Source organism: Roseovarius sp. ZX-A-9, assembly GCF_028369135.1.
Lineage (GTDB): Bacteria > Pseudomonadota > Alphaproteobacteria > Rhodobacterales > Rhodobacteraceae > Roseovarius.
The window spans coordinates 171258-228928 of the sequence record NZ_JAPWHW010000005.1; the positions used below are offsets into that span (position 1 = coordinate 171258).

A 57671-nucleotide genomic window follows, 5' to 3' on the forward strand; every position below is an offset into this window, starting at 1 on the left:
CGATATCGTCGACCGCGGCGTGATGCTGACCGGGGGCGGCGCGCTGCTGGGCGATCTTGATCTGGCGCTGCGCGAGCAGACCGGCCTTGCGGTATCGATCGCCGACGAGAGCCTGAATTGCGTAGCATTGGGCACCGGCAAAGCGCTTGAATTCGAAAAACAATTGCGCCACGCCATCGACTACGACAGCTGAGGCAGCCCCGATGCCCGCCTTTACGGGGGCACCTTCAGGCCGCGCTCAAAACTTCTGCATTGGCGGCGTTTCGTGCTATGTGTTGCGCGACTGGCTGATGCCCCGCCACACCTGACCGAATGAGGCACCTGTTGGCCAAGGACAGGACACACAGCGACGATTTTACCGGCCCTCTGAAGCGGCTGCTGACAGGGGTCCTGCTGGCATGCCTGCTGGGCTTGTTTTTACTGTGGCGAATCGACAGTCCGCGCGTAGAACGGTTTCGAGCACAGGTGGTCGACACGGTGGTGCCGAATTTCGACTGGCTGTTCGCCCCTGTTACCGGCTTTGTGAACGTGGTCCGTGACTTTCAAAGCTACGATCGTATCTACAAGCAAAATCAGGAGCTACGCCGCGAATTGCAGCAGATGAAGGCATGGAAAGAAGCCGCCCTGCAACTGGAGCAGGAAAACGCCCGCCTGCTCGATCTCAACAACGTGCGGCTTGATCCGCGCCTGACCTTCGTGACGGGTATGGTCAGCGCAGACAGCGGATCACCCTTTCGGCAGTCGGTGGTCCTGAACGTCGGCGCGCGCGATGGCATCGTCGATGGCTGGGCGGCGATGGACGGGTTGGGGTTGGTCGGACGCATATCCGGTGTCGGCCAAAACACGTCGCGCGTTCTGTTGCTGACCGATACCTCCAGCCGGATACCAGTGATCGTGCAGCCATCCGGGCAATCCGCGCTGGTGATGGGCGACAACACCGCCGCGCCGCTGATCGACTTTCTCGAGGATGCGGGCCAAGTGCGCCCCGGTGACAGGGTGATCACCTCGGGCGATGGCGGCGTCTTTCCGGCCGGGCTGCTGGTGGGCAGCATCGCCGAGGACCCCGGCGGACGCAGGCGTCTGCGGCTGGCGGCCGACTATGAGCGGCTCGAATTTCTGCGGGTTCTGCGCGATCATGGCAGCGAACAGATCGAAACGCCCGGCGAGATGATCGCCCCCGCGTCCCTGCCGGGAAGCACGCTGCCCGCTGACCCCACGGAAGTGGAGCGCAGCGATGGCTGAACTGACCCAGGTCCGGCTCTGGTCGATGCGCGCGCTCTTTGTCGTGCTCTGCCTGATTGTGATCTTCTGGCGCCTGCTGCCACTGGATACGCTGCCGCGTGGCTGGGCGGGGCCGGACCTGATCCTTGCGCTCAGCTGTGCATGGGTCCTGCGGCGGCCGGAATTTGCGCCCGCGCTGTTGATCGCCGCGATGGTGCTGCTGGCGGATTTGCTGTTCCAGCGCCCGCCCGGGCTATGGGCCGCGCTGGCACTGATGGGCACCGAGGCGCTGAAAGCGCGCGCACCGGGACTGCGCGATCAGGGGTTCGGCCCCGAATGGCTGACCGTCAGCATCGTCCTTGTGATCCTCACGCTGGCCGAACGTCTGACGCTGGCTGTATTGCTGGTGGATCAGGCACCGCTTGGCCTGAGCCTGATGCAAGTAATCGCGACCATAGCGATCTATCCCCTGGTGGTGATGACCTCGTTCGTACTGTTGGGCCTGCGCAAGATCAAACCGGGCGAGTCGGTCAGAATGAGGCAACACGCATGAGGCGCCCGGGACGCGAGACCATTCTCAGCCACAAGCGTATCAGCCGACGTGGCCTGATCCTCGGGGCGGGGCAGGCCGGTTTTCTGGGGCTGCTTGGCTGGCGCATGCGCCATCTGCAGGTCGAGGAGGCCGATCAGTTCCGCCTTCTGGCCGATGAGAACCGGATCAAGATCCGCCTGATCCCACCGGCCCGTGGCGAGATTTTCGACCGCAATGGCCTGGTCGTGGCCGCCAATGTCCCCTCCTACCGGATCATGATGGAGCGCGAAGAAGCCGGCGACGTGGAAGAGGTGATCGCCCGCCTGTCACAACTGGTCGAGTTGGACCCCGACGAACTGGAGCGCGCGCGTGAGGAAATGCGCCGCTCGTCCCTGCACCCGGTTACCATCGCCGACCGGGTCAGTTGGGAGGCCCTGAGCCGCGTTGCCGTCAACGCCCCTGCCCTGCCCGGCGTGCGTCCCGAAGTGGGCCTGTCACGCCGCTATCCGATGCGCGACGAATATGCGCATCTGGTTGGGTATGTCGGCCCGGTCAGCGACTATGACCTCGAAAAGATCGACGCGCCCGACCAGTTGCTGCTGATTCCGCGGTTTCAGATCGGCAAGGTAGGGCTGGAAAAACAGCGCGAGGACATGCTCCGCGGCAAGGCCGGCACGAAACGGGTCGAGCAGAACGCCGCAGGCCGCGTCATGCGCGAACTCAGCCGTCGCGAGGGCGAGCCGGGCAAGGATATCCAGATCACCACCGACAGTGCGCTGCAATCTTATATCAATGCACGGCTCTCGGGCGAAAGCGCTGCGGCAGTCGTGATCGATTGCGAGACGGGCGATATCCTGGCCAGTGTCTCGACGCCGGGGTTCGACCCGAACCTTTTCGTGCAGGGGATTTCGGTTGCTGATTATCGTGCGCTGCTGGACAACAAATATCGCCCGCTGCCGAACAAGGCGGTTCAGGGCGTCTATCCGCCGGGCTCGACCTTCAAGATGGTGACGGCACTGGCCGCCATGGAGGATGGGCAGGCACAGCCGGACGACACCGTGTATTGCCCCGGCCATCTGGAAGTGAGCGGCCGCAGATTCCACTGCTGGCGTCGCGCCGGACATGGCAATGTCGATCTGCAGCAATCGCTGCGCGAAAGCTGCGACGTCTATTTCTACGAAATGGCGCTGCGCACCGGGATCGAGAAGATCACCTCAATGGCCAACCGCCTCGGGCTCGGGGTACAGCACGACCTGCCGATGACCAGCGTCGCCAAGGGTCTGATGCCAACCAAGGACTGGAAGCGCAACACGCGCGGGCAGGAATGGGTAATCGGCGACAGCGTGAACTCTGCAATCGGGCAAGGCTTTACGCTGGCGTCGCCCTTGCAGCTGGCAATCATGACAGCGCGGATCGCAACCGGTCGGGCCGTGCAGCCGCGGCTGATCAAATCCATCGACGGGGTGGAGACGCCCACCGGACGCGGCGAATCTCTTGGCCTGAACGAAAACAATCTGCGACAGATACGCCGCGCGATGTTCGAGGTATCCAACAACCGGCGAGGCACAGCCTATAGGAGCCGGATCATCCACGACGCCTTTCGCATGGCCGGCAAGACCGGCACCAGCCAGGTCCGCAACATCACCGCAGCCGAGCGCGCCTCGGGCGTGGTCAATAACCGCGACCTGCCTTGGGAGCGGCGAGATCATGCTCTGTTTGTCAATTTCGCTCCGTTCGACTCGCCCAAGATCGCCGTTTCGGTCGTGGTCGAACATGGCAGCGGCGGATCAACGACCGCGGCGCCCATCGCCCGCGACATCACGTTGCAGGCGCTCTTCGGTGAAGATCCCCCGCTCGAAGCCTACCCGAGCAAGGACCGCCCGCGCATCCGGGCCCAGCAGAAAAAGCTGCGCGAGGATCAACTGAGCCGGGCCGAAACAGAGGGGGACCGGGCATGAGCTACCTTGAATACACGGTCAAGACCGTTCCGACCGGCCCGCGCAAGATCCTCTATGTCAACTGGCCGCTCGCATTGCTGCTTACGGCGGTGGCCTGCATCGGGTTCCTGATGCTCTATTCCGTCGCGGGCGGCTCTTACACGCCCTGGTCGGCAGCCCAGATGAAGCGTTTTGCTTTCGGATTCGTCCTGATGATGGCCGTGGCGATGGTGCCGATCTGGTTCTGGCGCAACATCTCGGTGGTCGCCTATGCCGGCTCGCTGGCGTTGCTGGTGGCGGTGGAATTGTTCGGCAGCGTGGGCATGGGCGCACAACGCTGGATCGATCTGGGCGTAATGCGCCTGCAGCCATCAGAACTGATGAAGATCACGCTGGTGATGCTGCTGGCAGCCTATTACGACTGGCTGCCGCTGGGGCGCACATCGCGCCCGGTCTGGGTGATCGTTCCTGTCATCCTGATCATGGTGCCGGTCTATCTGGTGCTCAAGCAACCCGACCTCGGAACCGCGATCCTGTTGATCGCCGCCGGTGGGATCATGATGTTTCTTGCCGGTGTGCACTGGGCCTATTTTGCGGCCGTGGCCACGGCGGGGATTGGCCTTGTGACAGCGGTGTTCAAGAGCCGCGGCACCGACTGGCAATTGCTGGCCGATTACCAGTTTCGCCGGATCGACACATTCCTCGACCCATCCAGCGACCCGTTGGGCGCGGGCTACCACATCACCCAGTCGAAGATCGCGCTCGGCTCCGGCGGTTGGACCGGGCGCGGCTTCATGCAGGGCACGCAATCCCGGCTGAACTTCCTGCCCGAGAAACATACCGATTTCATCTTTACCACGCTGGCCGAGGAATTCGGGTTTGTCGGGGCGATCTCTCTGCTGGGTCTTTATGCCTTGATCGTCGTCTTCTGCATCTCATCGGCGCTGGCCAATCGCGACCGGTTCTCGTCTTTGCTGACCTTCGGGATCGCCGCGACCTTCTTTCTTTTCTTCGCCGTCAACATGTCGATGGTGATGGGGCTGGCCCCTGTCGTCGGCGTGCCGCTACCACTGGTCAGCTATGGCGGCTCGGCCATGTTGATACTGCTGCTCGGCTTTGGCATGGTCCAGAGCGCACATGTCCACAGACCAAGGTAAATTTTCTGTATGCCCATCAATATTCTTTTTGCCGCCAAGCCAGAGCGCTGGGTTACTTACGAAGCCCCCTTGCGCGCCGCGCTGGCCGACGTTGGCATTTCGGCAAATCTGGGCACTGACATCGCCCCCGAAGAGGTGGATTATATCGTCTACGCGCCCAACAGCTCTGTGCAGGACTTCACCCCCTACACACGCGCCAAGGCGGTGCTGAACCTCTGGGCCGGGGTCGAGGATGTGGTGGGAAACAAAACCCTTACGCAGCCACTGGCACGGATGGTCGATGATGGGCTGTCGCAAGGCATGGTCGAATGGGTGACAGGGCATACGCTACGCCATCATCTGAGCATTGATACGTATATTCATGGGCAGGACGGTGTCTGGCGCACCAACACTCCGCCGTTGGCCTATGATCGGCCTGTAACGATGCTGGGCCTTGGTGAACTGGGAACAGCCTGTGCGCAGGCACTCACCCGGCTTGGCTTTCCGGTGACCGGTTGGAGCCGGTCCGAAAAATCCATCGAAGGCGTCACATGCCTGCATGGCGCGGACGGCTTGCGCCGGGCGCTCAGCACAGCCGAGATCGTCGTGCTGCTGCTGCCGCTGACGTCGGAAACCGAAAATCTGCTGAACGCCGAAACCCTCGCTCTACTGCCGCGTGGCGCGATAATCCTGAACCCCGGACGCGGGCCGCTGATCGACGATGACGCATTGCTGGCTGCACTGGACAGTGGCCAGATCGGGCATGCCACGCTTGATGTGTTCCGCACGGAACCGCTGCCAAAGGATCATCCCTACTGGGCCCATCCCAAAGTGACCGTGACCCCGCATTGCGCCTCCGAGACGCGCCCCGGCACGGCCTCTCGGGTGATCGCCGAAAACATCCGTCGGGGTGAAGCAGGCGAGCCCTTCGTGCATCTGGTCGATCGCGGATCCGGCTACTGAGCAACCGCCGCGAGGCCGCCGGCAAGGGCGAAAGAGCGGGTTACTTCAGGATCGGCGGCCTGTCGGGGTCCGTCCCCGGCGCAGCAGGCGTAGACCGCTCGGGCGCCTGTGGCGCGGGCAGATCAAAGCGCAGTCCGACCCGCGCCAGCCTTGCGGCGACCGGATCATCCGATGCCACGAACGCCACATCGAGCGCCCCCGCCTCGACACCCGAGAAAACGAGCGCCTCGGAAATGGACCGGGCCAGCGCATCCTGCGCGCCGGGCACCGCATCCACGAAGGCCAGCAGATGCCCTGCCCCGCCACCGGCAAAGCTCAGGCTCGCCATATAGGCCGAACGCGCCAACCCGCCGGCGCGCGCCAGCTTGGCATCAAGCGCCTTCAACAGCGCCTCGGGCAGGTCACCCGGTGCCGCCAGCGCTTCGGCCCGCACCTCTGTCTGGGCCGGGTCGGGCTGCGCCAGCGTGTCGACCAGCCAGCTCAACGCTTCGGGCGGGATCAGGATCGACGACGGCGCGACGCCCAGATTGACGCCAACGCCGATCGCCTGCGCGCCCAGCATCTGCGCCAGCACCCGGCCCGGCAGCGCCGCGTAAGGTGCGGCCCCTTCGGCGAATTCCGCAAGCCGAGCCGCGTCATCGAAAGCCAAGGCATATTGATTGTCCTCGACGGTATAGATCTGCGGGGTGATTTCGCCGCCCTCGGCTTCGGACTCCAACAGCAGGTAAAGCTCGGTATCGGCGAGGGTCTGGTAAAAGGCCATGCGCGGTGCGACGGCCTCGGGTGCCACCTGCATCGCCGCATGCGCGGTATCCAGCGGTGTTTCATCCATTCTGCGTCATCTCCTTTAGCACTCCCGAGCCAGCCTGACCGTATCAGGGTATCGTGCCCCAATGGAACTGGCCCGGCTGCAAAATCGTGCGGTTCGCTCCTGTAGATGTACGTTTGTCAGCGCGACATTGTGACGTTGCTTTCCAGCACCCTGTCCTTGCTTGATTGCGACAACTGCTTCAACAAAGCTACCATCGCGCTGCGAACAAACTACATCCTGACCATAATGCTCACCCGCCCCACATCCCTCGTCAAAGAAATCAACGGCTGCACACTTTGCCGTGACCGCTTTGCCGCGACGGCGACCCGCAACCGCCCTCGACCTGTCCCGTGGTTTCAGCCCGGAACTCGTATCTTGATCGCGGGCCAGGCGCCGGGGCGGCGCGTGCATGAAACCGGCATACCATTCAATGACAGATCAGGAGATCGGCTGCGTGACTGGATGGGCATCAATTCGGCCACATTCTACGATCAGGGGCTCGTCAGCATCCTGCCCACCGCCTTCTGCTGGCCGGGCTATGACGCCAAAGGCTCTGACCTGCCCCCACCGCCGATATGCTGGGAGACATGGCATGACCGTGCCTTGGCTGAAATCGGCGAGGTCAAGCTACGGCTTGTTGTTGGCGGCTACGCCATCAAACGCCACCTCGGCACGTCAAAGCCGTTGACGCAAGTCGTCGCCGGTTGGCGCGATCTTGCGCCTGCCACCTTTCCCCTGCCGCATCCGTCATGGCGCAACACCGCGTGGCTGAAGCGCAATCCGTGGTTCGAGACCGACCTTCTGCCCGATCTGCGCCGAGCAGTGGCACGGGCGCTGGCTTGAACTTTCCGACAGACGCGCTCTGAAGCGGAAATGGCTTTCAAACCGTCAGGGCAGGCTGGCGCTCGGCGGGTCCGGACGGACATTCCAATTCTCTTGCGTGATCCAGTCACAAAAGGTGGCCACCGCCTTGATCCGCCGATGAGATTTCGGCAGCACCAGATAAAAGCCCGGAATGTCCGCCTCGTCCATGTCTTTCAACGCATCGACACCCAGAGGGGCCACCAGACGCCCTGATTCAAGATCCTCTTGTGAATCGATTTCGGACACCAGACCAACCCCCAGACCATTGATCGCCCCCCGGCGCATCGTGGCAGCGTCCTGAAACTCGATCTCGCCCGCAGGATCACAGGCCGTCTGGCCAAGATGGGACAGGACGCGGCTCCAGAGGCTTCTGGCCAGCACCGGGTGCAGCAATGTCTGCTTGCTCAGGTCTGCGGGCGTCTTGATCTTCTGGGCAAGAGCGGGAGAACAGCAGATGATCTTGGGATCATGCACCAGCAGTCTGACCTCGTGATCCTTCCAGTTGCCAAACCCCCATTGGATCGAAACATCCACTTCATCGGCAGTGAAATCCGGCAGTTCGATCATCGTGGTCAGCCGCAGATCGGCCCCGGGAAGAAGATCACGGAACCGGTCCAGCCGTTCCATCAGGTAACGGGTGGCAAAATAGGGGCTGACATTGATGTTGATGCGGTTGCGATAGGCGGACGAGGAAATCCGCCGCACACCTTCGGCAAATTCGTCAAAGCCGGCCTGCACGAAATGCGACAGGACGATTGCCCGCTCGGTGGGCTCGATCACCCGCCCCTTTCGCTCGAACAAAGGCACGCCAAGGATCTCTTCCAGCAATTTGATCTGCTGGCTTACGGCCTGCGGTGACACCAGCAATTCATCCGCCGCCGCCCGAAAGCTGCCCTTGCGGGCCACCACCCAGAACACGCGCAGCGCGTTGAGCGGTATCATCCTGAGCGAGGCGTCTTGCATGTTCGGTCTCCGGGCCGCAAGCAACCCGGGATCGTGTTTGCCCTCGGCGATACTGGCCTTCCGAGGCCGACCGCGTGGACGCCCAGACATCAGATCACGGCCTTTTCCGGGAAAGGTCTTTTGCCGACTATACGCTCATAGCCGACGTCCGAAAGGTCCTGCGTGCGGAAACCACCATAGATGATCCGTTCTGACACCCCCCGGCCCGCGGCTGCCCCCTGTTGCAGCCCGTGGCCGGGAGAGCCGTTGGCAAAGACAGGGTCGCTCGCCTGTGGATGGCTCTCGACAACCGTGTTGTGATCAAGCGTAGTGAAGTCGGAATTGGCGGTAAGACTGCAGGCAACGGCAGAACCGATGACAGCCCCACCGACAATCATGACATCATGGCTTTCGCTCACTTCTGATCCTCATCGTCCGGATGGCCAAGGTCAACGAACCAGCCACCGATGCATTGCGTCGAGGCCGCCATCGGGTCGGCTACTTCGGTCTTTGCCTCCAATTCGGCGCGGTAAGGTTCGCTGCTGTCTTGCGGCGCGAATCCCAAATGCCCGGCATTGGTCATATCCACCGGCTTCACCTTGTTGTCGGACATGCCGACAGTGATCGTGTGGCCCAGATGCGGTGCCGTGAGGCACGCAGTGACAAGGCGGCAGCAATCGTCGAATGACAGCCACGACCACAGCATTCGGCGGTCCGCAGGTTCCGGAAAGGACGAGAAGATGCGGACGCATGCGCTCTCAATCCCGAATTTGTCCCAGTAGAGGCTGGCAAGGGATTCGACAAAGCACTTGGACACTCCATAGAGGCTATCGGGACGCGGGCGGGCGTCGCACGGGATGTGGTCCCCCATCTTGTGATAGCCGATGGCGTGTACCGACGAGGCGTAGACAACCCGCTTTACCCCATGTTTCCGCGCGCCTTCATAGATGTGGTAAGAACCGCGGATGTTGCTGTCGAGTACTTCCTGCCAGGGCCGCTCGTGCGGCGCGCCACCCATATGGACGATGGCATCACAGCCCTTGGTCGCGGCGATGGTCGCGGCCTCGTCGCCCAGATCGAAAATGCACGCCTCTTCATTCGGCTGCAGGTCCTTGATCTCGACCATATCGGCCAGCAGCAGCGTGTCGGCCAGCGGTGCCAGACCGCGCCGCAGTTCGGAACCCAGACGCCCTGCGGCCCCTGTGATGAGGATTTTCTTGAATGGTTTGCCCAAGGTTTTTCTCCGATTTAGTTTGTCATTCATGGCGCTTCAATCACGCTCACTTACCTGTCGTCGTCACATAACCCCTGACCCGATCTTCGTCACGCGCGGCCTCGGAGCGTTTGGCAGGATCTCCGAAACCACCACCACCGGGCGCCTTGAGGACCAGCCGTCGTCCGGCAGGCACAAACTGCCAGCCCTTAGGTTTCATCACCGTGCCATCGTCCAGCGTAACCGAGCCCAGCGCGCCTTCGCCTCCGCCGTCACGGCCGCGCGGGGCGGCTGTGACCCGGTCGAACATGGCCGAAAATTCGAACTCATGGCCTGCGGCTGGCGCGATCTCGATCACCTGACCGAGGCCGCCGCGATACTGCCCGTCACCACCCGAATCCGGGCGCAGCTCCTTGCGCCAGACCACGATCGGGCCGGTATGTTCGGTGGCCTCGATCGGCATCGTGTGCACGCCGGAGGGAAACGCCGTGGCCGACAGACCGTCCAGCGTGGGCCGCGCGCCCATACCGCCAGAGTTGAACATCAGCACTTCCGCGCGGCGTCCATCCTTGCCCGTCTCGGGGCGCACCGAGATATGCACGTTCCATAGCGCCGCGGCACCTTCGGCCAGAACCTGCCCCGGCAGCGCCTTAGCCAGCGCCCCCAGTATGAGGTCCGGTACCATATGGCCCAGCACATGCCGCACCGAAACCGGCGCCGGCCGAGCAGCGTTGAGGATATTGGTGGGCGAGGTCACATGAAACACCGCAAGCGAAGCGGCGTTGTTGGGAATATCCGGTGCGACGACGCATTTCAGCGCGTAACAGGCGTAGGCCTTGGTATAGATCAGCGGCACGTTGATGCCCCAGCGGCTCATCGGGTCGGTGCCGGTCAGATCGACGGTGACGCTATCCTTGGCGATAGCAACTTTAGCCGCCAGCCGGATCTGTTCGTCATAGCCGTCAGTCATCATGTCGTTTGACCACGAGCCCTTGGGCAGATCGGCGATGCGCTCCATCATCGCCTTGTGGGTACGCGACAGGATGAATTGACCCAGCTTATCAAGGTTGGGCAAACCGACCTCGTTCAGCATCTCGATCAGGCGTTTGTGGCCCACATCGTTGCATGCCGCGAGCGAATAGAAGTCACCTATCACCTGATTGGCTTCGCGCACGTTGGCGCGCAGGATCTTCAATAGATGTTTGTTCACCTCGCCGCGCTCGGCGAATTTCATCACCGGGATCTGGATGCCTTCCTCGTAAACCGATTTGCCATCCGCGCCAAAGCCACGCCCGCCCACATCGACGACATGCGCCGTGCAGGCGAAAAAGCCGATCAACTCATCACCGTTGAACGATGGCGACACCATCGTGATGTCATGCAGGTGGCCGGTGCCCTTCCACGGATCGTTGGTCACATAGGTGTCGCCCGGATACATCTCTTCGCGCGGGATTTCGTTGATGAAGTGCTGTAGCGCCTCGGCCATGGTGTTCACATGGCCCGGCGTCCCGGTCACCGCCTGGGCGAGCATCTCACCCTTGGCGTTATAGACCCCTGCCGACAGGTCGCCCGCCTCGCGCACCGAGGTCGAAAAGGCAGTGCGCAGCAGTGTCATCGCCTGCTCTTCGACCACCGAAATCAGGCGATTCCACATCACCTGCATGCGAATTTCTTCAATCTGGTTCATTGGCTCAAACCTTTGCGCACAAGGAGCAACGAGCCGTCCGACTGGACGACCACATCAAATGGCGAGGTCACGACTGTCGATGTCTCGTCCTCGACGATCACCGCAGGCCCCGCCACCCGGTTACCAGGGCGCAGCGCGGTCCGCGCCACGATGGCCGTGTCTCGCTCCTGCCCCTCTGCCAGATCAAATACCGGCCGGAATGCCGTGGGTGCAATCGCTTCGCCGGACTCGTTGAGAGTGTGGCGTTCGCCGTCGGGGCGCTGGTCATACGCCTTGACCGAGAATGTGACGAATTCGATCTCCGGCCCTTCGACCGCCCGGCCAAAGAATGCGGCGTAGCGGGCTTTGAACGCGTCTTCGATCATTGCCTCGTCAGCGGCGGTAAAGTCGCGAACAGGCAAAGGAACCGGGATTTCCCAGCCCTGCCCCGCGTAACGCATGAAGGCCGTGATGTCGCACAGGATTTCGCCGTCGGTGCCAGCGCGCACGAAGCCCTCGGCCGTCGCCCTGAGATCACTCAGCAGTGCGTTCAGTCCAGCGGCATCGAACCCGGCCAGCTTCTGGATTTGCGACGCGACAGCCTCGTACCCGAAGGGCGCGCGCAAAAACCCGATGGCTGATCCGACACCGGCACTTTGCGGGATCAGGCAGCGTGCAACGCCCAACTTTTCGCACAGGCGCGCGGCGTGCAGCGGCGCGGCACCGCCAAAGGCGATCATCGTGTTGTCGCTGATGTTCTTGCCGTTCTCGACCGCATGAACGCGGGCGGCATTGGCCATGTTTTCGTCGACCACATCGCAGACGCCAAAGGCAGCGGCCTGCGCATCGAGGCCAAGTTTCGCGCCGACATGAAGCTCCATCGCCGTTGCCGCGGCCCCGGCATCAAGCCGGATCTTGCCGCCGGCGAAATTATCCGGATCAAGTTTCCCCAGCAGCAGATCGGCATCGGTGATGGCCGGGCGCGTGCCGCCCTTGGCGTAACAGGCCGGCCCCGGTTCCGACCCCGCCGATTCCGGCCCCGCCTGGATCCGGCTCATGGCATCAACCGACGCGATGGAACCGCCGCCCGCGCCAATCTCGATCATCTCGATCACGGGGATGGAAATCGGCATTCCCGAGCCCTTGGCGAAGCCCGAGCTACGCGCGACCTCGAAACTGCGGGCGGTCTGCGGCTGATAACCCTCGATCAGGCAGATTTTCGCCGTGGTGCCCCCCATGTCGTAGGAAACGACCCGATCCAGCCCGAAGCTCTTGGCAATGTCTGCGGCAAAGATCGCGCCGCCCGCCGGACCGGATTCGACCAGACGCACCGGGAATTCCGCCGCCGTCTCGACCGACACGAGGCCCCCGCCAGAATGGATCATGTAGACCGGGCATTTTGTACCCATGTCCTTGAGTCGCGTTTGCAAACGACCGAGGTAATCGGCCATTTGCGGACGCACATAGGCATTGGCGCAGACGGTATTGAAGCGCTCGTATTCGCGCATTTGCGGCGACACCTCGGCAGAGATCGACACCGGCAGATCAAGGTGCTTTTCCATGATCTCTCGCGCGCGCTTTTCATGCGCATCGTTCATGTAGGAATGGATGAACCCGATGGCGATGGCGCCAAAATCCTGCGCGGCAATCTGTTTCGCCAGCGCTTCAAGCGCTGCCTCGTCCAGCGCCAGAAGTTCCTCGCCCTGCGCGCTCATCCGGCCTGCGACGGTGAACCGGTCCTCGCGCGGGATCAGCGGCTGGGGCAGAACAATGTTCATGTCGTATTGATCGAACCGGTTTTCGGTCCGCATCTCGATCACATCGCGGAATCCTTCGGTCGTGATCAACGCGGTACGCGCACCGCGCCGCTCGATCAGCGCATTGGTCGCCAGCGTCGTGCCATGAATGATCATGTCGATTTGGTTCGCACTGATCCCCGCCTGCTCGATCACGATCGCGATCCCGTCCAGAATCGCCTGTTCGGGTGCCATGTAGGTGGTCAGCACCTTGGTCGAGAAAAGCGTGCCGCGCACGTCGAGCACGATATCGGTGAACGTGCCACCGATATCCGCACCCAGTCGGATGTCGTCCCCGGTCTTCATGCCTGATCCTTCTTCGCAAGCGCGGTTTCGCGCATCTGTGTAAGCGTCATCCGCGGCGTCAGCGCCTCGGGCGATATAACAAGGTCAAGAACAGCGCCGGTTTTGGACGCCAGCGCCCGGTCGAACGCCGCCTCGAAATCCGCCGTGTTTTCGACCCGTTCCGCGTGGAACCCGTAGGCCCTGGCGAGGGCCGCGAAATCAGGGTTCGCCGTCATGGTCGTGCCGGATACGCGGGTTGGATAGTTGCGTTCCTGATGCGCGCGGATCGTGCCGTAGATGCCATTGTTGAGCACCAGCACGATGGGCTGCGCCCCGGCCTGAAGTGCGGTCGCGAGTTCCTGACAGTTCATCTGGAAATCACCGTCCCCGGCAAAGCAGACCACCGTGCGGTCAGGGGCGGCAACCTTGGCGGCGACGGCGGCGGGCAGGCCATAGCCCATCGCGCCCGATTGCGGCGCCAGCAGCCGCGCCTTTGGGCCATACTTGAAGAACTTGCCCGACCAGACGGTGAAATTTCCGGCGCCATTGGTCAGGATGAAGTCCTCGGGCAGCTTGTCGCGCAATATGGCGCAAACCTTGCCCATGTCGACGGGCGACGGCAGGTCCGGCAGGGTAAAGCCCGCCTCATAGGCCTCGCGACCCTCGGCACGCCATGCTGCCCAGTCGCCCTTGACCGGCTCGATTTCGGCAAGTGCATCGGCAAATGCGTTCGGGCCAGCATGGATGCCCAGCGCAGGGCGGTACACCTTGCCAAGCTCCAGATCGGACCCGTGCACATGGATCACGGTCTGTTTCGGCTCGGGGCAGTCAAGGAGGGTATACCCATCGGTAGACATCTCGCCGAAGCGGTTGTTCACCGCCAGTATCACGTCCGCGTTCTGAACCATCTTGCGAATCTGCGGCGTCATGCCGACACCCATTTCACCGATGAAAACGGGCGAATGGTTGTCGAACTGGTCTTGATAGCGGAAAATGGCAGCAACCGGGATATCAGAGGCCTCGGCAAACGCCTGTAGTTTGGCGCTGCTGTCGTCCCGCCAGTTGCAGCCCGCAATCAGCATCAGCGGCCTTTTCGCCCCCGTCAGCATTTCGCGCATCCGGGCCATCGTCGCCGGGGCGGGTGCTGCCTCGGGAATGTCGAGCGGACCACGCAGCGGGGCGGCGTCCGTCATCGAGGTCAGCATATCTTCGGGCAGCGCGACCACGACCGGCCCCGGGCGGCCCGTCACCGCCCTCGTCCAGGCGCGCGACAGGATCTCGGGCAAGCGGTTCGCATCGTCGATCTCGACAACCCATTTCGCCATCGTGCCGAATACGGCCTTGTAGTCGATTTCCTGAAACGCTTCGCGCCCCCGCATGTCCGTGCCGACCTGGCCCACGAAAACGATCATCGGGGCGCTGTCCTGCATCGCGGTGTGAATGCCGATCGACGCGTTGGTGACACCGGGACCGCGCGTAACCATGCAGATGCCCGGCATGCCCGTCAGCTTGCCATAGGCTGCCGCCATGAACCCGGCGCCGCCCTCGTTCCGGCACATGACGTAATCCATTTTGCCCGCCGTGTCGTGCAGGGCATCCAGCACGGCAAGATAGCTTTCGCCGGGAACGCCAAACGCCTTCGTTGCACCGAGTGCGATCAGACTTTCGACAAGAAGCTGTCCACCGTTACGCATCATCGCTGTTCTTCCTCACAAATTTCGGAGAGTCCTGCCCAAGTGCTAGCCGGGTCGGGGTCATCACAGGACAAACGGGCGGCGGCCAAGGGAAGCACCCGCAGGCCACTGCTGTCCTTGCGTATGGTGCCGCGCGATGCCGCGAGCGTAAATCAAGAAAACTCACGAACCGACAAGTATTGCTTGTCATTCGAACGCAGCGGATCACGGCTTTTCTGTCACCACCACACCCGGATTCAGCACACCATCGGGGTCGAACGCGGCCTTGATCCGCGCCATCAATTCGCGCTCGGTCGGGCTGCGCAACGCATTCGCCAGCGCAACCTTGGACCGCCCCAGCCCATGCTCTGCCGCAAAGCTGCCCCCGAGGTCTGAGGCAAGGCCGCCAAGCGCCAGCGCCAGTTCGGCGTTCACAGCGTCAAAACTTCCGCCTGCTTCTGGCAGTGACAAGTTGTAATGGGTGTTTCCATCCCCCAGATGGCCAAACGGATTAACCCGCACGCCCGGCATGATTGCCTGACACAAGGCCTCGCTCTGAGTGAGGAAACCGGCGAGCCTGCCGGGAGGGACCGAAATATCATGCTTGAGCTGCGGGCCTTCCAGGCGCTGACCTTCGGGTTGCTCTTCGCGCAGAGCCCAGAGCGCAGCGCGCTGGCTGTCAGACATGGCAATCGTACCATCGACCACCATAGCCTTGTCAAAGCCGCGTTCCAGAATATCCGAAAGCATTTCTGCCAAGGGGACGCGCATCGAACCTGCCGTCAGCTCGACCAGCAGGTACCACGGCGCGCGCGTTTCCAGCGGGTACACAAGCCCATCGACATGACGCAGCGCCAGATCGAGGCCGAAGTCACAGAAGAATTCCAACGCGCTGATGAACTCGCCTGCCTCGGTGCGAATAAGTGTTCCCAAAGCAACCAGTGCTTCCAGATCAGGGATCGCCAGAAACGCGGTTTCGCGCTGTTTGGGGGCCGGATAAAGCTTCAGCACCGCGCGTGTTACCACGCCCAGCGTCCCCTCGGCACCGCAGAACAGCTTGCGCAGCTGGTAGCCCGCGTTGTCCTTTTGCGCATGCCGCATACCATCCCAGATCGCGCCGTCATGCAGCACTACCTCCAGCCCCAGAACGAGGTCCTGCATCATGCCGTAGCGCGCCGCATGGCTGCCCCCGGCATTGGTACTGATCAGCCCGCCGATCTGTGCGGTGCCTTCGGCCCCCAGATGCATGGGAAAGATCAGATCGTGGGGCAATAGCGCCTCGTGCAGCGCCGCCAGCACCACACCGGCATCGACGTCGATCGTGCCGCTGTCAGGGTCCGGATCACCAATGGACCGCATCCGCGCCAAAGACAGTATCACCGCGCCCGGCCGCTCTGCGACGGCTGCACCGCACAGCGAAGTATTGCCACCCTGCGGAATGACCGGAACCCCCGCCAGATCACAGGCCGAAACCACCGCGGCGACTTCGGCGGTCGATGCCGGGCGCGCCACACCCAGCGGCGGCGCGCCATAGCGGTCCAGCCAATCGCGCGCGTAGCCCGTCACCTCGGCCTCGGTCAGCCAGCCCTTCGGTCCGAGGATTTCGTGCAATTCAACTGCCAGTTCGCTCATGGTTTCATTCATCCTGCACGCGATCAGACCGCCTTCGCGGCGGTTCAGGCGCCCACCGCCACCGATCCTCGGCAGCATGCCCCTAGAGGCCATGTTATCAACTCGGCATCAAGACAATAGTCAAGAATATCTGTTGACGGCAAAGGTCAGCTTGTGCAGCCTTTGAAGCGGGTTACGATCACACGCCCCCTGACGCTGGGCCGGGCGAATCCCCATGGGAGCCGCGCATCGGCAGCCGCAGACATTCATTTCGAATAATTTAGAAATAACGCTTGCGGCGCGCAGAACGATTCTATATTTCTAGAAATATGAAAACGATAGCCCCCCAACCCCCTGAACTGACCCGCGCGGCCTCTACCTTTGCCGCATTGGGCAGCGAACAGCGACTGATGGTGCTCAACGCGCTGGTACGCGCTGGCCCTGACGGGCTGAGCATCGGCGAACTGGGCGCACGAACCGGCGTGACCGGATCAACGCTCACCCATCATATGAAAATCCTTTCGCAGGCCGGCCTTGTGGCGCAAGAGCGAAAGGGGCGCAGCATCATCTGTGCGGCCGTTGCCTATGACGAACTGCGCCACCTGTCCGATTTCCTGCTGCGCGAATGCTGCGCGGATGTTCCTGAACCGAACCGAGGTCACAATCATGGCTGATATTGCATCCTCCACCCCGCGCCCTTCTGTCTGGTCGCGTATTGGCAAAGTCTGGATCGTGCTGCTGCTGATCCTTGCTGCAGTCGCCGTGCTTGACCCGACGCAGGTCTGGCCGACGGTGACATTTACCGCAAACGCCTTGCTGCACACCGCGCCATTCATCGCCTTCGCGGTCTTTGCTGTGGCCTATCTCAAGGCGACCGGGGCCGAACGGCTGGTCGCCAAGGTGTTCCAGGGCAACCAGGTGCGCATGATCGCGATGGCCGCAATGGTCGGCGGTCTGGCGCCATTCTGTAGTTGCGAGGTGATCCCCTTCATCGCCGCGATGCTGGCGCTCGGCGCGCCACTGGCGGCGGTCATGGCCTTCTGGCTGGCCTCGCCGCTGATGGATCCGGCAATGTTTGCCATCACCAGCGGTACGCTGGGCTGGGATTTCGCGGTAGCCAAAGCTGTCGCGGCAGTGGGAATCGGCATGTTTGGCGGCTTTGCCACGATGCTGGCAGCCCGTAGCGTCCTCTTTGCCGATCCGCTGCGGGAAAAGCCGCAAGTCGGCGGCTGCTGCGGCACCAAGAAACCCTATGAAGGCGCGCCGGTATGGCGCTTCTGGACGCAAGCCGACCGCCGCGAAACCTTCCGCGCGACCGGTATGGAAAACGCGGTGTTCCTGCTGAAATGGTTGACGCTGGCCTATATGCTCGAGGCACTGATGCTGGAATACGTGCCTGCGGACATGGTGGCCGGGGTGTTGGGCGGCACTGGCATCGGGCCAATCATCCTCGGCGCGCTTGTGGGTGCGCCTGCCTACCTCAACGGCTATGCCGCTGTGCCGCTGATCGACGCCTTGCTGGCACAGGGAATGAGCGACGGCGCCGCGATGAGTTTCGTCATTGCCGGCGGGGTCAGCTGCATCCCGGCAGCCATCGCTGTCTGGGCGCTGGTCAAACCACGGGTGTTTTTCGCCTATCTGGCTTTCGCCTTTACCGGGGCCGTTCTGGCCGGGATCGCCTGGCAGGCCATCGCCTGACACATCTGCACGCAGCGGCGCGCCCAATTCGCGCGCCGCTTGCCATCCGCGCACAAACACCCGCGCCCGCTCACATGTTTTTTCCATGCGGAGCATAATTTTGCCTTCTTATTCTGTATAAACGGGGGGTGATCCGCCTTACTGTGGCGGAACATGGTTATCGCCATGTCAACAAAGCCCCGGTAAGAAGAGGGTAAGAGCAGCGTCGGAGCAAGTGAATGCTCGAATTTGAAAACGTCAGCAAGTCCTTCTGGACGGGCACGCAACGCAAGGTGATCCTGGATCAGGTCTCCTTCCGGGTGGAGCTTGGCCGTAGCATGGGCATCCTGGCACCCAACGGCACCGGCAAGACGACGCTGATCAACATGATGGCAGGGCTGGAAAAGCCCGACGAGGGTGAAATTCGCCGCAGCTGCCGCATCAGCTTCCCGCTGGGGTTCATGGGCGGCGTGATCGGCAAGATTTCGGCGATGGAAAACAGCCGCTATATCGCGCGGCTCTACGGTCTCGACCCCGATTATGTCGAGGCGTTCTGCCGCTGGATGTGCAATCTGGGCGAATATTTTGATCAGCCGCTGGGCACCTACAGCTCGGGCATGAAAGCGCGATTCACTTTCTCCCTGATGCTGGCGTTGGATTTCGATATCTACCTGATCGACGAGGGCATGCCCAACTCCACCGATGTGGAATTCAACCGCAAGGCGGGCGAGATTCTGAAAGAACGGCTGCGCACGACCACGGTCATCATCGTGTCGCACCAGGCCAAGACGCTGGAAAAATTTGCGACTTCTGCGGCTGTGTTGATGGGCGGGCAGTTGTATATGTTTGATACCTTGGAAGAGGCGAAGCAACTCTATGACTACGAAACCCAAGGCTAGAAAATTCCGCATCAAGCGGTCCCCGACCGCGACGCACCCCCGTGAGGCCCAGCCACAGGCCCCAGCGGCAGAAGAACCGCGCGTGTCGGCATCGCCACAGGCAGCCGCGGGCGAAGTCAGCTCTCTGGCCGAAGTCAGCACCGGCCAGACCATCGACAAGATACGTCAGGAGGGGCTGACCGGCCGGCAGTTGCGCATGGCGCGGCGCGTGGCGCAGAAACACGGGCTGGCCCCCACCTCTGATTTCGACGCGGTGCGCCTGCTGCGCGCCAGCGGGATCGACCCATTTCAACGCGCCAATATTCTGGAACTGGTAACGTCAGACAAAACTGCAAAAGACGGATCCCGCGAGGTTGACCATCCCAAGGTACAGTTGCCGCAGACCGTACCGACAGGCGGGCAGACACTCCCCTCGGTCGAGATGACCCCGGCAGAGCGCCGCAGCGAAGAAATCATGCGCATCCAGCGCGATATCGGCAGACGGCGCCGCCGCAAACTGATGCTGCTGCTGTCGCGGCTGGTGGCTTTCGTTCTGCTGCCGACGGTAGTCGCGGGGTACTACTATTACGCCATCGCCACCCCGATGTATTCGACCAAATCCGAATTCCTCATCCTGTCAGCCGAAGGCGGCGGCGGTGGCGGTGGCCTCGGCGGCCTGTTGCCCAGCCAGTTTGCCACCGGGCAGGACGCGATTGCCACGCAATCCTATCTGCTGTCGAAAGACGCGATGTTGCGACTTGATGCCGATGTCGGCTTTCGCGATCATTTCAGCCAACCCTGGATCGACCCGATCCAGCGGCTCAAGCCGAACGCCAGCAACGAGGAAGCCTACAAGGTTTACAAGAAGTTCGTGAAGATCGGTTATGATCCGACCGAAGGCGTGCTGCGCATGGAGGTATCCACCGCCGACCCCAAGGTCAGTGCCGCCTTTTCCGAGAAACTGATCGCCTATGCCGAAAACCGCGTCGATGAACTCAGCCAGCGCAAGCGGCAGGACGGGGTTCGCACCGCCATCGAAAGTCTGGAACAGGCCAAGGCCGAACGGCGAGCAGCGCAAGAGCGGATGGTCACGTTGCAGGAGGGCAGCGTGCTCGACCCCGAGGGCGAGATCGGCAGCATCCGGCAACTGATCGGCAATGTCGAATTGCAGTTGCAGGAAAAGCAGCTTGCGTTGAACACACAAATGAACAACTCGCGCCCCAACCGCGCCAAGGTACAGGCCCTGACCAGCGAAATAGAGGTGTTGCAGATCGAGCTGGAGAAACAGAAGGCGCGCCTGACCCAGGCCTCGGGCGGCCACTCCTCTCTGGCGTCGCAAACGGCCGAAATCCAGATGGCTCAGGCCGATCTGGCCACCGCCGACCTGGTGTTGCAATCGGCGCTGGAGAACAAGCGGCAAGCCGAGATTCAGGCCAACAAGCAGGTGCGTTACCTGACGGTCAGCGTGCGTCCCGTGCCGTCGCAGGATGCATCCTATCCGCGCGCATTCGAGAACACGATTCTCGCGTTCTTGATCTTTGCGGGTATCTACCTGATGATCTCGCTCACCGCGTCCATCCTCAGAGAACAGGTATCATCCTGATATGACCAGAGTAGACTTTCGCGGCCTCCGCGTCGGCAACGATCAGCCGCTGACCGTCATCGCCGGTCCGTGCCAATTGGAATCCGTGGATCATGCCCAGATGATCGCAGGCGCAATGCAAGAGGTCTGCCGCGAGGCAGGCGCGCAGTTCATCTTCAAAGGCTCGTTTGACAAGGCCAACCGCACTTCGCTGAGTGGCAAGCGCGGCTTGGGCGTGGACGAGGGCCTGAAGGTCATGCAGGCGGTCAAGGATGCGCTGGATGTGCCCGTGCTCACAGATGTGCACCTGCCGGACCAATGCGCGCCCGTGGCCGAGGTCTGCGACGTGCTGCAAATCCCGGCCTTCCTTTGCCGCCAGACCGACCTGCTGATCGCCGCAGGCGAAACAGGTGCGGTGATCAACGTGAAGAAGGGGCAGTTTCTCGCCCCGTGGGACATGCCCAACGTCGTGTCCAAGATCGAAAGCACCGGCAACCACCAGATCATGCTGACTGAGCGCGGCACATCGTTTGGCTACAACACTTTGGTGGCAGACATGCGCGCGTTGCCCCAGATGGCACAGACCGGCTATCCGGTCGTCATGGATGCAACCCATTCGGTGCAGCAACCGGGTGGCATGGGCGGCAGCAGCGGCGGACAGCGCGAATTTGCGCCCGTGATGGCGCGCGCCGCCGTATCGCTGGGCATCGCTGCCGTGTTCATCGAAACTCACGAAGCCCCGGATACCGCCCCGTCAGATGGCCCAAACATGATCCCGCTGGACCGGATGGGCGCGCTGATCGCCTCGCTGATGGCGTTCGACCGCTTGGCCAAGGCTGACCCCATAGAACTACAGAAATAAGGACGTTTCGGTGAATAAACCTGCCCCTACGGTCACCCCCAACACATGGGAATTCCTGCGCGACCCAATGATCGCGCCGACCGGATTCCGTGAATACGACGCCCGGTGGCAATACCCAGAGTCGATCAACTTGCCGGGTATCACCGCGCTTGGCCTCGGGCTGGGCACCCAGATGCGCGCCCGAGGGATCGAGCCGGTGATTGCGGTCGGCAACGATTACCGTGACTATTCGCTGTCAATCAAGAACGCGCTGATACTGGGGCTGATGCAGGCCGGCATCCACGTCAAGGATATCGGCCCGGCCCTGTCGCCGATGGCTTATTTCGCGCAGTTTTACCTTGATGCCCCCGCCGTGGCGATGGTCACCGCGTCGCATAATCCCAACGGCTGGACCGGGGTCAAGATGGGGTTCGAACGCCCGCTGACCCACGGCCCCGATGAGATGAACGAGCTGCGCGATATCGTGCTGGAAGGCCGCGGGCAGGCCCATCCCGGCGGCAGCTATGAATTTGTCCCCGGCGTGCGCGAGGCTTATCTCGACGATCTGGTCGGTGACTTCAAGATGACCCGCAAGCTCAAGGTCGTCTGCGCCACGGGCAACGGCACCGCATCCGCCTTTGCACCCGAACTGTTCGCGCGCCTCGGGGTCGAGGTCGTGCCGTCGCATAACGAACTGGACTACACCTTCCCGCACTACAACCCGAACCCCGAAGCGATGGAAATGCTCCACGACATGAGCGCCAGCGTGAAGGCTTCCGGCGCGGATTTCGCGCTGGGGTTTGACGGCGACGGCGACCGCTGCGGCGTGGTCGACGACGAGGGCGAAGAGATCTTTGCCGACAAGGTCGGCGTGATCATGGCCCGCGATTTCGCGCGGCTTTATCCCGGCAGCACCTTTGTCGCGGATGTGAAATCCACCGGGCTGTTTGCGTCGGACCCCGTGCTGCTGTCGCATGGCGCCAAGGCCGATTACTGGAAAACCGGCCACAGCCACATGAAACGGCGCGTCAAGGAATTGGGCGCGCTGGCGGGATTCGAGAAGTCGGGCCACTACTTCCTGGCTGAGCCTGTGGGGCGTGGCTATGACTGCGGGATGCGCGTGGCGGTGGAAATCTGCAAGCTGATGGATCGCAACCCGGAAAAATCCATGTCCGACCTGCGCCGCGCCCTGCCCGTCACCTATGCGACCCCCACGATGTCGCCCTATTGTGCCGATACCGAAAAATACGAGGTGCTGGAACGGCTGGTGGCCAAACTGGTGGCCAAACACGAAGCGGGCGAGACGCTGGCGGGCCGCAAGATTGCGCAGGTCGTCACCGTGAACGGCGCGCGCGTCATCCTCGACAACGGCAGCTGGGGCCTCGTGCGCGCATCCTCGAACACGCCCAATCTGGTGGTGGTCTGCGAAAGCAGTGACAGCGAGGCCGAAATGCGGGCGATCTTTGCGGATATCGACGCGGTGATCCGGACAGAGCCATCGGTCGGCGAATACGATCAGACGATCTGACGCGGCGCCAAGGGCGCTTCATCAGTGGGTTTGTCCCGCGTGGACTCAAAGCCGCGCGGGGGCACTGCGTGTTTCTTGCCGCCACAAACCCTCTCCCCTCTGGTCCCTCGCAAACCGCGCCTGTACTGTCCGCTCATGACCCAAACCACGCTCACATATTCCGAAGATCAGGCCGAAGCCCATGACCGCATCGCAGAGGTTCTGCGCAATGCGGGCGTCGACCTGGAAAACGGCACCCTCCAGCCACCTCGCGAATCCGCAGAGAGCGTGATGGCCGTCATCGGCAAGGCTGGGTCGGGCAAGACACTGCTTCTGGCTTCGCTTTACCGCGCGATGGAAGAGGCCGGTGTCGATATTGTCTCAGGCGATTACGAGAGCCGAAAACGCCGCGACAAGCGGACACTGGCGATTCTCGCCCCGACCAACAAGGCCGCCAGCGTGCTGCGCATGCGCGGTGTACCTGCAACCACGATCCACCGTATTCTCTATACCCCGGTCTATGACCCCGAATACGAGCGGATCGCAGAGTGGCTGGCCGGCAATGGCGAACGCCCCGAGATCGCAGAGCTGAGCGATGCGACGCTGACCGAAGTCGCTTTGGATCGCGCATTTGCCTTCTACCAGACCAACAAATCCATCCCCGGTGCGCTGGCCGCAGCCGGCCTGCGTGGCAGCGATTTCATCACCGGTTGGAAGCGGCGCGAAGAACCGCTGGACATCGGGTTCGTCGATGAGGCCAGCATGCTGGACGAACGGCAGATGGCCGACCTCAAGGAAATTTTTCCAACACTCTTTCTCTTTGGCGATCCGGCGCAGCTGGCCCCGGTAAACCAGTCGGGCGCGATGGTCTTCGAGACCCTGCCTGCCCCTGCCAAGCTGGAACTGCACCGCATCCACCGGCAGGACGCGGATAATCCGATCCTTGATCTGGCGCACGCATTGGCCGACCCGGCGCTGGAATTTTCCGATTTCGAGCGCATGGTCGAGGAAAAATCGCGCATCGATGAGCGCGTGCAATACGCCCAGCGGGTCGAGGTCGATCTAATGGCGCGCAGTCCCGTGCTGGTCTGGCGCAATGCCACGCGAATCCGCCTGATCACCGCCTTTCGTGCGGTCCACGGCGCCCCCGATACCGCGCTGCTGGAGGGCGAGCCGCTGATCTGCGACGGGATCGAGCTGCCTCTGAAGCACCGCAAGAAGCGGCTTGATCTGGAGGCACGCGGGCTGATCAAGGGCGCACAGGTGATCTATCTCGGGCCCGGACGCAAACCGGGATTTTCGCGGTTGCATGTGATGGGTGCCGAAGACCCGCAAGTGAGCGCCGCAAGTATCGTTAAAATCGAGAAACCCGACGAGGAAGAGCCGTTTATTCCCTTTGCTGCCAACATGGGTGCCACGTTCCTGCACGGGGCGGCCGTCACGATCCACAAGGCGCAGGGCAGCCAGTGGGAGACGGTGCAGGTATTTGCCCCGGATCTCTTTGTTGCGGCGCGCATGGGCCGCGTCGAGGCGGGGCAGCCATTATGGAAGCGGCTGGCCTATGTCGCCATAACCCGCGCACAGGAACGGCTGTGCTGGGTGGTGCGCAACCGGCTGTCGAAACCCGAATATCCCTTGCGCGTCGACGATCTGCGCACCGCGCCCGCGCCCCTCACCCTCGAAGCGGAGACCGCCCCATGAAATCCATCCTGATCACCGGCGCCAGTTCCGGCATAGGGCGCAGCACCGCAGAAGTTTTCCTGCAGGCCGGATGGCGCGTGGGCCTGATCGCGCGGCGTGCCGACCGTCTGCACGAGATCGCGCAGGCCAATGCTCGCGCGGTCCCGCTGCCCTGCGACGTGACCGACCCGGACGCGATGAAAGGGGCCTTTGCCGATTTCCTGCAAACCGCCGGGCGGCTTGATGTTCTGTTCAACAATGCCGGCACATTCGGCCCGTCAGGAACCATCGACGAAGTGTCGCTCACCGATTTCGACGAGGTGATCGCGATCAATGTCCGTGGCATGTTCATCGCGGCGCAACTCGCGTTCTCGCATATGCGCGCGCAGTCCCCCCAAGGTGGACGGATCATCAATAACGGTTCCCTTTCGGCGCATAACCCGCGCCCCGGTTCGATCTGCTACACTACCAGCAAACACGCGATCACCGGCATGACCCGCAGCCTGTCGCTCGATGGGCGGCCCTTTGACATCGCCTGCGGGCAGATCGACATCGGCAACGCCAGGACAGAGCTGGTGGACGATTTGAACGCGCGCGCGCAAGCCGCCGATCCCGACGCGCCATTGATGCCGATGATGGATGTGGCCGATGCTGCCCGATCGGTTCTGCACATGGCGCAATTGCCGCTCTCGGCCAATGTCCAGTTCATGACCGTGATGGCAACCAAGATGCCCTATATCGGGCGCGGGTAGCCGGAAATCTTGTGTAAATCGCGCAGGATTTTCTCTGTGGCGCGCACCTCAGCCATGCCGCAGCGCCCGGAAGGCGGCCGAAGCACCCCAGCCGGCACCGATGGCAATCGCCAGCGACATCAACCCGTAAAGTATCGGTTGTTCGCGTGACAGGGCGAACAGCCAGCGCTCCATGCCCACCTTTCGCACATCGATGATCGTCTCGTACTGCGATATGACACGGCCCTCGCGGGTCAGGAAAATCCGGGTTGCGTAATCGCCTTCGGTCAGGTTTGCAGGCAATTTCACGGACGTCTGAAACAGCGTATCCTCGCGCAATTCAACCGCACCTTCATCAACCTTGTAGGCGCGGTTTGCGGTGCGAATGCGGATCACGGCGTCGGTAAAACTCTGGGCATCCTTGACCGTACTCGGCGCGCCCACGGACCGGATTGCACGCGGGATGGAAATCTTGTGGCGCAGATCCTCGACTTCGGACAGGACCTCCGACCACGGCCCGCTGGTGGCGACCGCGTAGAAACTGGGTGCCGCATCCACCTCGACCGCGTCAACATTGACCCAAATGCCGAAACGCCGCTCCTTGCGCCGAACATTCAACGTCTGCGACGGCCCGGCGATGGTGACGACCACACCGAGGTCGCCCTCGGGAATCGCAGTTTGGCGCTTGATCGCACCGAAAATCAGGATCTCGGAACCGTCAAACGTAGTGTTGATCTCGATCTCGTTCTTGCTGAGGCCCAGAACCACCTCTTCGTCGGCCTTGGCAGGCGACGCGGCAAGTGCCAGCAGGATCAATGCGAGACGCAGCATCAGTGCCCGCCTCCCGTGGCGATTGAATAGAGCTCGGCAGGCTGGATCAGCAGATCGAGCCCCAGTTTGAAGCAAACCCCCATCACCATGATCGCCAGCAAGATGCGCAGCTGTTCGGCCTTCAATCGCGTGCCGATCACCGTGCCGATCTGTGCACCGACAACGCCACCGACCAACAACAGAACCGCCAGCACCACGTCCACGATCCCACTGCTCACCGCGTGCAGCATAGTTGCAAAAGCCGTGACGAAGATGATCTGAAAGAGCGATGTGCCGACCACCACCTTGGTCGGCATCCCGAGAAGATAGATCATCGCGGGCACCATGATGAACCCGCCGCCAACCCCCATGATCGCGGCCAGAACACCCACCGCAACACCTATCAGAAGGGGGGGGATGACGCTGATATAGAGGCCAGATGTCCGAAACCGCATCTTGAGCGGTAATTTATGAATCCAGCTATGCTTTTTGCGCTTGGGCACACCGCCACCGCGGCGCGACCGTCGGATCGCGCGCAGGCTCTCGACGAACATCAACGCGCCGATAATACCGAGGAACACGACGTAAAACAGCGTGACGAGCAGGTCGACCTGCCCCAGCGACTGGAGATAGTTGAACAGCAAGACACCCAGCGCCGCGCCAAACAACCCGCCGATCAGCAGGATCGTCCCCATCCGCAGGTCGACAGCACGCCGCTGAAAATGCGCGAGCACCGCCGAGAAGGACGACGCAACGATCTGGTTCGCGCCAGTCGCCACCGCAACAGCGGGCGGGATACCGATAAAGAACAGCAGCGGCGTCATGAGGAACCCGCCTCCGACACCGAACATGCCCGACAGCACCCCAACAAGGCCACCGAGACCAAGCAGCAGGAATGCGTTGACCGAAACTTCAGCGATGGGCAGGTAGATGTACATTATATCTGTTAGCGCCAAGCCTGTCGCTTTGGCAAGCGCGCAGCCGGGAACAAAGCGTTTACCCCATAAAATTTTGTATACTGGCCTTAGAACTGGGCGCAACTGGCCCTACTGGCAGGCATGCATGACCCCGAGCGTAGGAAAGCGCCACGAGGTCACTGAATATTGGACTTGGGGTGGACCGCCGCCATCATGCGCGGCCAATTCATTCCAGCGGTTTGGACAGGATCAACGCATCTACGCGCCCACCGGACGGGCGCGCATAATACTTCGCCCGCCGCGCGGTCTCGACATAGCCCGCAGCGTGATAGAGAGCTCGGGCCGGCGCATTGTCCTCGGCCACTTCCAGAAACAACCGCACAGCGCTGCGCGCCAGCAGATCGGCCTCCAGCGTCGCCAACAAGCGCCGCGCCCTGCCCTGCCTGCGGTGGGTCGGATGAGTGGCGAGTGTCAGCAGTTCCGCCTCATCAACAATCAGCCGGGCCATAGCGAAACCGTGCATATCGCCTGCGCATAGCACCTGGTCTGTCGCGATGAGATCAGCAAACTCGTCAGCACGCCAGGCGCGGCCCTGCCCGTCAAAAGCGGCGGCATGGATGCGCGCCATGTCCTGCGGTGCGATCAATCGAGCAGCACCGGCGGCGCATCACGCGCAGGCGCGGCATCAGCGGGTTTGAGGTAAAAAGGCGCGGCAGGCGGGCACTCGTTCTGCCAGCTCAGCGCCGCGATCCGCGCGATGGCCGATCCCGGCGCATAAGGCGCGGGGACATGCGGCACACCCAGTCGCTCCGCGATCTCTGCCCCGGCGGACCCGATCGAAACAAGGCCCGGCTCTGCCAGATCGAGCGGAAGGTCAGACACGGCCACCAGCGCGGGCGGCACGCTCTGTGCCGTGCGGACACCCTGCACATAGGCCTGCCCGCGCGGTGCGGCGATTGACGCCAACACAGGCCCGCTGGTGGCATGGGCAATCGCATCCAGCAGGGTGACACCGATCACGGGAATATCCAGGGCCAGCGCAAGCCCCCGCATGGCAGAAACCGAGATGCGGATGCCGGTGAAATTTCCCGGCCCCGTGCCGACCCCGATGGCTGCCAGATCGCGCCACGTGACCCCGCCACGTGCCAACATGTCCGTGAGCAGCGGAAACAGTGCCTCGGCCTGACCTTTCGGCATGTCCTGATAGAGATCAGACAGCACGTCTGTGCCCTGCAGCACCGCAGCGCTGCAATAAGACCCAGAGGTATCGACACCCAAAATGATCGGCTCAGCCATGCGCGCGCTCCGGGCCGCCCGCGCTTCGCAGCGAGGGCAGACGCTTGGCGATATGCCAATGCAGAATGGACACGGCGGCAAACCTCACGGCGCCAGAATAGCACCGTGCGGTGATCGCCGCTCCCGATCCGCCGATGTCAGACACCGACCGGGCGCACTTCGGTCACTTCCGGGATATAATGGCGCAGCAGGTTCTCGATCCCCATCTTCAGGGTGATCGTCGAAGACGGGCAACCCGCGCAGGCGCCCTGCATGTGCAGATAGACCACACCGCGGTCAAACCCATGGAATGTGATGTCGCCGCCATCCTGCGCCACCGCAGGGCGGACACGTGTATCCAGCAATTCCTTGATCTGGCCGACGATATCGCCATCCTCTCCGGTATGCTCGGCATGTCCCGAAGCAATGGCGCTGTCATCCGTCATGACCGGCTGGCCGGATTGGTAATGCTCCATGATCGCGCCCAGAATCGCTGGCTTGACGTGATCCCACTCGATGTCGTCCTGCTTGGTCACGGTCACGAAATCGGTGCCAAAAAAGACGGCTGAAACACCGTCTACTGCAAAGATCCGCGCCGCGAGCGGGGATTTCTCAGCCCCCTCGGCACTGGAAAAATCGGCTGTTCCGGCGGGCAGGACGCTCTGGCCGGGCAGGAATTTCAACGTTGCCGGGTTGGGCGTGGATTCGGTCTGAATGAACATCGCGGGACCTCTCTGAATGGGCACTATTGATATGCGCGCGCCGGTGCCCCAAGTCAAGGTTTGGAACCATTCTAAACTATAGCAGCACAGCCCTGGTGCTATGCGCACTTGTTCTTCCAGGCATGTAGCGCAACTTCTGGCCGTGAACATCCTAGCCAGAGACAGAAAATTCGCAGAATTTTCCAACCACCCTCAGGTGATCCTTTCGAGCCGTTCCTTGCTCATATCACCCGGAACGATGGTGATCGGAATGGGCAGTGATCCGGCACTTTTGGTCAACTGCGTGACCAGCGGCCCCGGCCCTTTTCGGTCAGAGGCTGCGCCTAACACCAACACGCCGACTTCCGGATCTTCAGTGACCTGCGCGATGATTTCGACCACCGGTTCGCCTTCGCGGATGACCAACTCGGGATCGACCCCTTGCTTGTCACGCATCCATTTCGCGAACACTTCGAAATGCGCCTCGATGCGCTCGCGATGCTCTTCGCGCATGATGTCACCCACGCCGAGCCAGTGGTTGAACTCTTCAGGTGGAATAACAGACAACACCTTGACGCCGCCTTGCGTGTTTGCCGCACGCATTGCGGCAAAACGCATTGCATTGAGGCATTCGCGGCTGTCATCCAGCACGACCATGAATTTCCGCATTCGCTGTCCCCCGGCTTCGCTCTAGATCATGAAGCAAGCGACCAGCCTGCGCAATAGAATGCGAAATGTGGCGTGACGCGTTTCACTGCCCGCAACGGCGAGGGCAGGAAAACGAAAATCTAGAGGCCCACCCCCACGCCCATGGTGATGTTGCCACTGAACACCGACGCCTTGGTGGTGGTATGCGTGCCATTCTTGCCGACGCCGACGGTGGTGGCAACGGTTGGGCGTTCGGGCGGCCCGTCTACGCCGCAGGCCGCCAGCGCTATCAGCACCGGTGCGAAAAACATGACTCTCATTTCAGCATCTCCCGCCAGCGTTTCACCTGTGCGCGCACTTCGCTTGGGGCGGTGCCGCCATAGCTTGTCCGGCTGGCGACCGAATTATGCACGCCCAGCACGTCGAACACATCCGCACGAATCGCGGCATGCACCGATTGCATCTCTTCCAGACTGAGATCGGGCAGATCACAGCCCTTGCGCTCGGCCATCGCCACCAGCGCGCCGGTGACATGATGCGCCTCGCGGAACGGCATGTCCAGCACCCGCACCAGCCAGTCAGCCAGGTCCGTGGCGGTGGAGAAGCCCGATCCGGCGGCGGCCTCCAGCGCCTCGCGGTTGGCGGTCATGTCGCGCACCATGCCTTCCATCGCGGCCAGCGCCAGCATCAGGTTGTCGGCGGCGTCGAACACCTGCTCCTTGTCTTCCTGCATGTCCTTGGAATAGGCCAGTGGCAAGCCCTTCATCACCGTCATCAGCGCGACATTTGCCCCGAAAATCCGCCCGATCTTGGCCCGGATCAACTCGGCAGCATCGGGGTTCTTTTTCTGCGGCATGATCGAAGACCCCGTGGAAAACCGATCAGACAGGGTGACAAAGCGGAACTGTGCCGAGGACCAGATCACCAGCTCTTCGGCCAGACGGCTCAGATGCATGGCGCAGATGCTGGCGGCGCCCAGAAACTCCAGCGCGAAGTCGCGGTCGCTGACGGCATCCAGCGAATTGGCAGACGGCCGGTCAAAGCCCAGCGCCTCTGCGGTCATGTGCCGGTCGATGGGGAAGCTAGTCCCGGCCAGCGCGGCGGCCCCCAAGGGGCATTCGTTCATCCGCTTGCGGGCATCGCGCACCCGGCCCAGATCGCGGCCCAGCATTTCGACATAGGCCATCATGTGATGTCCCCAGGTTACGGGCTGTGCGGTTTGCAGGTGCGTAAAGCCCGGCATCACCCAATCCGCCCCCGCCTCGGCCTGCGTCAGCAACGCCGCCACAAGTGCAAGGATCGCACCTTCGGTTGCATCCAGCTGATCGCGCACCCACAGCTTGAAATCGGTCGCCACCTGGTCGTTGCGCGATCGGCCGGTGTGCAGCCGTCCGGCGGGCGCGCCGATGATTTCCTTCAGCCGCGCCTCGACATTCATGTGGATGTCTTCCAACGCGGCGGAAAATTCGAACGTTCCGGCCTCTATTTCTGACAAGACCGTGAGGAGCCCTTCCCTCATCGCCTCCGCATCAGTATCACTCACGATGCCGGTGCGCGCGAGCATTGCCGCATGGGCCCTCGATCCGGCGATGTCCTGTGCCGCCATCCGCTTGTCGAACCCGATCGAGGCGTTGATTGCCTCCATGATCGCATCGGGTCCGGCGGCGAAACGGCCGCCCCACATCTGGTTCGAGGATTTGTCTGCCATTGCCCTGGTTCCCTTCGGAGGAAATATGCCCTTGTCACGTTCCGCATTCGTTTATATCGGCGCTGGCTTCGTTGCAATTGCAGCTGTGGCCGCGATCACCCTGCGCGGCCCCTCGGGCGGGGGCGATGCCACCGGTCCGGCTGTTGATTATAGCGCCTACCAGCAGATGCTTGACGGCGACATGAAGAAACTGCAGTTCCACACTACGGCCAAGCCTGTCAGCACGCTGGCCTTCACCACCGATGCTGGCGGCGAAGCGACGCTGGCCGACTACAAGGGCAAATACGTCCTGTTGAATTTCTGGGCCACCTGGTGCGCGCCATGTCGCAAGGAAATGCCGATGCTGTCAGAGTTGCAGGCCGAATACGGGGGTGAGAATTTCGAAGTGCTGACACTGGCCACGGGCCGCAATGCCGTGCCCGCGATGAAGGCGTTCTTTGCCGAAATCGGTGTCGACAACCTGCCTTTGCACCGCGACCCCAAACAGCAGCTGGCCCGCGAAATGGGCGTTCTGGGCCTACCGATCACCGTCATACTCGACCCCGAAGGCCGCGAGATCGCCCGCATGCAGGGTGACGCGGAATGGGACAGCGCGAGCGCAAAGGCAATGATCGCAGCACTGACCGCGCCGGGCGAAAGCTAGGGCCCGAAAGCACATTGGCAGCGTTCGGCTGATCGTAAATTTGTTGAACGGTTCACGTCGGGTATGCAACCCTCTCCTCTGGGAGGGGCTTGGCAATGGCGGGTGAGACAACCGATCAGAGAAAGAAACTCGACGCAGCAGAGACCGGCGCACTCGCGCATCTCTATCGCGGTGAGGTCTACAGATCGACCATCTGGCGAACCCGGCTCGACACCACGACCAACTGGGCGGTGGTGACACTCGGGATCGCGCTATCAATCGCCTTCTCGGCCCCCGAAGCATCCCCGCTGCCTTTGATACTGGTGGGGGTCCTGATCTTTTTCTTCTTGATGCTGGAGGCACGCCGTTATCGGTATTTCAACGTGTGGCGTGCGCGCTGCAGATGGATGGAAGTGCATTTCTTTGCGCCGATGCTGCACGACGGCGACCTGCATATGGAGGACGGCTGGCAAAAAGTTCTGGCCGAGGATTATTGGAAACCGAGATATCACGTTTCCATGGCGGTGGCGATTGGACGGCGCGTTCGGCGGAGCTATTTCTGGATTTTGCTGATCCAGAGCGGAGCCTATATCGGTAAATTGCTGGTGCACCCCGAACCCCTGACCAAGGCCTCGCAGTTGATAGATCGCGCGGCCATCGGGCCTGTGGGCGGGCAATACGTCCTCGGATTAGGCGCGCTCTATTGCGTTACCTGGGGGACGATTGCCTTGCTGAGCTGGAACGACGACAAAAACCGGGCAAAAACTCGGTCCGCCAGCTCGGGCATGGGGTGAAGGGCCGGTCGGTTTATCCGTGCATTCCCCGCGAACCTGAAAAGCATGCCAGCAGGCACCATGAAAGCCGTCAATCGGCGGCGTGGCGGGGGCCATTCCTGCGGTATTCGCACTAACGGTCGCGGCTTCGCCTTCCACCCCGCTTTTGCCTCACCCTCTGCGTCGCAGGATATGTGTGATGCGGTAGGTCATCACCGCAATGTTGTCCTGATTGACCACTTCATAGTCGATCTCGGCGCGGCCCCGGTCCGGGCGCGATTTGGATGGGGTCAGCGCCACGACCCGGCCCCGACAGCGCAGCACATCGCCGGGGCGCACCGGTGTCAGCCAGCGCAGCGCGTCCATGCCCGGCGATCCCATCGACGCCTCGTTCCAGATATCTGCCTCCAGCGTCAGAACAAACGCGGTCAGCATGGTATGGAATCCGCTGGCGATGATCCCGCCAAAGGGCGAATCTTGGGCCGCGGTCTCGTCGGTGTGAAACGGCTGCGGATCCCAGCTGCGCGCAAAGCTGACGATTTCCTCCAGCGGCAACGCACGGCTGGCTGTCTCGAATGTGTAGCCTTCACTCAGATCATCAAAGAACATCGCGGCTTCCTCCCTTACCTGCCTCAGACGTCGCCCGTTCGCACTGCCAATTGCTGTTCGGCCAATGTGACCCAGAACGACGATCCCGGCACGACGCCAGCATCATTGAAATCGTAATCGACCGAATGCAGCGGACGAGCATGCGCCCCGTCGGTGCCGTTTCCGGCCAGCAGGAAACAACCCGGCACCGCTGCAGCCATATGCGCGAAATCCAACTCTGGCCGCTGATGAAACGCGCGCCGCCAACGACACATATCGTTCAAAAGCGGGGCCGGCGGGGCGTGATAAGGCATCTATGGTTTCTCTCTGGTCATTTCTGGCGCAGCATAGGCGCGGAGTTTCGGATTGCTCAAGCCATGATGGGTTGGTAAGAAATTTTGACCAATCTCCGGATGGAGGCCAAGATGCCCGTGATCACCAATATCGAAGACCTGCGCCAAATCTACGAGCGCCGCGTACCACGCATGTTCTACGATTACGCCGAGTCGGGCAGTTGGACCGAGCAGACCTTTCGCGCCAATACCACCGATTTTGCCGACATCCTGCTGCGCCAGCGGATCGCGGTGGACATGTCCAACCGCACGACCGCCAGCCAGATGATCGGGCAGAATGTGGCGATGCCCGTCGGGCTGGCCCCTGTCGGTATGACCGGCATGCAATCGGCCGATGGCGAGATCAAGGCCGCCCGCGCGGCGGAAAAATTCGGCGTGCCCTATATCCTGTCCACGATGTCGATCTGCTCGATCGAGGATGTGGCCGAGAACACGACCAAACCCTTCTGGATGCAGGTCTATACCCTGAAGGACGACGATTTCATGCAGCGCCTGTTTGATCGCGCCAAGGCGGCCAGATGCTCAGCTGCGGTAATCACGGTGGATTTGCAGGTGCTGGGCCAACGCCACAAGGACATCAAGAACGGCCTGTCGGCCCCGCCCAAACTGACGCCACGCTCGGTCGCGAACATGATGACCAAGGCGCATTGGGGCCTAGGAATGCTGGGCACCAAGCGTCGGTTTTTCGGCAACATCGTGGGCCATGCCAAGGGGGTCAGCGACCCCGGCTCGCTCAGTTCCTGGACGGCCGAGGCATTCGATCTGGCGCTGGATTGGGACCGCATCCGCCAATATCGCAAGATGTGGGATGGCCCGCTGATCATCAAGGGCATTATCGACCCGCGCGATGCGCTGGAAGCGCTGAATGTCGGGGCAGATGCCATCATCGTGTCGAATCACGGTGGCCGGCAGCTGGACGGCGCATTGTCGTCGATCCGCGCGCTGCCCGCCATTCTCGACGCGGTCGGCGACAAGATCGAAGTGCATCTCGACAGCGGCATCCGGTCGGGTCAGGACGTGCTCAAGGCAATCGCCATGGGGGCCAAGGGCACCTATATCGGCCGCGCCTATATCTACGGGCTGGGCGCGATGGGCGAGGCGGGCGTGACCCGCGCGCTCGAGGTGATCCACAAGGAGCTGGATGTCTCAATGGCGTTTTGCGGGCACCGGACCATCGAGAATGTGGACCGCGATATCCTGATGATCCCCAAGGATTTCTCGGACCGCTGGCAGTAGCACCTTCGGGGCAACGTCCATTGCCTCGCATACCTTGTGAATTTCTCGGGGGGCATCGCCCCAATGCTGAGGCCGGGCACGGAAACTGAACGTCAGAACCTGTTCGGCATGGCCAACTCTCTGCGAACGGCCTGTCGCTCGACCTCGGTATCGCCAGCCCCCCTTGAGTGCCACCGGTTGTTGCGTGCCGCGTACCGAGGACATTCCCCCTTCCCAATGGTGCGCAAATCCTCTAAGGCGACGGCTTCACGCAGGACTACAGCCTTGGAGGAGTCCTGCCCTAACCTATGGAGAATACACATGGCTGGAGAAATTCCTGATCTTCACGCCCAGGAACGCACGGGGACAGGCAAGGGCGCCGCTCGTGCAGCACGCCGCGCTGGCATGGTTCCGGGTATCGTTTTTGGGGGCGACACCGATCCGTTGCCAATCAACATTCCGTTCAACGTCCTGATTAAGCGCCTGAAGGCGGGCCGGTTCAAGTCGACGCTGTTCAACCTCAAGGTTGATGGCCATGACGACGTGCGCGTGATCTGCCGCGACGTGCAGCGCGACGTGGTCAAGGATCTGCCGACGCATCTCGACCTGATGCGCCTGCGCCGCACGACCAAGATCAACCTGTTCATCGGCATCGACTTCCAGAACGAAGAAGAGTGCCCGGCGATCCGCAAGGGTGGCGTTCTGACGACGATCCGCAATGAAGTCGAACTGATTGTGACAGCTGGTGACATTCCTGAATTGCTGGTCGTTGACCTGAGCAAGCTGGAAGATATCGGCGACACCATCCACTTCTCGGACATCGAACTGCCCGAAGGCGCCAAGCCGGTGATCAGTGACCGCGATTTCGTGATCTGCAACGTCTCGGCCCCGTCCGCTCTCAAATCCGATGCGGATGATGAGGATGAAGTCGCAGCAGACGAAGTGCCGACCGCCGATGCAGGCGAAGAAGGCGGCGACGACGCATAAGCCGCGCGTACAATCCGACCACATGACGCGGCCTCCCGGTGGAGGCCGCGTTTTTTTTGCCCGACGCGCCAATCGACAGGCAGGCGCACAGGGGGCTGTTCACGGTGGCGGTGTCGGGGCTAGCCTGTCCGGGTAGTCGCGCGGAGAACACCACGACCAATTTGCTGAACTTTCGCGAAATCGGCAGCGGTGCGCCGATGATCTTGCTGCACGGGGCAAGGTTGGATCATCGGCACATGCTTGATGCGGTCGAGCCTGCCTTTCACGGCAACGACCGATGGCGGCGTATCTATGTCGATCTGCCGGGATGCGGTCAGTCGTCGGGGTTCGACCACGTCGCGTCACAAGACGACGTGCTGGCCGAAATCCTGCGCGTAATGGACGCGACCTGCGCCGGGGAGCGCTGCGCCGTTCTCGGCGAATCGCGCGGCGCCTATCTGGCCGAAGGGCTGGCATTTGCCCATCCCGCACGAGTTTCGGGGGTGGCGCTCATCGTGCCCGGCGGCAACTCTGAGCAAAGCCGCGCCGAAATGCCCACACCGATAACACTGCACGATGACGGAACCGACCTGGGCGCGCTTGAACCCGCACTGCAAGGCCGTGCCGCCCGCCTCGTGGTGCGGACCGCTGCGATCATCGACAAGATCAGGCAGCTGAAACTGCCCGCCGCCAGCCTGCATGATGCGGCGCTTGAGGCGCGGGTCTGCGAGCGGTTCGAGTTCACCTTTCACGCCGAAATGACGCAGGGCGTGTTTGACCGCCCCTCGTTGATCGTGTCCGGTCGCCAGGATTCGATTGCCGGATACCGCGACGCGCTGGACATGCAGGTCCGTTTTCCGCGTGCCAGCCTGGCACTGCTCGATTGCGCAGGCCACGCGCCGGGGTGGGAACGGCCCGACCTGTTCACCGCCCTGATCCGCGACTGGCTGGACAGTCTTCACGGGCAATGACCCAGGCAACGCGTTGGGGGATACCGCGCAAACATTGATTCCCGCCCTTCCCCATCGTAGACCCTGACCATCTTCACGAAAGGCACGCCATGCTGATCTTTGCAGGTTTGGGAAATCCGGGCGCAAAATACGCCCGCAACCGGCATAATATCGGCTTTATGGCCGTGGACCGGATCGCAGAAGATCATGGGTTTGGCCCGTGGAAGGCCCGTTTTCAGGGACAGGTCAGTGAGGGACGGCTCGGCAGTCAGAAAGTGCTGCTGCTCAAGCCGGAAACCTTCATGAACCTGTCGGGCCAGGCAGTTGGCGAGGCGATGCGGTTCTACAAGCTGGAACCCGGCGATGTGACCGTCCTGCATGACGAGATCGACCTGGCTCCGGGCAAGCTGCGGGTCAAGACCGGGGGCGGCCATGCAGGCCATAACGGGCTGCGTTCGATCCACCAGCATATCGGGCCCGACTATGCGCGCGTGCGCATTGGTGTCGGCCATCCCGGCCGCAAGGAAGCTGTGCCGGGATATGTCCTGCATGATTTCCCCAAGGCGGACGAAAATTGGCTGGAGGACATCCTGCGCGGCATCAGCGATGGCGCGCCCTATCTGGCGGAAGGCGACGCGGGCCGCTTCCAGAACGCAGTCGCGCTGCGCACCGCGCCGCCGCGCGCGTCAAGCTCGAAGCCTGGCGCAAAATCCGGCGAGAAATCAGACCCAAAGGCACCCTCCCGAGCGAAGGAGCCGCCGGCACCACAGTCGGAGCCCGAGGCCGACGCGGAACCGCGCTCGCCCTTGCAACGGCTGGTCGACAGGTTTCGCTGACCCCCGAAAGGACGTCGCATGCGCCTTGTTCTTCGTTGGCTGATCCGCGGCTTCGTCGCGATGGCACTTGCCACCTTGGCCGTCGGAATCTGGAAACGCGAAGGCATCATGCGCCTCTGGGCGGTCAACAGCCTGTTTTCAGAATCAAGGATCGTCGAGAATTTCTCGAATATGGACGCCGCCTTTCTCACCCGCGATGTCCCACGCGGCAACGGCGCGGTTTCTACGCTACCCAAGGGGCCGCCGATGACCCTGCCCCCGGGCGCTGATGCCTGGATCAAAGCGCGCGCCATCACGTCGCTGCTCGTGCTCAAGCGCGGCGAGATCGTGCATGAAAGCTATCACCTCGGCACCGGCCCGGAGGTTCTTCGGATCTCCTGGTCGATCGCCAAGGGCTTTGTCTCGGCCTTGCTCGGAGTGTTGCTGGAAGAAGGCAGCATCACTTCGCTGGATGACCCGGTGACACAGTATGCGTCCAATCTCAAAGGCACGGCCTATGACGGCGCAAGCATTCGCAATGTGCTGCACATGGCCAGCGGCGTCCTGTTTGACGAGGATTATCTCGACAAGTCATCCGACATCAATCGCATGGGCCGTGTGCTGGCGTTGGGCGGCTCGATGGATGGCTTCACGCTTGGCCTGACCGATACCATCGCGCCGCCGGGCCAGAAGTGGCGATATGTCTCTATCGACACGCATGTGATCGGCATGGTCATTCGCGGCGCAACTGGCCGCGATATCCCGTCACTGATGTCGGAAAAGATCATCGCGCCCCTGGGGCTGGAGGCAACACCCTACTACGTCACCGACGGCACCGGCGTTGCTTTCGTCCTGGGCGGGCTGAACATGACCACCCGCGACTATGCCCGCTTTGGTCTGATGGTGGAACAGGACGGCCGATACGGAGACCAGCAGATCGTGCCAGCGAATTGGATTCACCTAGCAACACAGCCCAGCGCCCCCACCGAACGGGGCCAGATCGGCTACGGGCTGCATTGGTGGGTACCAGAAGATGCCCCTGCCGGCGTGTTCATGGCGCGCGGCATCTATGGGCAGTACATCTATATCGACCAGACGCGCGACACCGTGATCGTGACCACAGGGGCCGACCTCGATTTTCGTGCGCCCACCGCCCACACCGCGAACATGGCGATGTTCCGCGCCATCGCACAGGCGCGGTGAGCGTCTTTTCCTGTCTCGCCCGATCGGCTAGGCTACACCGCAACAAAGGGAGCTGCACAATGATCCGCAAAGACAACTCCATCAACGTTCTGGGCGAAGTTCTGTCACCATGCTCGGACGAGGGTCCGGTCACGGGTTTCTTCCGCGACGGACACTGCAATACCTGCGCGGAGGATCAGGGCAGCCACACCGTCTGTGCCCTGATGACAGCCGAATTTCTGGCATACTCCAAATATGTCGGCAACGACCTGAGCACGCCGCGCCCCGAATACGGCTTTCCCGGACTGCGCCCGGGTGATCAGTGGTGCCTGTGCGCCGCGCGGTTCCTGCAGGCGCACGACGAGGGCTGCGCACCGCAGGTTCGCCTGTCGGCCACGCACATGTCAGCACTCGATATCGTGCCACTGGCCGTTTTGCAGGCGCATGCCACCGCCTGACAGGGGATTTCAGCCCGTTCTAGGCAAAGTCACTCAGCCGCTTTCAGCATCTGGCGCGGCGTCGCGGCCCGCCCTATTCGTCCGCACCGCGATAGCGTTGATAGGGGAGTGGGTTCCAGACGAGCCCGTCAGAATTGGCATTATCCGGAACAGGCGGCGTGCCCTCCAGCAACTTGCGGGCTGCGTTCAACTCGCGTTCTGCTTCTTGCTTGTCCTGATACATGAATTCATCCGATGCCTCCTCGGGGGCCAGTGCAACCTTTTCCTGCAGGTCAGACAAAACCATTTCCTGATGGCTCTGTAATGCTGCGCGGGCCTCGACGATCCAGGTTGGCTGCAAATGTGGATTGTGGTCTGTCAGGCTGCTGTATTCGTTGTAAATGTCTTGGTAAATTCCGCTGGCATTAGCCCGTGCATCGAGGCTGGCAGCCTCAAGATCGCGCGTGGTCAAGTCCTCGGCTTGCAACGGTTCAACGCGCAAGGGACCACCCAGACGGGTCCGTTCACGGTAATACGGATACATGCTTTGCACGACTTTGCTGACCGGAAGAGTGCCTTGGCCGGTCGCATCGACGCCTTTCGGCTGGACACCCTGGATCGCGATACGCGCAGCCTCTGGGCGAACCACCTCTTTGGCTGGCAATATCCCGTGGCGCAGCATTTCGCGGATGCCCGTTCCGGAAATATTGAGCCTATACCGCTCGTCATGCGGACAGGTCTGTTCACTGGCATGGCTGGCGCAGCGCGTGCAGTAGAACACTTCGTGAAACAGCCGAATGTCGATACCCAGCTCTTCTGGTGAATATTGATCAAAAACCGAATGGCTGGCGTATTTGTCATAATAACTGCCGATCCCGGCATGGTCACGCCCGATGAGCGCGTGGGTGCAGCCATAGTTCTTCATGATCAACGCATGCAGGATGGCTTCTCGGGGGCCTGCAAAAATATAGGTGACGCGCAGGGGCGACATCATCGTGCGTTCAGCGGGGTAATAGGTTTCCAGCACGCTGCGATAGGCCAACATACGGTATTCATGGCGGACGTATTCGCGTTTGGCCATTTCCACCAAAGGCTGAACAAACAACCCATCAACCTCTTCAAGAGCGTTCTTGTGGATGTATTCATGGCCACGGTGAAGCGGGTTCGCCCCGGTGATAAAACCGGCCACCGTGTTGAGTTTCTTTTCTTCATAGAACAGGCGCCAGGTATCCTTCGGTTCACGCCTTATCTTTTCAAAAGGCCCCCAATCGGCGCGCTGCAACAAAGTCACCGGACCACCAAGCGAGGTGTCCCCCATACGACGATAGATTGAATCGACGCCGGGATGATTGCGATCCGTGGTGCCAAATAGCTGTTGCGCACGACCTTCTTTGTCGTAGTCGAAAAGATCTTCGATCTTGAGGATGGCGACAGCTTCGTTGCGGTAGTCGGTAAGCGCGACTTCGTCCCCGACAGACAGGCCTTTGATAACTTCGCTGTTGGTCTTGCCAACGGGCGCAAAGCTGAGCGGGACAGGCCAGATCGTTCCATTGGCCAGCCGGCCGCTTTTCAGGACCGAATTATAATCGACCTCGCTCATGAAGCCGGTGTTAGGCGACAACACGCCCGTGGCGATCATTTCGATGGTGATGACCGCCTCAAGATCGACGCGGATCGAGGGAAGAGATCTGGCACGCTCAATCGTTTCATCGCGCATGTCAGGCGACACGACCTGATTGACCAGAACCCCGCCATGGGGTTTTTGTGGGTATCCCTCAAAGTTCAAATCACTGGACATTACTCTACCCATCCTTTCGCTATAATACACAGGCACCCGCCCAAACGGCCTGTCAGGCCGGAAGCATCGGTGCCCGGGGGATCCGCAATCGCGACGCACGAAACCATTTCAGCCTGAGAGCTATTGCCGGCGACGATATGCGGTTGGTTTTCCTGATCTTGCCGACTGATCAGATGGCAAGATACCTCTCTCTCAACTCCACATTCTCCAAGAGTTCGGCCGCGCCGCCGGTATAGACCAACTGCCCCGTGTCCAAGATCACCGCGCGATCAGAAAGCCGAAGTGCCGCGACGGCGTTCTGCTCCACAATGATCGTAGTGATGCCGCGCCGCTTGATATCCTGCACAATGCGCTCGATCTCTTGCACGATGACCGGCGCCAAGCCTTCGTATGGTTCATCCAGCAACAACAGTTTGACATCCCGTGCCAGCGCGCGCGCCAGCGCCAGCATCTGCTGTTCGCCACCGGAAAGCGTTGTTCCCTCTTGCATTCGGCGTTCAGCCAGACGGGGGAAATGGGCATAGATTTCCTCGATGGCCCACCCCCTGTTAGGTGCAATCTGCGACAGGATCAGATTTTCCTCGACTGTCATGCCGGGAATGATACGGCGATCTTCCGGAACAAGCTGGATGCCCGCCCGCGATGCCTCGAAGGATTTCATCCGGTGGATTTCTTGCCCTTCCAGCCATATCTGCCCAGAAGTCAGCGTCGGATTGTCCAGCCGGGCGATCGCGCGCAGGGTCGAAGTCTTTCCAGCCCCGTTGCGCCCGAGAAGCGCCAGGATTTCCCCTTTGCGAACGTCAAGTGAGACGCCTTGAACGATGTAGCTTTCGCCATAATAGGCATGCACGCCCTGCAAGGCGAAAAAGACATCCTCCGCCACGTCGGCAGGTTTGTTTTCGGCAACTGCAATATTCATTCCGCTGGCACCCCCAAATAGGCTTCTTTCACGCGCGGGTCGTCCTTGACCTCTTGTGGCAGGCCGGATGCAATGAACCGGCCTTGCGCCAACACAGAGATCTGGTCGGCCAGAGAAAACACCACATGCATGTCGTGCTCGATGATGACGATTGTCATACCGCGCTGTTTGATGGCCTTGAGCAGGTCAATCGTGGTGTTGGTGTCATGGCGCGACATCCCCGCTGTCGGTTCGTCCAGCAGCAACAGCCGGGGACGCTGAATCAGGCACATCGCCAGTTCCAGCCGCCTTTTGTCACCTCGGGACAACGCCCCGGCATGATCGTCGCGCCGATCAGAAAGGCCAAATTCACGCAACAAGGTTTCGGCCTCTTCGCGGATGTCGGACTGATCCTGAACCGCGTTGAACATATCAATGCGAAACGCCCCGTCGCGCCGGGCAAATGCCGGAGCCATGACATTGTAAAGCACCGATAGGTCGGCGAATATCTCGGGCGTTTGGAACACCCGCGAAATGCCAAGCTGGTTGATCTTGTGTGGTGGAAGACCGGTCAGCATGGCGCCTTCAAATATCACGGCCCCACTGGTGGGCGGCAACTGCCCGATAATCACGTTCAGCAGGGTGGATTTTCCGGCTCCGTTCGGGCCGATGATTGCATGTGTCTGACCTTCGACGATTTGCAGATCAATGTCTGACAGCGCCTTCAAGCCGCCAAAGTTCTTGAACACATCCGCAACATGCAGGACGACGTTAGGGGGTGCCTTACTCATTGCCAGTCCTCCCGCTCGCCACTTGCCCTGTTGGTTCATCCCTTTCCTTGCTGCGTCGCCGAAGCCATCGCATCAGCCGCTCGGTGCCTTCGACCAGGCCCCCCGGCAGGAACACCACGATCACGACGAACATCAGCCCCAGCGTAAGATGCCAGCCCTCGCCGACGAATTTCGACAGGATCGTCACCATGACCGCCTGCATGCCTTCGGGCAGGAAATCGAAAAAGGCATTGAGCATGTTGACGTTGATCGCCGAAAAGATGTTTTCGAAATACTTGATGAGCCAGGCCCCGACGACCGGCCCGACCAACGTACCGACACCGCCAAGAATCGTCATAAGGACAATATTGCCTGACTCGGTCCATTTCATGCGCTCGGCCCCGGCAATCGGGTCCGTGACAGCAAGCAACCCGCCTGCCAGACCAGCGAACATGCCCGAGATGACAAAAGCCGTCAGCATGTAAGGCTTGGTATCAAATCCGGTATATTTCATCCGAGTCTGGTTGGATTTGATCCCGCGCAGCGCCATGCCGAACGGAGAGGCAAATATTTTTTGCGACAGGAAAAAGGCAGCAATCGATACCACCGCACAAATGTAAAAACCGCCATAGCCACCCAGATCAAACCCAAGAAGCGATGGCGTCGGCATTCCAGAGGTGGTCTGATTGACCCCAAGCAACGCGTCGATTGCTCGCGGATCATCCCGCGCGATCAGCAGGCCGGTTTCCCCATTGGTGATCGGGGTCAGAACCGAATAGGCCAGACTATAGCTCATCTGGGCAAAGGCCAGCGTCAGGATCGAAAAATAGATGCCGCTTCGCCGCAGGCTGAAATAGCCAATGAACAAGGCAAAGATCCCGGCAAAGATCACCGCGAAGATTAACGCGGGGATCATGTCCATCGACAGCAGTTTAAAGGACCAGACGGCCGTGTAGGACCCAACGCCAAGAAAGGCAGCGTGACCGAAGCTCAGATAGCCCGTAAGACCGAACAGGATGTTGAAGCCGATCGCGAAGATCGCGTAGATCGCGAATTTTTGCATCAGCCCCGGGTAGGCCGCGCCCAAGGGCGAGAGCCAGATTGGCATGGTCAGCACGATGACGGAAAAGATCGCGAGCGTGGTGACGTCTTTGCGTGAGAGTGAAAACATGATGTATTAGCTTTCCATTACGCCGGAACGACCCATCAGACCGCGCGGACGCACCAGCAGAATGACGATAGCGACGAGATAAATGATGATCTGGTCGATTCCCGGGATGATTGATTTGACTTCGTTCATCGAGGCAAAGGATTGCAGGACGCCCAGCAGGAACCCGGCCACGACAGCCCCAGGCAAGGACCCCATGCCACCGACCACGACCACGACGAAACTCAGCACCAGAAAATCCATTCCGATGTGGTAGTTGGGCGGCAAAAGCGGCGTGTACATGGCCCCTGCCACCCCGGCGACGACTGCCGCCATCCCAAAGACAATGGTAAAGCGTTTGTCGATATCAATGCCCAGCAGACCCACGGTTTCGCGGTCTGCCATGCCGGCACGGACAACCATGCCGAAGGTGGTATATCGCATGAAGGCAAACACCGCGCCGATCACGCCCAGCGAGAACAGAAGATAGATCAGACGCCACAGGGGATAGGTCAGCTTTTGCGCTTCCATCCCGAACCACGCGCCCACATCTGCGGCCATGCGCAGGTCCGCCGGGATCGGTTGCGGCTTGGGATTGGCCCCAAAGAAGCTCTTGACGATTTCCTGCAGCACGATGGCCAGACCGAAGGTGACGAGGATCTGTTCGGCATGGCTTCGCTTGTAGAAATGCTTGATCAGGCCGCGCTCCATCGCAATGCCGATCACCAACATCACCGGAACCGTAAACAGGACCGAAATCGGCACCGAGTAATCGACCAGTATCGCGCCCCAATCGCCGAGCCAGCTTTGGACCAACGGTGTTCTTACCTCGACCGGAGCGCCCCACGGAGACAGCTTGGTCGGGTCGATGGTGACGGTCTCAATGGTCAGGAAATAGCGGAAGGTTACAGCACAGAAGCAGCCCAGCATGAACAGGGCACCGTGGGCAAAGTTAACCACGCCCAGGGTGCCAAAGACCAGCGTCAGACCCAGGGCAATCAGCGCATAGGCGCCGCCCTTGTCCAACCCGTTAAGTAATTGAGCGAGAAATGCATTCATCTTTCCCCCAGCCCGGTGTTAACCGTGGAAGTTGTTGCAGAGTGGATGGGAAAGGCACGGCGCCTTTGATAAGCGCCGGCCTTGTCGTTGCTTTGGGTTAATGGTGGCCGATCAGCACTGGTTCGGCTCGTATGGGCCCAATTCACCACCAAAGATGGCGTGGTCATACGTCACCTTTTCGCGATCGGTCGTGCCGATCACCTCGAGTACGTCAAAGCGGCTGGTCGGGTTGGAGTTTCCTCGCACCGCCAGAACTTCCTTGAAGCACTGGTGATCGCTGCCACGGTACAGCGTTGGCCCGTTGCCCATGCCGTCAAATTCGAAATCTTCGAGCGCCTTGATCACTTCCGGCGGATAGAACGTTCCGGCTCGCTCGACAGCGTCAGCATAGAGCAATGTCTGCACATATCCGGTATGGGCCGACTGCGAGGGCGGCTCACCATAGGCGGCACCATAGGAGTTCGTAAACGCCTTGGAACCCTCATCTTCAAGTTGCCAGTTCCAGTTCTGGGTTCCGATGATGCCTTTCACCGCATCCCCTGCACCCACCGCCATCAGCTCGGAGAACATCGGCACGATGATTTCAAACTGCTTACCGTTGGCCATCCGTTCGCGCATACCGAACTGGACTGCCTGAGGCAGCGAGTTCACCATGTCGTGGCCATAGTGGTTGAGGATCAGAACATCAGCACCCGAGTTGAGCACAGGTGTCAGGTATTGCGAATAATCCCCAATCCCCAGAGGTGTGCGCACCGCCTTGACGGTTTCCCAGCCCAGCGCCTCGGTGGCATCCCGGATCGATTCCTCTTGGGTCCAGCCCCAGTTGTAGTCCGCTGTCAGGTGATATGCGCGACGCTCGCGGCCATATTCTTCCGCCAGGATCGGCGCGATCGCAACGCCGGACTGATAACCGTTAAAGAAGTGACGGAACCCATAGCGGCGCTTATCCTTGCCAGTGGTGTCATTGCCATGGGTAAGGCCAGACATGTAGATCACGCCCAATTCATGACACAGCGCCTGCTGCGCTACCGCTTCTCCTGTGGTCACGCACCCTGTCACCATGATCGCGCCATCACGTTCGATCATGCGGCGGGCGCCATCGCGTGCCGCGTCGGTGTTGGTCTGGGTGTCGCCGGTCACGTATTGTAATTTGCGCCCCAGGATACCGTTCCCCTTGAGCGCCATCGGCTTCATCGTGTTCATCAGACCGCCGTCGCCTTCGCCATTGATATGTTTGACGGCGAGTTCATAACCCTTGAGTTGCTCCAGACCCTCTTCGGCATAGGTCCCGGTCTGCGGCACGTTGAAGCCAAAAATCGGATCTTTGTCGCCCGGATTGTTGCAAAACTCCTGCGCATAGCCGCGGCTTGTAAAAACCAAAGGCGATGCGACGGTGGCCGCAAATCCCGCACTCATGGATTTGAGCAGGCGACGCCTGCCGATATTCTGTTCGGTCATTTTCTTCCTCCCTAAGACTCGGCGAAAACCGTTTATGTCCACTAAAGAGATAGAAGGATGGTGAAAATCTTTTCAATACAAAGTTGATTATATTGATTTTTCTTGTTAACTGTTGAATAATTAGACCCATAGAATTGTCAATTATTGACAAACCGCAATCCGAAAGAAAGCTTATGCGCGCACCAATCGGCATTCGCGTCCGGCGTCAAAGGATTCAAAAAAAGCAGACGCAGGCCGGGCTTGCGCGCGCGGTAGGAATTTCGCCGAGCTATCTCAACCTGATTGAAAACAACAAGCGTGACATTGGCGGACGCCTGCTGATGAACATCGCCGAACAACTCGGCATCGAGGTCGACGAACTCTCAGGCGGTCCCGAACAACGCACGCTAAACGCGTTGCAAGAGGTCCTGAACGATCCGCTTCTGCATGGTATTGGACTCGAACAGGCGGATCTGCATGATCTAGTCGCCCGCTTTCCCGAAGTGGCGCGCGCGCTGACCCGGCTTCATGCGGTCTATGGCGATGCCACTGCCGAACTGGAGGCCAATGCCAACAGGCTCAGCTCCGATCCCATACTCTCAGAGATGCTGCACGAGGTTGTCAGCCGGATCACTGCGATGCGGTCAAGCGCCGAGATTCTGTCGCAAGTGAAAAATCTTGCCCCCAAGGATGAGCGCCGCTTTTCCGAAGCAATCACCCGCGAGGCACGCAGCCTTTCGACCACCGTGCGCAACCTCGCTTCCTATTTCGATCTATCCTCATCTCGCAGGCGCTCGATATCGCCAATGCGCGAGGTCGAGGACGCCATAATCAACAGCAACAACCACTACCCAGAGCTTGAAGAGCTTGCCAAAGACCTGCGCACCGAGATCCTGAAAGATGGCGAATTTGGCGAAGTCGCACTGTCCCAAGCCTTACAGCGACGTTTTGGTGTTTCCTGCCAACGATGGCATGGTCACTCCCCGCCCCCTCCCCAAGGGAAATACAGCAACAGACGGGCACATTATGACGAGGACGGCAAAGTCCTATGGCTGCGCACGTCGTCTACTGCGGCGACGCGCCAATTCCAGATGGCACGGCTGTATGCCCGCCTGGCCGGCACCGACTTGATCGAAAAGGTCTGCAGCGGGTTTGAATTGACCACCGACGAAGCACAGCTGCTGGCCCAAGGCGCATTGGCCTCCTATGTCGCGGGGGCTTTGGTGATGCCCTATGACGGCTTCCTCGAAGACGCCGCAAAAAACCGCTATGACATTGATCTGCTCAGTCACATTTATAGCGCCAGTTTCGAACAGGTCGCGCATCGTCTGGTCACGCTGCGCCGCAAAGGGGCCGAGGGCCTGCCATTCGGTTTCTTGCGCGCGGATATGGCCGGACGGTTGACCAAACGGTTCCCGTTACCGGGACTGTCGCTGCCCGGGACGGGTCATGGCTGCCTGCTCTGGCCGATCTACAATGTCGCCGGGACGCCGCGAGTGGTGCGGCAGATATCAGAGTTCAGCAATGGCGCACGCTTCCTGATGATCGCCAAATCAGTCAAGAAACGCCTTTCGGCTTGGAATGACCAACCGTTGATGTTCTCGGTCATGCTGGCCTGTGATCTGGTCCATGCAGACCGCACGGTCTATGGCCACGGTCTGGATCTGGACGACGCCGCGACACGTGTTCCTGTCGGGCCAAGCTGTCTGCTTTGCGTGCGCGAAGGTTGCAGCCACCGGCAAGAGGCCGTCTCGGCCATGATGGAAGCTCAGACGGGTTAGCCCTCTGGATCAGCCTGGATTTGTGGTGCCATTGTTCCGTCGAATAGCGGCAAGGTTATGCGGAAACACGCCCCTGAAAGGGGCCCCTCAACAAGTTCAAGATTGCCGTTCATCTTCTGTATGATTGCATGGCTTATATTCAGCCCAAGCCCCAGCCCGGCAGACATTGCAGCGCCGCTTTTATGATGCTCAACGCGCATGAATTTGTCGAAGATATTGTCGTGATATTCTTTTGAAATTCCCGGCCCATTGTCAGCGATATCAACGACATAACTTCCCCCTTCAACGCGCGAGTTCACCTGAACCACGGGGTCGCTGGCGTCATTATGTGAAATCGCATTGGCAATGATATTGATGAACACCTGACAAAGCCTGTCCGAATCCCCCAACACCTTGGGGTGTTCGGCAAGCGAGATGTGCTTGACACTGATCAGACGCTGCTGCGCCAAAGCTTCACAGACATTAAACGCCCTGTCCAACACCTCCTCGGCGTTTATCGGGCGATTTTCCCAGCTTCCCTCGCCATGCTCCAGCGCACTCATATCCAGAATACCGTCCAACAGCCGGGTCAAACGAACGCTTTCCTGATGGATTGTCCCGACAAAGCGCCTGCGTCTGTCCTCATCCAGATCCTGTCGCTGAAGCAGAATCTGGGAAATGGAACGGATCGAGGTCATGGGCGTGCGGACCTCGTGGCTGACCTGCCCCAGAAAATCGTCCTTTTGCTGGTGAAGCTCATGCAACTGCGTATTCGCTTCTCGCAATTGCTGGGCCGTCAGGCGAAGCTCCTTCGAGGTCTCCTCCAACTCGTGAGAATACTCGATCACCTGCTGGGTTTCGTCCGCAATTCGCATCATCTCTTCCAGTGAAATGGCGTCGCCGGCGACCACCTTGGACAACAAGATATGCGCAGACGCCGCACCGATTGAACTGGCAAGCTCGCGTTCCAGCCGCGCGATGAAATCCGAACTCACCGCAACATCCAGCACCTGCTCACCCCGCCGGATATCAGCCGCATCGAAAAACTCTTTGGCTCGGTGCCAGCCCATCACCCGTTCAGCGACAAAAAAAATCTCATCCGCGGTGGCGGAACTACGGATCGCACGTCGCCGCGCACCCTGAGCCGAGCGGAAGATATCCACAAAAAGCTTGGCTTGAATACTCTCCAGCGTGCTTTGCCGCGAAACCAGCGAGACAAACACCAACGCCACCGTGTTGAAAAACAGGCTCCAGAACACTGAATGAACCAGCGGGTCCAGCCCCTCCATCCCGAACATCGCCTCTGGACGCAGAAACGAAATGCCCCAAGGCCCCTCTGCGATCAGCCTCGAAACTGTCGCCGATGTCGTTTCGAAACTGGGCAGGAACAGCGTCCAAAGCCAGACCATCGCCCCAATCAGGGTTCCCGAAAGCGCACCCTTCATATTCGCCTGCCGCCAGTAGAGCGCGGCAATCAACGCGGGCAGAAATTGCGCCACCCCGGCAAAAGAGATCAAGCCGATAGGCGCAAGCGCACCGCTGTCGCCGGTCATCCAGAAATACAAAAACCCCAGGAACAGGATCACCGCGATAGAAATCCGGCGACTGCGCAGCAAAAGTCGTGCGATGCCCTGATCGCCGGTATCCGCCAAGTGGTTTGTCCGGCTCAGCGCCAGTGGCAGGACGATGTGGTTCGACACCATGATCGACAGCGCGATAGAGGCGATGATGATCATCGACGTCGCGGAAGAAAATCCGCCGATGAACGCAAACAGCGCCAGCCCGTCCTGCCCTGCGGCCATCGGCAAGGTCAGAACAAACATATCTGGATTGGACCCGGCCGGCATGCTGGCCAAACCATAAAGCGCGATCGGCAAGGTAAAGATGCTCATCAACAGCAGGTAGGCCGGGAACGCCCATCCCGCGGTGCGCAGATGGTTCGCGTTGGAATTTTCCACCACGGTGATCTGAAATTGGCGCGGCAGGCAAATGATTGCACTGGCCGACAGAACCAGGACAGCCACCCACCGACTGCCAAAGGGTTGGCGCTCATGGATGTCAAAACCGGCTTCTACGGCGCGCTCATATACATCCGCCAGCCCGCCACCCAACCCAAACACTACAAACAACCCGACCGCAATAAGCGCCAGAAGCTTGACCACGGCCTCAAATGCGATGGCGGCAACAACGCCCAAATGCTGTTCGCGCGCATCCACGTTACGCGTGCCAAAAAGGATGGTGAACAACGCCATGCCAATCGCCGCGCCCAGCGCCAGGCTGACATCGTCAAGGCCCGCCAGGTGATCGCCCTGCCCCCGCGCACTCGAAACTGTCTGGATCGACGTGGCTATCGCCTTGAGTTGCAGCGCGATGTAGGGCGTGATCGTCACCATCGCGATCAATGTCACCAGTACCGCAAGTGCGCTCGATTTACCAAAGCGCGACGACAACAGGTCTGCGATTGAAGTGATGCCTTGCGAATGGCAGACCCAAACAAGTTTGCGCAGGATGAACCACCACCCAACAAACACCAACGTCGGCCCCATGTAGATTGCGACGAACTCCAGCCCGTCGCGGGCCGCCGTCCCGACGGCACCGTAGAATGTCCAGCTGGTGCAATAGACCGAAATCGACAGCGTGTAGACCATGGGCGAGCGCAGAAATCCCGCCTTGCCACGGCTTGCCCGAGCGTCCGACACATAGGCCAGAACGAACAACAGGCACACATACGCCACGGCCGTTAGAATGACGAAATCCGGCGACAGCATTAAATATCTTCTTTTTCCGGTTTATCCGTTTCCTCCGCCGGATCGACCTCGTGTGGCAGGTAGCGCGACAGGAATGCTCCAGCGACAACCAATACGGTCCAGATCGTGAAAAGATAAACAACCTCCAGCGGGATCCCGAAAAGCAATTCGCCGATCGTAAACAGATTCAGAAATGGCGGAAAAAGAAGCAATGCAGCAAAAACCGGAATGGCAAAAGCCGCATCGCGCCAACGCCGATGTTTGTCCGTGCGCGCAAAGTCCCGGCGCGACACGCTACGACACCGAGTTAAGTGCGAGCAGACGGCGCACTTCTTCGATCAGTTCATCATTGTCGAACGGCTTGGTGATGAAACCGTCAGCCTTTAGATCAAGCGCCAATCCGCGGTCGCGGCTCTGCCCTCGGGCCGTCACAATCAGTACCGGGATATCGGCCAAGCGAGGCTCTCCGCGCAGAATGCGCAGAACATCCAGCCCGCTAAGCTTCGGCAGCATGATATCCAGCAACAAAAGCCTCGGCTTCTGGCGCTGCACCTCAATAAGAGCCGCTTCGCCATCCGTCACGGATGCAACCTGCCAGCCTGCCAGTTCCAGAATAAAACTGAGAGGGTCGAGAATAGCCGGCTCGTCCTCTGCGATTAAAATATCAATCACAAGGCATCCCCCCAATGCGCTTGGTGTGATTGTATAGTAAAGCGATAATCTGAAATTCCGCAACACTTCTCGCTCTGTCGCGTCTGGCGTGCTTTGCCACCGCACCTCAGGCAGAGCCACTGCTCGTCGAACGCGTCGAGGTCATCACCCTCGACAAACTCTTGCCAAACCTTGGCCAAATGGATGCGACATCCTGCGCAAAGCCGAACGGCGACAGAGCCGGCCGACGCATGCCTAAAAGCGCGGCCCGAGGTTCTCCATCAGATTCTTGGTCAGCTTGCCAAACAGGGCCATTCGAAAAGTACAACATTCCACACCCCTCGCAGCAAGCCCTGCATAAACGCAATAGAGCGTACTTCCGAAAAAACGGAAAGATGGCGGCGTAGAGCATACATGCGATGGGTTCTGTGGGTAGCCGTCAGTCAGACAGCGCGCGTTCGGCGATTTCGAAGGCGTCGAACGCGGCCGGGAAACCACAATAGGGAATTGTATGAACCAAGGTTTCCCGGATTTCCTCGACGGTAGCGCCATTTGTAACGGCAGCTTTGACGTGGGCCTCTAATGCGTGACCGCGGTTCAGGGCCGCCAGCAACGCAACCGTGAGCAAGCTGCGGTCGCGACGTGACAGTCCCTCACGAGACCAAACATCGCCAAAGCAGTTGTCAGTGACCAGCTCCTGAAGCGGTCGACTGAAATCAGTCGCATTGGCAAATTGGCGATCTACGAACTCTTCGCCAAGGATCTCTTTTCTTGTTTCCAAACCTTTTTCGAAGCTCATTGAGGTATTTCCTACTCAGAATGTTTTTTGTTGATGACCAATTTGCGAACCAGGCCAATCGGCCCGGCCTCATGCCATTTCAGGTGATTTCGGGATCGCGCGTCCTGTGCAAAGCCCTGTGAAACACGGTCGATAGCAATCGCCAGCAGCACAATCCCCAACCCGCCCACAGTGGCGAGCCCCACATCCAGCCGTCCAATGCCGCGCAAAACCATTTGGCCCAGCCCGGTGACAGAGATCATGGATGCAACCACGACCATGGACAAAGACATCATGATCGTCTGGTTCACACCCGCCATGATCGATGGCATGGCCAATGGGAATTCGATCTTGCGCAACAATTCCCCGCGTGATGCGCCGAACGCCAGTGCGGCCTCTGTCAGGTCTTTGGGTACCTGCCGGATGCCGAGATTGGTCAACCGGACGACAGGCGGCAATGCGTAGACAATTGTGACAATGACGCCGGGCACGTTGCCGATCCCGAACAGCATGACAACCGGCACCAGATACACGAACGAAGGGATGGTCTGCATCAGATCCAAAACGGGGCGAAGCCATTTATCGAATGTGTTGCTGCGTGCGGATGCGACACCCAGTGGGATTCCGACAGCCGAACAGTACAAGATCGAGGTGAGCACGATTGCCAACGTGGTCATTGCTTCTTCCCACGCGCCGATCAGGCCAATGGTGGTAAAGCAGGCCAGCGCGATTGCCATCACGCGTACGCCCGCGATCTGCCACGCAAACAATGTAAACACCACCAACAGAAGCAATGGCGGCGCTTGGGTCAACAAACCTTCCAATCCGCCCAGTACAAAATCGACTGGTTCGCGCAACGCCTGAAACAGCCAGCGAAAGTTGGTGACCAATAGCTGCAGTACATACTCTGTCCAGTCGCCAATCGGGATGCGCAGATGTTCGAACGGGTCTTTGATGAATTCCACTTTGGTGTCCCCTTTAACCGGCGCGTGACGGCACGGTGATGCCTTCAAGCAAATCTCTGCTGGTGATCACGCCAACTGTCTTGCCGTCATCGACCACACGAACAGGCGTGTCCGCATCAAGCGCCACCTGGATGATGCCGTTCAACTTGGTTTCGGGATCCACACTCGTCAGCGCGTCAAACGCGGCGTCGTCGATGGGGTTGGCCGCGCGGAAAGATGCCACAGGTTGCATGACCGATTTCGCGCTCAGCACCTGAAGCTTTGCCCCACCTTCGACGAACCGTGCGACGTAGTCATTTGCGGGTGACATGACGATTTCTTCTGGCGTGCCGATCTGGATAATGACGCCGTCATTCATGATCGCGATCCGGTCGCCAATGCGGACGGCCTCTTCCAGGTCGTGGGTGATGAAAATCGTGGTCTTCTTGACCGAGCGGGACAGCTCCAGAAACTGGTCCTGCAGTTGCCGGCGGATCAGCGGGTCCAGCGCCGAGAACGGCTCATCCATGAGCAGAATTGATGGGTTTCCAGCGATAGCGCGTGCAATACCGACGCGCTGCTGCATGCCGCCAGACAGCTCATCTGGGTAACGATCCGCCCACGCGACGAGACCCATCATCTCCAGCGTCTCAAGGGCGATCTTGCGTCGCTCTTTCGGTCCAATTCCCTGAACCTCCAGACCGAACGCGATGTTATCTATCAGGCTCCTGTGCGGCCAAAGCGACATATGCTGAAACACCATGCCGATTGTCGTGGCGCGCAGTTCGCGCAGCCTGCGCTCATCAAATTTGTTGATGTCCTCGCCATGGATAAAGACACTGCCAAGGCTGGGCTTGATCAGGCGATTGATATGGCGCACGAGCGTGGACTTTCCGCTGCCCGACAGCCCCATGATGCAAAATATTTCACCGGCTGCAACCTCAAAGGTCGCATCCGCTACTCCGACGACACACCCGAACCTGTCAAAAACCTCTTCCTTGGAAAGTCCGTCATCGACGATATGCTTCAGGGCTTCTTTCTCCGCTGTGCCAAATACCTTCCAAAGGTTTGAACATGCGACCGGTGGCGTTGATGCTGCCAAAATGCTCTCCTTGTCACTCTGGGCAACATTCCAGCGCTATCAGTATTTCTCTGACGACGGCTGGAATGCTGTTGTGAAGCTGATCTGTTTTTTTATTCGGCGGCAGCACGTGCCGCATCGAGCCATTCGTCGAATGTGGCTCTGTTCGCGGCAATCCAGTCTGACGCGTGACGCTGCAGATCCTCTGGGCTTTTCTCACCTTCGCGGATTTTCAACATGATCACGTTGATATCTTCGATCGGGATGCTGGCCACTTCGAATAGCTTGGCAGCGGCGGGATTGGCGTCGACGAACTCTTTGTTTGCAACGATTTGCACCGTATTGATCGCAAAACCGAGGTCTCTGCCATCCGGGAGCTTGGAGGCCGCTTCTGATCCATCGGGGGCGGAATAATAGGGCACTTCCAGCCAACGGCTGTCTTTACCGGGCACGAGCACACCACTCACCCATTGCGGAGTCCATGTGTAATAGAAAATCGGCGCGCCTTCGTCAAAACGGGCCAGCGTGTTCGCGATAAGCGCGAAATACGACCCTTGGTCGTGATTCACAAAATCGCGCAACCCGTATTCGTCCAGATGGTGCTCGATGACCTTTTCACAGCCCCAACCGGGATTGCACCCCGTCAGATTTGCCTTGCCATCTCCATCTGTGTCGAACAGCGCGGCAATCTCAGGCTTCGAGAGGTCCGACAGGCTTGTGATGTCGTATTTCTGGGCCGTTGCCTCGTCAATCAGGTAGCCCTGCAAAGCGCCTGTTGTCAGCGCCCCGATCGGGACTGCGGCGTCACCGGCGCGTGCCAGAGATTCTTCGTGCAACGGGTTCCAGTAGCCTGCTGTGAAATCCGCGTCCCCGTTGCCAATGGCGACATACATGATTGCCGGCGTCGCTTCGCTATAGTCAGCAACGTCGTAGCCTAGCTCTTTCAAACCCTGAATTACGACGTTCGTGCTGACCACTGTGTTGGCGGTACTGGTGCCGATGGGGTGAACGGTAACACCTTCGCCGGGTTCAGATGACAAAACCGGCGAGGCGAATATTGTCGCGGCTGCCAAGGCCCCGCCGGCAAGAACAGATGATAATTTTTTCACTTATGAGCTCCCTGTTGTCTTTGGGTGGCAGCCCCGCTTGACGCGGGGCCGTGATCTTATTCCGCGGATAGGCCCTGAGCGACCAATTGTTGGAATTTATGCGTGGTCGTTTCGTGGAAAGGAGAAAAACGTCCACCGTCGAAGCCAGGCGAATGACGGCCAGCTTGCATCATTTCCAGGACCGGAATGTCCTCGTGTGTTACACCCTTTACGCGTTCGACCACGGCCTGACGAAGGTCTGCGTATTTTTCTTCCTTACTTTCTTCGCCGACAAAGAAAAACTCCCATCTTTGGTGCGTCAGTTCGGGTGTGACAGGTGTGACGATCGTTACACGGTAGTGATCAGGCGTGACCGAGAGCATCAGATTGGGGAACAGGCACAGGTATTCGCCTGTCGTTGCCCGATCTTCTGGCAGGTTCTCAAACCGTGGTAGCCCGATTCCGGCATCGTCAGGCGCATAGTTCAGGCTGAGCTGCCCCATGAACACGTCATCGACAACCAGAACGTGGTCCTCAAGGGGGGAATAGCGGTTAAGTTCGGGATGCACCTTGGGCAGGTGATAGCTTTCCAGGAAATTCTCCAGCACCAGTTTCCAGTTGGCCTTGATCTCAAAGACCATCGAGCCACCGTGGTACGTATTGGCCAGATCGAAGGGCGCCCAACGTTCCGTCAGGTTGGAAAGGTAGTCTTCCAGCGGCTTGGCGTTTTCGTTCAAGTTCACGAAAATGATATGGTTCCAAACCGTTGACCGTACTGAAATCAGGTTTTGCGGGCTTCCATCCAATGTCGGATGGGAATGGTCATCCACACCATTAAAGCGCGGTGTCGCCAGGTTGCGCCCGTCCAGCGCATAGGCCCAGGCATGATAGGGGCACGTCATTTTGTTCGCGCCCGAGCAGGCCTCTTGGACCAATGTCGCGCCACGGTGGCGGCAAACATTGTGAAATACGCGGATGGTATCAGCCTGATCTCTGACAACGGCCAAGGGCGCGCCGTGGACGTTGACCGGATAAATATCGCCGGCGTTGGGCACGTCGCTGGTGAACGCGACCGCGACCCAGCCATCGGCAAAGAGTTTTTGGCGCTCAAGCTCGAGAATTTCTGGGGCGGCGTAGGCGGAATTTGGCAACCCTACAGCCTTCTCGACGGGTTGTAGAACGCTGGAAACGTCAATGGTTGCTTGTGTCAGTGTCATGGCGTGGCCTCGAAATTATATGCGTCGGTTAGATAACATTAGTCTCGAATTATCGATTTAATTGACATTACGGGACGCATAATTACCATATTGGGACAGAATGTGAGGGGTGCACCGATGAACGACCAGCATAGCCATTTGGTTTACAATAGCCTGTGCACCGGAAACCCAAAGGAACTTGCCACACCAGACGATCAGATTTCGCTCGCGGTCCTGCTGCTGCCGGGCTTTTCCTGGATGACCTATTCGTGCCTTATCGAACCATTCCGACAGGTGAACCGCCTGTTGGGCCGGGCGGCATATGACTGGACCTTGGTGTCTTGTAACGGGGACCCGGTTCAGGCCAGCGACGGCGCAAAAATCGTTGTGGACACGGCGCCAAATAACTCGATTCCCGCTGACTACCTGTTTGCCTGTGCGGGCATCAATGTTCTGCATGATGACACCAAGGCCGCCGCCAGTTGGTTTCGGTACTGCGCGGCGCATGGTGCCGTCATCGGTGCAGTAAGCACAGGCACGCATTTCCTGGCAGAGGCGGGGCTGCTGAATGGCTACAGCTGCACGGCCCATTGGGAGACTCATGAGAGCCTGCGGGAACGTTATCCCGACCTGAAGCTGACCACCAACACGCTAGAGATAGACCGGCGCCGGATCACCTGCTCCGGCGCAATGTCATGTCTGGAAATGAGCCTGACGTTGATACGCGAACACCTTGATCAAAACGTGGCCATCGCGGTTTCCAAGCAGTTCAACCTGAACACCAGTTCGACGTGGGGGCAGGCGCTCCAGT

Annotated in this window: 57 protein-coding genes (2 of these 57 cut by a window edge); 25 read left to right on the top strand and 32 right to left on the bottom strand. The window is 60.3% G+C overall.

Annotated features, from left to right (window positions below):
• The 6 genes from O3306_RS06945 to O3306_RS06970 form a co-directional block, all read left to right on the top strand.
• Nucleotides 1-193: the final stretch of a rod shape-determining protein gene (locus O3306_RS06945; protein ID WP_272004916.1), read on the top strand. Its footprint begins 854 nt before the window's first position; the window shows 193 of its 1047 coding nt (coding positions 855-1047); the start codon falls outside the window, past its left edge; the stop codon is at nt 191-193.
• A 131-nt stretch (nt 194-324) separates the two neighbouring features.
• Nucleotides 325-1242, top strand: coding sequence for a rod shape-determining protein MreC (gene mreC, locus O3306_RS06950; protein WP_272005042.1), 918 nt, complete (start codon nt 325-327; stop codon nt 1240-1242).
• Nucleotides 1235-1774, top strand: coding sequence for a rod shape-determining protein MreD (locus O3306_RS06955; RefSeq protein ID WP_272004918.1), 540 nt, complete (start codon nt 1235-1237; stop codon nt 1772-1774). Before mreC ends, O3306_RS06955 begins: the two co-directional genes overlap by 8 nt.
• Nucleotides 1771-3711 carry a penicillin-binding protein 2 gene (mrdA, locus tag O3306_RS06960; protein ID WP_272004929.1) on the top strand — a complete coding sequence of 647 codons (1941 nt, stop codon included), beginning with the start codon at nt 1771-1773 and terminating at the stop codon, nt 3709-3711. The genes O3306_RS06955 and mrdA overlap by 4 nt, the downstream gene beginning before the upstream one ends.
• Nucleotides 3708-4847 carry a rod shape-determining protein RodA gene (gene rodA / locus O3306_RS06965; protein WP_272004931.1) on the top strand — a complete coding sequence of 380 codons (1140 nt, stop codon included), beginning with the start codon at nt 3708-3710 and terminating at the stop codon, nt 4845-4847. The genes mrdA and rodA overlap by 4 nt, the downstream gene beginning before the upstream one ends.
• 9 nt (nt 4848-4856) lie before the next feature.
• Nucleotides 4857-5789 (top strand): 2-hydroxyacid dehydrogenase, encoded by a 933-nt coding sequence (locus tag O3306_RS06970; RefSeq protein ID WP_272004933.1) that lies wholly within the window; start codon nt 4857-4859, stop codon nt 5787-5789.
• 40 nt (nt 5790-5829) lie between these two features.
• On the opposite strand, the gene O3306_RS06975 is transcribed toward O3306_RS06970, so the two are convergent.
• Entirely contained in the window at nt 5830-6621 is a 792-nt protein-coding gene (locus tag O3306_RS06975) for an SseB family protein (RefSeq protein WP_272004935.1), read from the bottom strand.
• A gap of 225 nt (nt 6622-6846) precedes the next feature.
• Here O3306_RS06975 and O3306_RS06980 point away from each other — a divergent pair, with 225 nt between their 5' ends.
• Nucleotides 6847-7443, top strand: a complete 597-nt coding sequence (locus tag O3306_RS06980) for a uracil-DNA glycosylase family protein (RefSeq protein WP_272004937.1) — start codon at nt 6847-6849, stop codon at nt 7441-7443.
• 45 nt (nt 7444-7488) lie between these two features.
• Here the strand turns inward: O3306_RS06980 and O3306_RS06985 are convergent, their stop codons facing one another.
• The 7 genes from O3306_RS06985 to O3306_RS07015 form a co-directional block, all read right to left on the bottom strand.
• Complete coding sequence (locus O3306_RS06985; RefSeq protein ID WP_272004939.1) at nt 7489-8427, bottom strand: LysR substrate-binding domain-containing protein; 939 nt, start codon at nt 8425-8427, stop codon at nt 7489-7491.
• Nucleotides 8428-8516: 89 nt separating this feature from the next.
• Nucleotides 8517-8825 (bottom strand): hypothetical protein, encoded by a 309-nt coding sequence (locus tag O3306_RS06990; protein WP_272004941.1) that lies wholly within the window; start codon nt 8823-8825, stop codon nt 8517-8519.
• Nucleotides 8822-9640, bottom strand: coding sequence for an NAD-dependent epimerase/dehydratase family protein (locus O3306_RS06995; RefSeq protein WP_272004943.1), 819 nt, complete (start codon nt 9638-9640; stop codon nt 8822-8824). Before O3306_RS06995 ends, O3306_RS06990 begins: the two co-directional genes overlap by 4 nt.
• A 46-nt stretch (nt 9641-9686) precedes the next feature.
• Entirely contained in the window at nt 9687-11306 is a 1620-nt protein-coding gene (locus O3306_RS07000; protein ID WP_272004945.1) for a hydantoinase B/oxoprolinase family protein, read from the bottom strand.
• Nucleotides 11303-13387, bottom strand: coding sequence for a hydantoinase/oxoprolinase family protein (locus tag O3306_RS07005; RefSeq protein ID WP_272004947.1), 2085 nt, complete (start codon nt 13385-13387; stop codon nt 11303-11305). Before O3306_RS07005 ends, O3306_RS07000 begins: the two co-directional genes overlap by 4 nt.
• Complete coding sequence (locus O3306_RS07010; RefSeq protein ID WP_272004949.1) at nt 13384-15063, bottom strand: thiamine pyrophosphate-binding protein; 1680 nt, start codon at nt 15061-15063, stop codon at nt 13384-13386. The genes O3306_RS07005 and O3306_RS07010 overlap by 4 nt, the downstream gene beginning before the upstream one ends.
• A 201-nt stretch (nt 15064-15264) precedes the next feature.
• Complete coding sequence (locus O3306_RS07015; RefSeq protein ID WP_272004951.1) at nt 15265-16671, bottom strand: FAD-binding oxidoreductase; 1407 nt, start codon at nt 16669-16671, stop codon at nt 15265-15267.
• 308 nt (nt 16672-16979) lie between these two features.
• On the opposite strand from O3306_RS07015, the gene O3306_RS07020 reads away from it, so the two are divergent.
• The 8 genes from O3306_RS07020 (at nt 16980) to O3306_RS07055 (ending at nt 25567) form a co-directional block, all read left to right on the top strand.
• A complete protein-coding gene (locus O3306_RS07020) occupies nt 16980-17324 on the top strand; it encodes an ArsR/SmtB family transcription factor (RefSeq protein ID WP_272004953.1) in 345 nt (114 codons plus the stop codon).
• A complete protein-coding gene (locus O3306_RS07025) occupies nt 17317-18348 on the top strand; it encodes a permease (protein WP_272004954.1) in 1032 nt (343 codons plus the stop codon). The genes O3306_RS07020 and O3306_RS07025 overlap by 8 nt, the downstream gene beginning before the upstream one ends.
• Nucleotides 18349-18566: 218 nt before the next feature.
• Nucleotides 18567-19226: an ABC transporter ATP-binding protein gene (locus tag O3306_RS07030; RefSeq protein WP_272004956.1), complete on the top strand. Its 660-nt coding sequence runs from the start codon at nt 18567-18569 to the stop codon at nt 19224-19226.
• The gene (locus tag O3306_RS07035; protein ID WP_272004958.1) at nt 19204-20808 is read left to right on the top strand and encodes a capsule biosynthesis protein; all 1605 of its coding nucleotides are present in this window, start codon (nt 19204-19206) and stop codon (nt 20806-20808) included. The genes O3306_RS07030 and O3306_RS07035 overlap by 23 nt, the downstream gene beginning before the upstream one ends.
• Before the next feature lies 1 nt (nt 20809).
• Nucleotides 20810-21649, top strand: coding sequence for a 3-deoxy-8-phosphooctulonate synthase (kdsA, locus tag O3306_RS07040; RefSeq protein WP_272004960.1), 840 nt, complete (start codon nt 20810-20812; stop codon nt 21647-21649).
• A 67-nt stretch (nt 21650-21716) separates the two neighbouring features.
• Nucleotides 21717-23156, top strand: coding sequence for a phosphomannomutase/phosphoglucomutase (locus O3306_RS07045; RefSeq protein WP_272005045.1), 1440 nt, complete (start codon nt 21717-21719; stop codon nt 23154-23156).
• Between the two features lie 135 nt (nt 23157-23291).
• On the top strand, nt 23292-24836 hold the full coding sequence (locus O3306_RS07050) for an ATP-dependent DNA helicase (protein ID WP_272004962.1): 1545 nt from the start codon (nt 23292-23294) through the stop codon (nt 24834-24836).
• The gene (locus O3306_RS07055) at nt 24833-25567 is read left to right on the top strand and encodes an SDR family oxidoreductase (protein ID WP_272004964.1); all 735 of its coding nucleotides are present in this window, start codon (nt 24833-24835) and stop codon (nt 25565-25567) included. Before O3306_RS07050 ends, O3306_RS07055 begins: the two co-directional genes overlap by 4 nt.
• A gap of 48 nt (nt 25568-25615) precedes the next feature.
• On the opposite strand, the gene O3306_RS07060 is transcribed toward O3306_RS07055, so the two are convergent.
• The 8 genes from O3306_RS07060 to argH form a co-directional block, all read right to left on the bottom strand.
• Nucleotides 25616-26377: a TIGR02186 family protein gene (locus tag O3306_RS07060; RefSeq protein ID WP_272004966.1), complete on the bottom strand. Its 762-nt coding sequence runs from the start codon at nt 26375-26377 to the stop codon at nt 25616-25618.
• The gene (locus O3306_RS07065; RefSeq protein WP_272004968.1) at nt 26377-27294 is read right to left on the bottom strand and encodes a sulfite exporter TauE/SafE family protein; all 918 of its coding nucleotides are present in this window, start codon (nt 27292-27294) and stop codon (nt 26377-26379) included. Before O3306_RS07065 ends, O3306_RS07060 begins: the two co-directional genes overlap by 1 nt.
• Before the next feature lie 205 nt (nt 27295-27499).
• Nucleotides 27500-27901, bottom strand: coding sequence for a GNAT family N-acetyltransferase (locus O3306_RS07070; protein ID WP_272004969.1), 402 nt, complete (start codon nt 27899-27901; stop codon nt 27500-27502).
• A 14-nt stretch (nt 27902-27915) separates the two neighbouring features.
• Nucleotides 27916-28569, bottom strand: coding sequence for a tRNA (adenosine(37)-N6)-threonylcarbamoyltransferase complex dimerization subunit type 1 TsaB (tsaB, locus tag O3306_RS07075; protein WP_272004971.1), 654 nt, complete (start codon nt 28567-28569; stop codon nt 27916-27918).
• A 137-nt stretch (nt 28570-28706) separates the two neighbouring features.
• Nucleotides 28707-29270, bottom strand: coding sequence for a NifU family protein (locus tag O3306_RS07080; protein WP_272004973.1), 564 nt, complete (start codon nt 29268-29270; stop codon nt 28707-28709).
• 192 nt (nt 29271-29462) lie between these two features.
• The gene (locus tag O3306_RS07085) at nt 29463-29918 is read right to left on the bottom strand and encodes a universal stress protein (protein WP_272004975.1); all 456 of its coding nucleotides are present in this window, start codon (nt 29916-29918) and stop codon (nt 29463-29465) included.
• Between the two features lie 119 nt (nt 29919-30037).
• Nucleotides 30038-30217: a hypothetical protein gene (locus O3306_RS07090; protein ID WP_272004978.1), complete on the bottom strand. Its 180-nt coding sequence runs from the start codon at nt 30215-30217 to the stop codon at nt 30038-30040.
• Nucleotides 30214-31605, bottom strand: coding sequence for an argininosuccinate lyase (argH, locus tag O3306_RS07095; RefSeq protein WP_272004980.1), 1392 nt, complete (start codon nt 31603-31605; stop codon nt 30214-30216). Before argH ends, O3306_RS07090 begins: the two co-directional genes overlap by 4 nt.
• Before the next feature lie 25 nt (nt 31606-31630).
• Here argH and O3306_RS07100 point away from each other — a divergent pair, with 25 nt between their 5' ends.
• Complete coding sequence (locus O3306_RS07100; RefSeq protein WP_442969981.1) at nt 31631-32248, top strand: TlpA family protein disulfide reductase; 618 nt, start codon at nt 31631-31633, stop codon at nt 32246-32248.
• A gap of 95 nt (nt 32249-32343) precedes the next feature.
• Nucleotides 32344-33021 (top strand): DUF2270 domain-containing protein, encoded by a 678-nt coding sequence (locus O3306_RS07105; RefSeq protein ID WP_272004982.1) that lies wholly within the window; start codon nt 32344-32346, stop codon nt 33019-33021.
• Nucleotides 33022-33171: 150 nt separating this feature from the next.
• On the opposite strand, the gene O3306_RS07110 is transcribed toward O3306_RS07105, so the two are convergent.
• A complete protein-coding gene (locus O3306_RS07110) occupies nt 33172-33609 on the bottom strand; it encodes a MaoC family dehydratase (RefSeq protein ID WP_272004984.1) in 438 nt (145 codons plus the stop codon).
• 23 nt (nt 33610-33632) lie between these two features.
• A complete protein-coding gene (locus O3306_RS07115; RefSeq protein ID WP_442969982.1) occupies nt 33633-33902 on the bottom strand; it encodes a hypothetical protein in 270 nt (89 codons plus the stop codon).
• Nucleotides 33903-34013: 111 nt separating this feature from the next.
• On the opposite strand from O3306_RS07115, the gene O3306_RS07120 reads away from it, so the two are divergent.
• The 6 genes from O3306_RS07120 (at nt 34014) to O3306_RS07145 (ending at nt 39527) form a co-directional block, all read left to right on the top strand.
• A complete protein-coding gene (locus O3306_RS07120; RefSeq protein ID WP_272005049.1) occupies nt 34014-35177 on the top strand; it encodes an alpha-hydroxy acid oxidase in 1164 nt (387 codons plus the stop codon).
• 300 nt (nt 35178-35477) lie between these two features.
• Nucleotides 35478-36143 carry a 50S ribosomal protein L25/general stress protein Ctc gene (locus O3306_RS07125; RefSeq protein WP_272004985.1) on the top strand — a complete coding sequence of 222 codons (666 nt, stop codon included), beginning with the start codon at nt 35478-35480 and terminating at the stop codon, nt 36141-36143.
• 56 nt (nt 36144-36199) lie between these two features.
• Nucleotides 36200-37093: an alpha/beta fold hydrolase gene (locus O3306_RS07130; protein ID WP_272004987.1), complete on the top strand. Its 894-nt coding sequence runs from the start codon at nt 36200-36202 to the stop codon at nt 37091-37093.
• An 89-nt stretch (nt 37094-37182) separates the two neighbouring features.
• A complete protein-coding gene (gene pth / locus O3306_RS07135) occupies nt 37183-37908 on the top strand; it encodes an aminoacyl-tRNA hydrolase (protein ID WP_272004989.1) in 726 nt (241 codons plus the stop codon).
• An 18-nt stretch (nt 37909-37926) separates the two neighbouring features.
• Nucleotides 37927-39090, top strand: a complete 1164-nt coding sequence (locus tag O3306_RS07140; RefSeq protein ID WP_272004991.1) for a serine hydrolase domain-containing protein — start codon at nt 37927-37929, stop codon at nt 39088-39090.
• A 59-nt stretch (nt 39091-39149) separates the two neighbouring features.
• Nucleotides 39150-39527: a DUF2237 family protein gene (locus O3306_RS07145; RefSeq protein ID WP_272004993.1), complete on the top strand. Its 378-nt coding sequence runs from the start codon at nt 39150-39152 to the stop codon at nt 39525-39527.
• 73 nt (nt 39528-39600) lie between these two features.
• On the opposite strand, the gene O3306_RS07150 is transcribed toward O3306_RS07145, so the two are convergent.
• From O3306_RS07150 to O3306_RS07175, 6 genes are all read right to left on the bottom strand, one after another.
• Nucleotides 39601-41304, bottom strand: a complete 1704-nt coding sequence (locus O3306_RS07150) for a sulfate adenylyltransferase (protein WP_272004995.1) — start codon at nt 41302-41304, stop codon at nt 39601-39603.
• A 169-nt stretch (nt 41305-41473) separates the two neighbouring features.
• A complete protein-coding gene (locus tag O3306_RS07155) occupies nt 41474-42223 on the bottom strand; it encodes an ABC transporter ATP-binding protein (protein ID WP_272004997.1) in 750 nt (249 codons plus the stop codon).
• A complete protein-coding gene (locus tag O3306_RS07160; protein ID WP_272004999.1) occupies nt 42220-42993 on the bottom strand; it encodes an ABC transporter ATP-binding protein in 774 nt (257 codons plus the stop codon). The genes O3306_RS07155 and O3306_RS07160 overlap by 4 nt, the downstream gene beginning before the upstream one ends.
• On the bottom strand, nt 42986-44143 hold the full coding sequence (locus O3306_RS07165; RefSeq protein ID WP_272005000.1) for a branched-chain amino acid ABC transporter permease: 1158 nt from the start codon (nt 44141-44143) through the stop codon (nt 42986-42988). The genes O3306_RS07160 and O3306_RS07165 overlap by 8 nt, the downstream gene beginning before the upstream one ends.
• Before the next feature lie 6 nt (nt 44144-44149).
• Entirely contained in the window at nt 44150-45178 is a 1029-nt protein-coding gene (locus O3306_RS07170) for a branched-chain amino acid ABC transporter permease (protein WP_272005002.1), read from the bottom strand.
• A 111-nt stretch (nt 45179-45289) separates the two neighbouring features.
• Nucleotides 45290-46636 carry a substrate-binding protein gene (locus tag O3306_RS07175; RefSeq protein ID WP_272005004.1) on the bottom strand — a complete coding sequence of 449 codons (1347 nt, stop codon included), beginning with the start codon at nt 46634-46636 and terminating at the stop codon, nt 45290-45292.
• Between the two features lie 173 nt (nt 46637-46809).
• Between O3306_RS07175 and O3306_RS07180 the strand changes: the two genes are divergently transcribed.
• Nucleotides 46810-48396, top strand: a complete 1587-nt coding sequence (locus O3306_RS07180) for a helix-turn-helix domain-containing protein (protein WP_272005007.1) — start codon at nt 46810-46812, stop codon at nt 48394-48396.
• On the opposite strand, the gene O3306_RS07185 is transcribed toward O3306_RS07180, so the two are convergent.
• The 8 genes from O3306_RS07185 to O3306_RS07220 all read right to left on the bottom strand — a co-directional run bounded on the left by O3306_RS07185 (nt 48393) and on the right by O3306_RS07220 (nt 56881).
• Nucleotides 48393-51143, bottom strand: a complete 2751-nt coding sequence (locus O3306_RS07185) for a sodium:solute symporter family transporter (protein ID WP_272005009.1) — start codon at nt 51141-51143, stop codon at nt 48393-48395. The two genes, O3306_RS07180 and O3306_RS07185, sit on opposite strands and share 4 nt — an antisense overlap.
• Nucleotides 51143-51415 carry a hypothetical protein gene (locus tag O3306_RS07190; protein ID WP_272005011.1) on the bottom strand — a complete coding sequence of 91 codons (273 nt, stop codon included), beginning with the start codon at nt 51413-51415 and terminating at the stop codon, nt 51143-51145. The genes O3306_RS07185 and O3306_RS07190 overlap by 1 nt, the downstream gene beginning before the upstream one ends.
• Before the next feature lies 1 nt (nt 51416).
• The gene (locus O3306_RS07195) at nt 51417-51794 is read right to left on the bottom strand and encodes a response regulator transcription factor (protein WP_272005013.1); all 378 of its coding nucleotides are present in this window, start codon (nt 51792-51794) and stop codon (nt 51417-51419) included.
• A gap of 418 nt (nt 51795-52212) precedes the next feature.
• Nucleotides 52213-52572, bottom strand: a complete 360-nt coding sequence (locus O3306_RS07200; RefSeq protein ID WP_272005015.1) for a carboxymuconolactone decarboxylase family protein — start codon at nt 52570-52572, stop codon at nt 52213-52215.
• Between the two features lie 11 nt (nt 52573-52583).
• Nucleotides 52584-53516: an ABC transporter permease gene (locus O3306_RS07205; protein ID WP_272005017.1), complete on the bottom strand. Its 933-nt coding sequence runs from the start codon at nt 53514-53516 to the stop codon at nt 52584-52586.
• Nucleotides 53517-53529: 13 nt separating this feature from the next.
• Complete coding sequence (locus tag O3306_RS07210) at nt 53530-54597, bottom strand: quaternary amine ABC transporter ATP-binding protein (protein WP_272005018.1); 1068 nt, start codon at nt 54595-54597, stop codon at nt 53530-53532.
• 92 nt (nt 54598-54689) lie between these two features.
• Entirely contained in the window at nt 54690-55685 is a 996-nt protein-coding gene (gene proX, locus O3306_RS07215) for a glycine betaine/L-proline ABC transporter substrate-binding protein ProX (protein WP_272005020.1), read from the bottom strand.
• 56 nt (nt 55686-55741) lie between these two features.
• Nucleotides 55742-56881, bottom strand: a complete 1140-nt coding sequence (locus tag O3306_RS07220) for an aromatic ring-hydroxylating oxygenase subunit alpha (protein WP_272005022.1) — start codon at nt 56879-56881, stop codon at nt 55742-55744.
• 117 nt (nt 56882-56998) lie between these two features.
• Between O3306_RS07220 and O3306_RS07225 the strand changes: the two genes are divergently transcribed.
• On the top strand, nt 56999-57671 hold the 5' portion of the coding sequence (locus O3306_RS07225; protein ID WP_272005024.1) for a GlxA family transcriptional regulator. Its footprint extends 353 nt past the window's final position; the window shows 673 of its 1026 coding nt (coding positions 1-673); it begins with the start codon at nt 56999-57001; the stop codon falls past the right edge of the window.

Bases quoted from the DNA above. Each gene is read 5' to 3' on its own strand.
- O3306_RS06955 (WP_272004918.1), top strand. From the start codon at position 1,235: ATGGCTGAACTGACCCAGGTCCGGCTCTGGTCGATGCGCGCGCTCTTT.
- mrdA (WP_272004929.1), top strand. From the start codon at position 1,771: ATGAGGCGCCCGGGACGCGAGACCATTCTCAGCCACAAGCGTATCAGC.
- rodA (WP_272004931.1), top strand. From the start codon at position 3,708: ATGAGCTACCTTGAATACACGGTCAAGACCGTTCCGACCGGCCCGCGC.
- O3306_RS06970 (WP_272004933.1), top strand. From the start codon at position 4,857: ATGCCCATCAATATTCTTTTTGCCGCCAAGCCAGAGCGCTGGGTTACT.
- O3306_RS06975 (WP_272004935.1), bottom strand. From the start codon at position 6,621: ATGGATGAAACACCGCTGGATACCGCGCATGCGGCGATGCAGGTGGCA.
- O3306_RS06980 (WP_272004937.1), top strand. From the start codon at position 6,847: ATGCTCACCCGCCCCACATCCCTCGTCAAAGAAATCAACGGCTGCACA.
- O3306_RS06985 (WP_272004939.1), bottom strand. From the start codon at position 8,427: ATGCAAGACGCCTCGCTCAGGATGATACCGCTCAACGCGCTGCGCGTG.
- O3306_RS07000 (WP_272004945.1), bottom strand. From the start codon at position 11,306: ATGAACCAGATTGAAGAAATTCGCATGCAGGTGATGTGGAATCGCCTG.
- O3306_RS07005 (WP_272004947.1), bottom strand. From the start codon at position 13,387: ATGAAGACCGGGGACGACATCCGACTGGGTGCGGATATCGGTGGCACG.
- O3306_RS07010 (WP_272004949.1), bottom strand. From the start codon at position 15,063: ATGATGCGTAACGGTGGACAGCTTCTTGTCGAAAGTCTGATCGCACTC.
- O3306_RS07015 (WP_272004951.1), bottom strand. From the start codon at position 16,671: ATGAGCGAACTGGCAGTTGAATTGCACGAAATCCTCGGACCGAAGGGC.
- O3306_RS07020 (WP_272004953.1), top strand. From the start codon at position 16,980: ATGAAAACGATAGCCCCCCAACCCCCTGAACTGACCCGCGCGGCCTCT.
- O3306_RS07025 (WP_272004954.1), top strand. From the start codon at position 17,317: ATGGCTGATATTGCATCCTCCACCCCGCGCCCTTCTGTCTGGTCGCGT.
- O3306_RS07030 (WP_272004956.1), top strand. From the start codon at position 18,567: ATGCTCGAATTTGAAAACGTCAGCAAGTCCTTCTGGACGGGCACGCAA.
- O3306_RS07035 (WP_272004958.1), top strand. From the start codon at position 19,204: ATGACTACGAAACCCAAGGCTAGAAAATTCCGCATCAAGCGGTCCCCG.
- kdsA (WP_272004960.1), top strand. From the start codon at position 20,810: ATGACCAGAGTAGACTTTCGCGGCCTCCGCGTCGGCAACGATCAGCCG.
- O3306_RS07045 (WP_272005045.1), top strand. From the start codon at position 21,717: ATGATCGCGCCGACCGGATTCCGTGAATACGACGCCCGGTGGCAATAC.
- O3306_RS07050 (WP_272004962.1), top strand. From the start codon at position 23,292: ATGACCCAAACCACGCTCACATATTCCGAAGATCAGGCCGAAGCCCAT.
- O3306_RS07055 (WP_272004964.1), top strand. From the start codon at position 24,833: ATGAAATCCATCCTGATCACCGGCGCCAGTTCCGGCATAGGGCGCAGC.
- O3306_RS07060 (WP_272004966.1), bottom strand. From the start codon at position 26,377: ATGCTGCGTCTCGCATTGATCCTGCTGGCACTTGCCGCGTCGCCTGCC.
- O3306_RS07065 (WP_272004968.1), bottom strand. From the start codon at position 27,294: ATGTACATCTACCTGCCCATCGCTGAAGTTTCGGTCAACGCATTCCTG.
- O3306_RS07070 (WP_272004969.1), bottom strand. From the start codon at position 27,901: ATGGCGCGCATCCATGCCGCCGCTTTTGACGGGCAGGGCCGCGCCTGG.
- tsaB (WP_272004971.1), bottom strand. From the start codon at position 28,569: ATGGCTGAGCCGATCATTTTGGGTGTCGATACCTCTGGGTCTTATTGC.
- O3306_RS07080 (WP_272004973.1), bottom strand. From the start codon at position 29,270: ATGTTCATTCAGACCGAATCCACGCCCAACCCGGCAACGTTGAAATTC.
- O3306_RS07085 (WP_272004975.1), bottom strand. From the start codon at position 29,918: ATGCGGAAATTCATGGTCGTGCTGGATGACAGCCGCGAATGCCTCAAT.
- O3306_RS07090 (WP_272004978.1), bottom strand. From the start codon at position 30,217: ATGAGAGTCATGTTTTTCGCACCGGTGCTGATAGCGCTGGCGGCCTGC.
- argH (WP_272004980.1), bottom strand. From the start codon at position 31,605: ATGGCAGACAAATCCTCGAACCAGATGTGGGGCGGCCGTTTCGCCGCC.
- O3306_RS07100 (WP_442969981.1), top strand. From the start codon at position 31,631: ATGCCCTTGTCACGTTCCGCATTCGTTTATATCGGCGCTGGCTTCGTT.
- O3306_RS07105 (WP_272004982.1), top strand. From the start codon at position 32,344: ATGGCGGGTGAGACAACCGATCAGAGAAAGAAACTCGACGCAGCAGAG.
- O3306_RS07110 (WP_272004984.1), bottom strand. From the start codon at position 33,609: ATGTTCTTTGATGATCTGAGTGAAGGCTACACATTCGAGACAGCCAGC.
- O3306_RS07115 (WP_442969982.1), bottom strand. From the start codon at position 33,902: ATGCCTTATCACGCCCCGCCGGCCCCGCTTTTGAACGATATGTGTCGT.
- O3306_RS07120 (WP_272005049.1), top strand. From the start codon at position 34,014: ATGCCCGTGATCACCAATATCGAAGACCTGCGCCAAATCTACGAGCGC.
- O3306_RS07125 (WP_272004985.1), top strand. From the start codon at position 35,478: ATGGCTGGAGAAATTCCTGATCTTCACGCCCAGGAACGCACGGGGACA.
- pth (WP_272004989.1), top strand. From the start codon at position 37,183: ATGCTGATCTTTGCAGGTTTGGGAAATCCGGGCGCAAAATACGCCCGC.
- O3306_RS07140 (WP_272004991.1), top strand. From the start codon at position 37,927: ATGCGCCTTGTTCTTCGTTGGCTGATCCGCGGCTTCGTCGCGATGGCA.
- O3306_RS07145 (WP_272004993.1), top strand. From the start codon at position 39,150: ATGATCCGCAAAGACAACTCCATCAACGTTCTGGGCGAAGTTCTGTCA.
- O3306_RS07150 (WP_272004995.1), bottom strand. From the start codon at position 41,304: ATGTCCAGTGATTTGAACTTTGAGGGATACCCACAAAAACCCCATGGC.
- O3306_RS07155 (WP_272004997.1), bottom strand. From the start codon at position 42,223: ATGAATATTGCAGTTGCCGAAAACAAACCTGCCGACGTGGCGGAGGAT.
- O3306_RS07160 (WP_272004999.1), bottom strand. From the start codon at position 42,993: ATGAGTAAGGCACCCCCTAACGTCGTCCTGCATGTTGCGGATGTGTTC.
- O3306_RS07165 (WP_272005000.1), bottom strand. From the start codon at position 44,143: ATGTTTTCACTCTCACGCAAAGACGTCACCACGCTCGCGATCTTTTCC.
- O3306_RS07170 (WP_272005002.1), bottom strand. From the start codon at position 45,178: ATGAATGCATTTCTCGCTCAATTACTTAACGGGTTGGACAAGGGCGGC.
- O3306_RS07175 (WP_272005004.1), bottom strand. From the start codon at position 46,636: ATGACCGAACAGAATATCGGCAGGCGTCGCCTGCTCAAATCCATGAGT.
- O3306_RS07180 (WP_272005007.1), top strand. From the start codon at position 46,810: ATGCGCGCACCAATCGGCATTCGCGTCCGGCGTCAAAGGATTCAAAAA.
- O3306_RS07185 (WP_272005009.1), bottom strand. From the start codon at position 51,143: ATGCTGTCGCCGGATTTCGTCATTCTAACGGCCGTGGCGTATGTGTGC.
- O3306_RS07200 (WP_272005015.1), bottom strand. From the start codon at position 52,572: ATGAGCTTCGAAAAAGGTTTGGAAACAAGAAAAGAGATCCTTGGCGAA.
- O3306_RS07220 (WP_272005022.1), bottom strand. From the start codon at position 56,881: ATGACACTGACACAAGCAACCATTGACGTTTCCAGCGTTCTACAACCC.